The 55237-nt window shown below is 64.9% G+C and carries 52 protein-coding genes (1 of these 52 cut by a window edge); 22 read left to right on the top strand and 30 right to left on the bottom strand.

The features are described from left to right. The 7 genes from ACKUUH_RS08275 to ACKUUH_RS08245 form a co-directional block, all read right to left on the bottom strand. Positions 1 to 397 carry the 5' portion of a F0F1 ATP synthase subunit B gene (locus ACKUUH_RS08275; protein WP_407949421.1) on the bottom strand. It extends 167 nt beyond the left edge of the window, so only the first 397 of its 564 coding nucleotides appear in the window; it begins with the start codon at positions 395 to 397; its stop codon lies off the left edge, out of view. Positions 398 to 476: 79 nt separating this feature from the next. After that, a complete protein-coding gene (locus ACKUUH_RS08270; RefSeq protein ID WP_293336657.1) occupies positions 477 to 701 on the bottom strand; it encodes a F0F1 ATP synthase subunit C in 225 nt (74 codons plus the stop codon). 91 nt (positions 702 to 792) lie between these two features. Beyond that, a complete protein-coding gene (locus tag ACKUUH_RS08265) occupies positions 793 to 1575 on the bottom strand; it encodes a F0F1 ATP synthase subunit A (RefSeq protein ID WP_407949420.1) in 783 nt (260 codons plus the stop codon). A gap of 15 nt (positions 1576 to 1590) precedes the next feature. Continuing rightward, positions 1591 to 2013, bottom strand: coding sequence for an AtpZ/AtpI family protein (locus ACKUUH_RS08260; RefSeq protein ID WP_407949419.1), 423 nt, complete (start codon positions 2011 to 2013; stop codon positions 1591 to 1593). A gap of 257 nt (positions 2014 to 2270) precedes the next feature. Further along, on the bottom strand, positions 2271 to 5732 hold the full coding sequence (locus tag ACKUUH_RS08255; protein ID WP_407949418.1) for a chromosome segregation SMC family protein: 3462 nt from the start codon (positions 5730 to 5732) through the stop codon (positions 2271 to 2273). Positions 5733 to 5788: 56 nt separating this feature from the next. Further along, a complete protein-coding gene (locus ACKUUH_RS08250) occupies positions 5789 to 6520 on the bottom strand; it encodes a DsbA family protein (protein ID WP_407949417.1) in 732 nt (243 codons plus the stop codon). A gap of 103 nt (positions 6521 to 6623) precedes the next feature. Next, positions 6624 to 7154, bottom strand: coding sequence for a DUF721 domain-containing protein (locus tag ACKUUH_RS08245; RefSeq protein WP_407949416.1), 531 nt, complete (start codon positions 7152 to 7154; stop codon positions 6624 to 6626). Between the two features lie 73 nt (positions 7155 to 7227). Between ACKUUH_RS08245 and mutY the strand changes: the two genes are divergently transcribed. Next, complete coding sequence (gene mutY / locus ACKUUH_RS08240) at positions 7228 to 8412, top strand: A/G-specific adenine glycosylase (RefSeq protein WP_407949415.1); 1185 nt, start codon at positions 7228 to 7230, stop codon at positions 8410 to 8412. Between the two features lie 309 nt (positions 8413 to 8721). Here mutY and ACKUUH_RS08235 read toward each other — a convergent pair whose 3' ends face one another. From ACKUUH_RS08235 to ACKUUH_RS08220, 4 genes are all read right to left on the bottom strand, one after another. Further along, positions 8722 to 9831: a site-specific DNA-methyltransferase gene (locus ACKUUH_RS08235; RefSeq protein WP_407949414.1), complete on the bottom strand. Its 1110-nt coding sequence runs from the start codon at positions 9829 to 9831 to the stop codon at positions 8722 to 8724. 57 nt (positions 9832 to 9888) lie between these two features. Continuing rightward, a complete protein-coding gene (locus ACKUUH_RS08230) occupies positions 9889 to 10593 on the bottom strand; it encodes a ribonuclease HII (RefSeq protein WP_407949413.1) in 705 nt (234 codons plus the stop codon). A gap of 111 nt (positions 10594 to 10704) precedes the next feature. After that, positions 10705 to 11055 (bottom strand): GIY-YIG nuclease family protein, encoded by a 351-nt coding sequence (locus ACKUUH_RS08225; protein WP_407949412.1) that lies wholly within the window; start codon positions 11053 to 11055, stop codon positions 10705 to 10707. 91 nt (positions 11056 to 11146) lie between these two features. Next, a complete protein-coding gene (locus tag ACKUUH_RS08220; RefSeq protein ID WP_407949411.1) occupies positions 11147 to 12382 on the bottom strand; it encodes a PA0069 family radical SAM protein in 1236 nt (411 codons plus the stop codon). Between the two features lie 82 nt (positions 12383 to 12464). On the opposite strand from ACKUUH_RS08220, the gene ACKUUH_RS08215 reads away from it, so the two are divergent. Together ACKUUH_RS08215 and ACKUUH_RS08210 are read left to right on the top strand one after the other, a co-directional pair. Next, the gene (locus tag ACKUUH_RS08215; RefSeq protein ID WP_407949410.1) at positions 12465 to 13169 is read left to right on the top strand and encodes a TIGR04283 family arsenosugar biosynthesis glycosyltransferase; all 705 of its coding nucleotides are present in this window, start codon (positions 12465 to 12467) and stop codon (positions 13167 to 13169) included. Beyond that, on the top strand, positions 13170 to 13769 hold the full coding sequence (locus tag ACKUUH_RS08210; protein ID WP_407949409.1) for a TIGR04282 family arsenosugar biosynthesis glycosyltransferase: 600 nt from the start codon (positions 13170 to 13172) through the stop codon (positions 13767 to 13769). A 10-nt stretch (positions 13770 to 13779) separates the two neighbouring features. On the opposite strand, the gene mscL is transcribed toward ACKUUH_RS08210, so the two are convergent. The 6 genes from mscL to ACKUUH_RS08180 form a co-directional block, all read right to left on the bottom strand. Beyond that, complete coding sequence (gene mscL / locus ACKUUH_RS08205; protein ID WP_407949408.1) at positions 13780 to 14205, bottom strand: large conductance mechanosensitive channel protein MscL; 426 nt, start codon at positions 14203 to 14205, stop codon at positions 13780 to 13782. A gap of 82 nt (positions 14206 to 14287) precedes the next feature. Continuing rightward, on the bottom strand, positions 14288 to 14830 hold the full coding sequence (moaB, locus tag ACKUUH_RS08200) for a molybdenum cofactor biosynthesis protein B (protein ID WP_407949407.1): 543 nt from the start codon (positions 14828 to 14830) through the stop codon (positions 14288 to 14290). 78 nt (positions 14831 to 14908) lie between these two features. Next, on the bottom strand, positions 14909 to 16711 hold the full coding sequence (locus ACKUUH_RS08195; protein WP_407949406.1) for a lytic transglycosylase domain-containing protein: 1803 nt from the start codon (positions 16709 to 16711) through the stop codon (positions 14909 to 14911). A gap of 92 nt (positions 16712 to 16803) precedes the next feature. Further along, positions 16804 to 17691, bottom strand: coding sequence for a uracil-DNA glycosylase family protein (locus ACKUUH_RS08190; protein ID WP_407949405.1), 888 nt, complete (start codon positions 17689 to 17691; stop codon positions 16804 to 16806). Then, entirely contained in the window at positions 17691 to 18053 is a 363-nt protein-coding gene (locus ACKUUH_RS08185; protein ID WP_407949404.1) for a DUF86 domain-containing protein, read from the bottom strand. The genes ACKUUH_RS08190 and ACKUUH_RS08185 overlap by 1 nt, the downstream gene beginning before the upstream one ends. Next, the gene (locus ACKUUH_RS08180; RefSeq protein WP_407949403.1) at positions 18050 to 18340 is read right to left on the bottom strand and encodes a nucleotidyltransferase family protein; all 291 of its coding nucleotides are present in this window, start codon (positions 18338 to 18340) and stop codon (positions 18050 to 18052) included. The genes ACKUUH_RS08185 and ACKUUH_RS08180 overlap by 4 nt, the downstream gene beginning before the upstream one ends. A gap of 229 nt (positions 18341 to 18569) precedes the next feature. Between ACKUUH_RS08180 and ACKUUH_RS08175 the strand changes: the two genes are divergently transcribed. The 3 genes from ACKUUH_RS08175 (at position 18570) to ACKUUH_RS08165 (ending at position 23028) form a co-directional block, all read left to right on the top strand. Beyond that, complete coding sequence (locus tag ACKUUH_RS08175; protein ID WP_407949402.1) at positions 18570 to 20240, top strand: 4Fe-4S dicluster domain-containing protein; 1671 nt, start codon at positions 18570 to 18572, stop codon at positions 20238 to 20240. A gap of 192 nt (positions 20241 to 20432) precedes the next feature. Further along, a complete protein-coding gene (locus tag ACKUUH_RS08170; RefSeq protein WP_407949401.1) occupies positions 20433 to 22157 on the top strand; it encodes a tetratricopeptide repeat protein in 1725 nt (574 codons plus the stop codon). A 4-nt stretch (positions 22158 to 22161) separates the two neighbouring features. Next, a complete protein-coding gene (locus ACKUUH_RS08165; protein ID WP_407949400.1) occupies positions 22162 to 23028 on the top strand; it encodes a 4-(cytidine 5'-diphospho)-2-C-methyl-D-erythritol kinase in 867 nt (288 codons plus the stop codon). Between the two features lie 18 nt (positions 23029 to 23046). On the opposite strand, the gene ACKUUH_RS08160 is transcribed toward ACKUUH_RS08165, so the two are convergent. Next, positions 23047 to 24066 (bottom strand): polyprenyl synthetase family protein, encoded by a 1020-nt coding sequence (locus tag ACKUUH_RS08160; protein WP_407949399.1) that lies wholly within the window; start codon positions 24064 to 24066, stop codon positions 23047 to 23049. 152 nt (positions 24067 to 24218) lie between these two features. Here ACKUUH_RS08160 and ACKUUH_RS08155 point away from each other — a divergent pair, with 152 nt between their 5' ends. From ACKUUH_RS08155 to ACKUUH_RS08115, 9 genes are all read left to right on the top strand, one after another. Continuing rightward, positions 24219 to 24455: a DUF2007 domain-containing protein gene (locus ACKUUH_RS08155; RefSeq protein WP_407949398.1), complete on the top strand. Its 237-nt coding sequence runs from the start codon at positions 24219 to 24221 to the stop codon at positions 24453 to 24455. Further along, positions 24452 to 25234, top strand: coding sequence for a tRNA1(Val) (adenine(37)-N6)-methyltransferase (locus tag ACKUUH_RS08150; protein ID WP_407949397.1), 783 nt, complete (start codon positions 24452 to 24454; stop codon positions 25232 to 25234). Before ACKUUH_RS08155 ends, ACKUUH_RS08150 begins: the two co-directional genes overlap by 4 nt. A 121-nt stretch (positions 25235 to 25355) precedes the next feature. Continuing rightward, complete coding sequence (gene ilvD, locus ACKUUH_RS08145; RefSeq protein ID WP_407949396.1) at positions 25356 to 27218, top strand: dihydroxy-acid dehydratase; 1863 nt, start codon at positions 25356 to 25358, stop codon at positions 27216 to 27218. A 78-nt stretch (positions 27219 to 27296) separates the two neighbouring features. Beyond that, positions 27297 to 28199, top strand: coding sequence for a S49 family peptidase (locus ACKUUH_RS08140; protein ID WP_407949395.1), 903 nt, complete (start codon positions 27297 to 27299; stop codon positions 28197 to 28199). Between the two features lie 57 nt (positions 28200 to 28256). Next, on the top strand, positions 28257 to 28457 hold the full coding sequence (locus ACKUUH_RS08135; protein ID WP_322313761.1) for a hypothetical protein: 201 nt from the start codon (positions 28257 to 28259) through the stop codon (positions 28455 to 28457). 181 nt (positions 28458 to 28638) lie between these two features. Next, positions 28639 to 29532: a glycine--tRNA ligase subunit alpha gene (locus ACKUUH_RS08130; protein ID WP_407949394.1), complete on the top strand. Its 894-nt coding sequence runs from the start codon at positions 28639 to 28641 to the stop codon at positions 29530 to 29532. Then, positions 29529 to 31745 (top strand): glycine--tRNA ligase subunit beta, encoded by a 2217-nt coding sequence (gene glyS, locus ACKUUH_RS08125; protein WP_407949393.1) that lies wholly within the window; start codon positions 29529 to 29531, stop codon positions 31743 to 31745. Before ACKUUH_RS08130 ends, glyS begins: the two co-directional genes overlap by 4 nt. Before the next feature lie 162 nt (positions 31746 to 31907). Then, positions 31908 to 34595 (top strand): pyruvate, phosphate dikinase, encoded by a 2688-nt coding sequence (ppdK, locus tag ACKUUH_RS08120; protein ID WP_407949392.1) that lies wholly within the window; start codon positions 31908 to 31910, stop codon positions 34593 to 34595. 452 nt (positions 34596 to 35047) lie between these two features. Then, entirely contained in the window at positions 35048 to 35785 is a 738-nt protein-coding gene (locus tag ACKUUH_RS08115; protein ID WP_407949391.1) for a cell wall hydrolase, read from the top strand. A 35-nt stretch (positions 35786 to 35820) separates the two neighbouring features. On the opposite strand, the gene ACKUUH_RS08110 is transcribed toward ACKUUH_RS08115, so the two are convergent. The 8 genes from ACKUUH_RS08110 to ACKUUH_RS08075 form a co-directional block, all read right to left on the bottom strand. Then, entirely contained in the window at positions 35821 to 36645 is an 825-nt protein-coding gene (locus tag ACKUUH_RS08110) for an SDR family oxidoreductase (RefSeq protein WP_407949390.1), read from the bottom strand. A gap of 71 nt (positions 36646 to 36716) precedes the next feature. Further along, positions 36717 to 37580, bottom strand: coding sequence for a carboxylating nicotinate-nucleotide diphosphorylase (gene nadC / locus ACKUUH_RS08105; protein ID WP_407949389.1), 864 nt, complete (start codon positions 37578 to 37580; stop codon positions 36717 to 36719). Then, the gene (locus tag ACKUUH_RS08100) at positions 37577 to 39190 is read right to left on the bottom strand and encodes an L-aspartate oxidase (RefSeq protein WP_407949388.1); all 1614 of its coding nucleotides are present in this window, start codon (positions 39188 to 39190) and stop codon (positions 37577 to 37579) included. Before ACKUUH_RS08100 ends, nadC begins: the two co-directional genes overlap by 4 nt. 28 nt (positions 39191 to 39218) lie before the next feature. Further along, positions 39219 to 40292, bottom strand: a complete 1074-nt coding sequence (gene nadA / locus ACKUUH_RS08095; protein ID WP_407949387.1) for a quinolinate synthase NadA — start codon at positions 40290 to 40292, stop codon at positions 39219 to 39221. A 215-nt stretch (positions 40293 to 40507) separates the two neighbouring features. Continuing rightward, positions 40508 to 41512 (bottom strand): NUDIX hydrolase, encoded by a 1005-nt coding sequence (locus ACKUUH_RS08090; RefSeq protein WP_407949446.1) that lies wholly within the window; start codon positions 41510 to 41512, stop codon positions 40508 to 40510. A gap of 57 nt (positions 41513 to 41569) precedes the next feature. Further along, positions 41570 to 42103: a tyrosine phosphatase family protein gene (locus tag ACKUUH_RS08085; protein WP_407949386.1), complete on the bottom strand. Its 534-nt coding sequence runs from the start codon at positions 42101 to 42103 to the stop codon at positions 41570 to 41572. Between the two features lie 340 nt (positions 42104 to 42443). Then, positions 42444 to 42788 (bottom strand): hypothetical protein, encoded by a 345-nt coding sequence (locus tag ACKUUH_RS08080; protein ID WP_407949385.1) that lies wholly within the window; start codon positions 42786 to 42788, stop codon positions 42444 to 42446. Between the two features lie 110 nt (positions 42789 to 42898). Further along, positions 42899 to 43519: a hydrolase gene (locus ACKUUH_RS08075; RefSeq protein ID WP_407949384.1), complete on the bottom strand. Its 621-nt coding sequence runs from the start codon at positions 43517 to 43519 to the stop codon at positions 42899 to 42901. 178 nt (positions 43520 to 43697) lie between these two features. On the opposite strand from ACKUUH_RS08075, the gene ACKUUH_RS08070 reads away from it, so the two are divergent. From ACKUUH_RS08070 to ACKUUH_RS08055, 4 genes are read left to right on the top strand one after another with little or no spacing between them, the layout of a single operon-like run. Continuing rightward, entirely contained in the window at positions 43698 to 46232 is a 2535-nt protein-coding gene (locus ACKUUH_RS08070) for a Lon protease family protein (RefSeq protein ID WP_407949383.1), read from the top strand. Then, positions 46232 to 47107: a hypothetical protein gene (locus ACKUUH_RS08065; protein WP_407949382.1), complete on the top strand. Its 876-nt coding sequence runs from the start codon at positions 46232 to 46234 to the stop codon at positions 47105 to 47107. Before ACKUUH_RS08070 ends, ACKUUH_RS08065 begins: the two co-directional genes overlap by 1 nt. Positions 47108 to 47109: 2 nt before the next feature. Continuing rightward, complete coding sequence (locus ACKUUH_RS08060; protein WP_407949381.1) at positions 47110 to 47970, top strand: universal stress protein; 861 nt, start codon at positions 47110 to 47112, stop codon at positions 47968 to 47970. Positions 47971 to 48002: 32 nt separating this feature from the next. Continuing rightward, positions 48003 to 48374, top strand: coding sequence for a hypothetical protein (locus ACKUUH_RS08055; RefSeq protein ID WP_407949380.1), 372 nt, complete (start codon positions 48003 to 48005; stop codon positions 48372 to 48374). A 21-nt stretch (positions 48375 to 48395) separates the two neighbouring features. Here ACKUUH_RS08055 and ACKUUH_RS08050 read toward each other — a convergent pair whose 3' ends face one another. Continuing rightward, entirely contained in the window at positions 48396 to 49520 is a 1125-nt protein-coding gene (locus ACKUUH_RS08050; protein WP_407949379.1) for a beta-ketoacyl-ACP synthase III, read from the bottom strand. Between the two features lie 161 nt (positions 49521 to 49681). Here ACKUUH_RS08050 and ACKUUH_RS08045 point away from each other — a divergent pair, with 161 nt between their 5' ends. Next, positions 49682 to 50347: a pyridoxamine 5'-phosphate oxidase family protein gene (locus ACKUUH_RS08045; RefSeq protein ID WP_407949378.1), complete on the top strand. Its 666-nt coding sequence runs from the start codon at positions 49682 to 49684 to the stop codon at positions 50345 to 50347. A 10-nt stretch (positions 50348 to 50357) separates the two neighbouring features. Here the strand turns inward: ACKUUH_RS08045 and ACKUUH_RS08040 are convergent, their stop codons facing one another. The 3 genes from ACKUUH_RS08040 to ACKUUH_RS08030 form a co-directional block, all read right to left on the bottom strand. After that, the gene (locus ACKUUH_RS08040) at positions 50358 to 51014 is read right to left on the bottom strand and encodes a polymer-forming cytoskeletal protein (RefSeq protein WP_407949377.1); all 657 of its coding nucleotides are present in this window, start codon (positions 51012 to 51014) and stop codon (positions 50358 to 50360) included. A gap of 122 nt (positions 51015 to 51136) precedes the next feature. Then, a complete protein-coding gene (locus tag ACKUUH_RS08035) occupies positions 51137 to 51745 on the bottom strand; it encodes a DNA-3-methyladenine glycosylase I (RefSeq protein ID WP_407949376.1) in 609 nt (202 codons plus the stop codon). Continuing rightward, on the bottom strand, positions 51742 to 52632 hold the full coding sequence (locus ACKUUH_RS08030; protein WP_407949375.1) for a YgfZ/GcvT domain-containing protein: 891 nt from the start codon (positions 52630 to 52632) through the stop codon (positions 51742 to 51744). Before ACKUUH_RS08030 ends, ACKUUH_RS08035 begins: the two co-directional genes overlap by 4 nt. A gap of 164 nt (positions 52633 to 52796) precedes the next feature. Between ACKUUH_RS08030 and ACKUUH_RS08025 the strand changes: the two genes are divergently transcribed. Together ACKUUH_RS08025 and ACKUUH_RS08020 are read left to right on the top strand one after the other, a co-directional pair. Further along, positions 52797 to 53801: a glycosyltransferase family 9 protein gene (locus ACKUUH_RS08025; protein ID WP_407949374.1), complete on the top strand. Its 1005-nt coding sequence runs from the start codon at positions 52797 to 52799 to the stop codon at positions 53799 to 53801. Further along, entirely contained in the window at positions 53798 to 55135 is a 1338-nt protein-coding gene (locus ACKUUH_RS08020; RefSeq protein WP_407949373.1) for a dihydroorotase, read from the top strand. Before ACKUUH_RS08025 ends, ACKUUH_RS08020 begins: the two co-directional genes overlap by 4 nt. Positions 55136 to 55237: the final 102 nt, after the last annotated feature.

The following is a 55237-nucleotide window of genomic DNA, read 5'->3' as shown; positions in this document are numbered from 1 at the left end:
CGAGCCGGGCCTCGATGGCCAGACGCTGCCGCTCGGTTTCCTCGTGCAGGCGGTCGCGCGTTTCCTGCGCGATTTCGTGGGCCTTGGCGCGAGCTTCCGTCAGCGCCTTTTCATAGGCCTCGATCGCCTCGTCGGTCTGCCGCTTGAACTGGGCGGCCTGATCGAGATCGTCCGCGATGCGGTCGCGGCGCTCTTCAAGCACCGTGGCGATGCGCGGCAGGGCCACGCGGGACATCAGGAAGTACAGAGCGAGGAAGCTCAGTACCAGCCAGACGATCTGGGACTCGAACGTGGAGGAGTCGAAAGGCGGAAAGCCTCCCGCATGCTCTTCACCGGGGACATGCGTCTCGGCGATGAGTTCGTCACCATGTTCCTGAGCCAGGGCTTCGGCGATCATGTAGGTCTCCGGTCAGACGGGTTGGCCTGCCGCCGGCCGCCTCTTGTCGAGGCAGCCGGCTGGCCGATCCGCAAAGGGATCAGACGAAGAGCAGGATGAGCGCGACGAGCAGCGAGAAGATGCCCAGCGCTTCCGTCACGGCGAAGCCGAAAATCAGACGGGCGAACTGGCCGTCAGCCGCCGACGGGTTGCGCAGCGCGCCCGCCAGGTAGTTCGCGAAAATCTGGCCCACGCCGATGGCGGCGCCGCCCATGCCGAGGCACGCAATACCGGCGCCGATGAACTTCGCTGCTTCTGCTTCCATAGTTAGATGCTCCTTTTGGGGTCGTTTTGGAGAGTGGGAACGGCCACGGAGCCGCAACCATAGCTTTGGGGACTTGGCGTCCTCACCCGGATCAGTGGCCCGGATGCAGGGCGTCGTGAAGATACATGCAGGTCAGGATAGTGAAGACATAGGCCTGCAGCGCGGCGACGAGAAACTCGAGCGCCGTGAGGCAGACGATCATGAAGAGCGGCAGGATCATGCCCGCCCAGCCGATCGCGCCCATCGTCATGAAGGTGAGCACGAAGCCCGCGAAGACCTTCAGCATGATGTGGCCGGCCAGCATGTTGGCGAAAAGACGAACGGAGTGGCTGATGGGGCGCGAGAAATACGAAATGATCTCGATCGCGACCACGAGAGGAAGCAGAGCCACAGGCACGCCGCTCGGAACGAAAACCTTCAGGAACTTCGCACCGTGGAGGATGAAGCCCGTCAGCGTGACGCCGAAGAAAACGACACCGGCGAGAACGAAGGTGACGACGATGTGGCTCGTCACGGTGAAGGCATAGGGGAACATCCCGATCATGTTCGCAAAGAAGATGAAGGCGAACAGCGAGAAGATGAACGGGAAAAAGCGCATGGCATCATGGCCGGCATTGTCGCGGACCATGTTGGCGATGAAGGTGTAGAAGCTCTCGACCACGGACTGCATCCGCCCCGGCACCATGGCGCCCGAACGCATACCGAGCGTCGTGAAGACGGTGATGACCGCAACCGTCACCACCATCCAGAGGCTGGCATTGGTGAAGGAGGCGTCGAGGCCGCCGATATTGAGGGGGATGAGGGGCTGCACAACGAACTGGTGCAGGGGATCGACGGGAAAACCGCCTCCGGATTGTTCGGCGCCTGTTGCCACTGGTTTGCCTCAGCCTTAGCTTTTGCCGGATGGAGGTCCGGCCGTTACGTCGCCGGGCGAATGCCCGGATTGATCCTTTTTCGGCTCCGCCGCGGTCGCATTCATTGCCTGCGTCGCGCGAAGCACATTCTTTACGCCCGCCACCGTTCCAAGCCCGGTGAAGACCACCAGGAAGATCGGCAGCGTGCCGAACAGCCAGTCGAAGAACCAGCCGATGCCGGCTCCCAGAAGAACACCGGCCACGAGCTCCGAGGAGAGCCTCATGGCGACCCCCATATCGGAGGGTTTGCCCGTCGGCGCCGGCCTCGTTCCCTTCACTTCCGCGCCGCGATGAGCGCCGCGCGCGGCCGCGATACGCCGGTCCAGGAGATCGAGTTCTCTCTTCTGGGCGGCCTTGTCGCCATCCGTGGGAGTGCCGGCTTCCTCGTCTCGTTTCAAAGCGAAGCTCCGCCGTCAGAAATGCTCTTTCAGAGCCCCGCCCCGGATCGAAGCCGCGCGCACCCTACTGTCAGGGTCATAACCTGTCAAGGACCGCTGGGGAGGGCGTAAGTCATTGATGTATAGAGGTTTTTTGGCCGGTTTCGCGCCTGCGGCATTCGGCCTCGCCAGGAGCGCGCAGCGAGTCTCCAGCGGCCACGAAAAAGGCCCCCTCGAGAGGGGGCCTTTCCGTTGCGTCACGGCACTGGCGGACCCCGTCAGGAGGCCTCGCGGAGCCCCTCGGCGACGTCGAGGTCGACCGAGACAAGAGTGGACACGCCGCGCTCCTGCATGGTGACGCCGAAGAGGCGGTTCATGCGGGCCATGGTGAGCGCGTGATGGGTGATGATGAGGAAGCGGGTATCCGTCGTCCGCGTCATCTCTTCCATCAGGTCGCAGAAACGTTCCACATTGGCGTCGTCGAGCGGCGCGTCCACTTCGTCCAGCACGCAGATGGGCGAGGGGTTGGTGAGGAACACGGCGAAGATCAGCGACATGGCGGTGAGCGCCTGTTCGCCACCCGAAAGCAGCGACATGACCTGCAGGCGCTTGCCGGGCGGCCGGGCCATGATTTCGAGCCCGGCTTCCAGCGGGTCGTCCGATTCGGTGAGCTTCAGATGTGCCTCGCCGCCGCCGAAGAGATGGGTGAAGAGGCGCGAGAAGTTCGCGTTCACCTTCTCGAAGGCTTCGAGCATGCGCTCGCGTCCTTCGCGGTTGAGGCTGCCGATACCCTGGCGCAGCTTCGCGATGGCGCTCACGAGGTCTTCGCGCTCGCTCGTCATCGTCTCGAGCTGCTCGGTGAGTTCGCGCGATTCTTCCTCCGCGCGCAGGTTCACGCCGCCAAGGCTTTCGCGCTCGCGCTTGAAGCGCTCGAGCTTCGCATCGATCTGCTCGACGTCGGGAAGTTCGGCACCCTCTTCGAGGTTCGCCTGCTTCAGCGCCGCTTCCGGCTCGCATTCGAGCACCTCGCGGATGCGTTCTTCCGATTCGGCGCGGCGCTCGCGCGCACCATCCACGAGACCGTCGATGCGGGCGCGCTCTTCGCGCGTTTCGCCGAGCTGGTGCTGGACTTCCTTCGAATGCTTCACGGCTTCGCTGAGTATCTTTTCGGCCTGCGCCAATTCGTCGGCGGCCTGCGAACGCGCGGTTTCTGCCTCGGAGATGTAGGTGAGGAGCGCCCGGCGCTTTTCCTCGATAGCCGCGGGCACGCCTTCGAGCGTCTGCAATTCGGCTTCCGCCTCGCCCTTGCGTTCCTCAAGCGTGCCGATCTGCCGCTCGGCATTGGTCGCGCGAAGCTGCCAGGCTTCGCGCTCCTGCCCGATGGCGGAAAGGCGGCGCGAACGCTGCTCGGCTTCGCGCCGCAAGCCTTCATATTCGGCGCGGGCTTCCGAGAGTTCGAGGCGGAGTGCGGCTACACGGTCGCGGAGTTCGGCGGCGCGGGCGCGCGGCTCCTCATCGGGCTTCAGGTTCTGGAGCGCGAGCTCTGCTTCCTCAAGCGCGCGCACGGCTTCGCTCTTGTCGCCGGAAAGCCGCTCTTCGGCTTCGGCGAGGGCGGCAAGGCGCGAAAGCTGCGCGGAGGCAGCGCGTTCCGCGGTCTGCAGGGCATCGCGGATACGGTTGTGCTCGCCCTGCGCCTCGCGAAGCGCGGCGCGGCGCGCCTGTTCTTCCAGCATCGCCTGTTCGGCGGCGACATGCGCCGCATCGAACGTCGCGCGCGCTTCGGCGGCGCCGGCCCGCGCGATGGCGAGTTCGCCCTCGAGATCGGCAAGGCGATTGCGCTGTTCGAGGCGGCGGGCGGATGCGGTCGGTGCATCCGCCGCTGCCGTGTAGCCGTCCCAGCGCCAGAGGGCGCCTTCTTTGGTGACGAGACGCTGACCGGGCGCGAGAAGGGCCTGAAGCCGCTTGCCGTCTTCGCCGGAGACCACAATGCCGATCTGCGAAAGGCGGCGGGCGAGCGATGCCGGCGCCTTCACGAAATAGGAAAGCGGCGTTGATCCCTCGGGGAGTATGGGCGGCACGTCGAAGGGTGGCAGAGCGTCCCAATGAATCGGCGCCGCCGCATCTTCCGGGACACCGAGGTCGTCGCCAAGCGCCGCACCGAGCGCGGTCTCATAGCCATGCTCGACGGCGATGGCGTCGATCACCGGCGGCCAGAGATCGCTTTCGCCGACGGAAAGCATGTCGGCCAGTGTCTTCGCCTCGGCTGCAAGGTCGCCCGCCGCGCGCTCGGCTGCCTGCATCGGTTCGCGCGCTGTCTTCTCGCGCTCCTGCGCGTTGCGCCTGGCTTCTTCGGCTTCGAGCGCGGCACGTTCTGCCTCGCCGACGCGTGACGCGGCTTCATCGAGCTCGGCGGACTGAAGCGCGATCTGCGCTTTCTTTTCTTCCGCATCCGACAGCGTGTCGCGCTCACGCGCGATTTCGGCGAGCTGACGTTCCAGACGTTCGATCCGCTGGCGCCCTGCCTCGATGGTGCGCACGAGGCTCGTCCGCTCCGCGCTGAGCGCCGCGATTTCCTGATTGAGATGGTCGAGTTCCTGCTCGGCCGTATCGAGCGACGTGCGGGTTTCCTCGACACGCGATTGCGCGCGGGACTGTGCTTCCGCCTGGCCTTCCTCGGCTCCCTTGAGCTCTTCAGATTCCTCATCGAGCCGCGCGATAGCGCCGCGCGTATCCTCGATCAGATGACGCTCGCGCCCGAGATCCTGCCCGATCTGTTCGAGGCGGGCGGTGAGACGCGAGGCCTGCTCCTTCGCCCGCGCTTCCTCGGCATCGAGATTTTCGCGCTCGACGGTGAGGCGATGAAGCCGTGCGGCGGCTTCCGCTTCCTTCTCGCGAAGCGGCGGCAGCCGGTCCGCGGCTTCCGCTTCGAGTGTCGTGGCGGCGGCGGCCTCGCGTGTGAGTTCCGTCACGCGGATGTCGGTGGCGGCGAGCCGCTCTTCGGACTGCCTGAGAGACTCGACCGCATGCGTCCAGCGCAGGTGAAGAAGGATCGCTTCCGTCTCGCGGATCTGGCCCGAGAGATTGCGGTAACGCACGGCCTGGCGCGCCTGGCGCTTGAGGCTGGCGAGCTGGGATTCGACCTGGGCCACGACGTCGTCGAGACGCGTGAGGTTCGTTTCGGCTGCCTTGAGCCGGAGTTCGGCCTCGTGACGGCGTGTGTAGAGGCCGGTGATACCAGCCGCCTCTTCGAGAATGCGGCGGCGATTGATCGGCTTGGAGGAAATGAGCTGCGCAATCTGGCCTTGCCGCACGAGGGCAGGCGAGTGCGCGCCGGTCGAGGCGTCCGCGAAGAGAAGCTGCACATCGCGCGCGCGCACCTCGCGGCCGTTGATGCGATAGGTGGAGCCCTGTTCGCGCTCGATCCTGCGCGAGACTTCGATCGTGTCGCAGTCGTTATAGGCGGCAGGCGCCGAGCGGTCGCCATTGTCGATGTAGAGAACGACTTCCGCGTGATTGCGCGCAGGCCGGCCGGCGGTGCCTGCGAAGATCACGTCTTCCATGCCCGAGCCGCGCATGTTCTTGAACGAGTTCTCGCCCATCACCCAGCGCATCGCTTCGAGCAGGTTCGACTTGCCGCAGCCGTTGGGCCCGACGACGCCCGTCAGCCCCGGCTCGATGATGAGATCGGTCGGGTCGACGAAGGATTTGAAACCGGAAAGCCGGAGGCGATTGAACTGCACTGTCTGTCTCGATCTCTTGCTGTGGCGCTTGGTCTCTTGGTTAAAGAGGCTTGCGGTTATTGCGGTTCGGCGGGCGTCGCTTCGCCGGATGCGGCTTCGGGCGTGATCGCCTTGCCTTCAAGGGCCTTCTGGATCAGCGGTTCGAATTCCGCCCAGGGCAGCGCGCCTTCGACCTTCTCGCCATTGATGAAGAAGGTCGGCGTGGAGCGCACCCCGAAGGACTTCGCGCCGCGCGTCGCCACGTCCCTGACGTGGTTGAAGATGCGCTCGTCCTTCATGCACTGGTCGAAGCGCTCTTCCGAGAAGCCGCCCTGCCGCGCGATGGCCTTGAGGTCTTCCATCGGCGTCTGCGTGAAGGCCCACTGGGCCTGCTGACGGAAAAGCACGTCCACGAAACCGAAATACCGCTCCGGTCCCGCGCAATGCGACAGCATGTAGGCGGCCGTCGCGATCGGGTCGAACGGGAAGTCCCTGAGGATGTAGTAGACCTTGCCCGTCTCTATGTAGCTTTCTTCGAGCTTCGGCAATGTGTTGGCCGCGAAATCCGCGCAGTGACTGCAGGTGAGCGACGCATATTCGATGACCGTCACCGGCGCCATCGGATCGCCCTTGGTCATGTCGCCGAGCGGGCCGGGAACGAGGAGTTCCTTTTCGAAGGCCGTATCCGGCGTGCCCGCGACCTGCTCCACGCCACCGCCATTGGGCCCCAGGAACAGGTAGCCCAGATAGCCGAGCACGAGGATAACGACGGCGGCCGCAGCAGCGACAATGGCTTTATTTTGATTCACGTGAGCACATTCCTACCAGATGTTGGGGTATTATGGCGGTGGGGCCCGATGCCCTCAACCAAACCTTTCTGTTGCCTTGAACCGAGAATCGGGACTCGCGGCCCTAGCGGCGGCGATCGGCCCCGATGACCCGTTCGCCGAGCCTTTCAAGCGCCTCCCTCAGCGCCGGTTCTTCAATCTTTTCAAGATATTGGACCAGTACTTCCCTTTCCTCGGGCCGCAGCGGCCGGATTCGCCGGAAGCGCGGCCGGGGCTTTGCCGGCAGCGGACCCTGGATGAGCTTGAGCCGCGCGACCGCGCCATAGCCGTAGTAGGAGTTGATGCGCTCGATAATCTGGGGTTCGAGATGCCGGATTTCGACCGCGACGGGCCCGTCGACACGGATGGTGAGCGTCGCGCCGCTGCGGCGGCCTTTGCCCCCGTCATCCCCGGAACCCCTTGGAAAGACTAGCTTTTCGGGCGCGGAAAATTCGGCGAGGCCTTGGCCCACGATCTCCGGCCAGTGCGCGAGCACATGCGCTTCCTGGAAACCGCGCTTCACGAAGGCCGACCGCGCGACCGCAAGCACCCGCGCGCCGATGGGCGGCAGGCTGAAGCGGCGCGAGGCCACGCGGTTGCCAGTGATCCCGTTCATGGCGCGCATTCTGACTCGAAATCGGCTCCCATGCGAATTGACGTGAGACGTGCTTCCGGGCGAAGACTAGTCGATGTCCGTCCGTGCCCAAAAACCCAAGGAAATCAGCGCCAAAGCGGCCGCCCGCCCGCTGCTCGCCTGGTATGACAAGCATGCCCGCGTGCTGCCCTGGCGCGCGCGGAAGGGCGAGACGGCGGACCCTTATGCCGTCTGGCTTTCCGAAATCATGCTGCAGCAGACGACGGTGGCGACCGTCGGTCCTTATTTCATGCGGTTTCTGAAGCGCTGGCCGACGGTCGAGGTGCTCGCCGCCGCCGCCCAGGAAGAGGTGATGAAGGAATGGGCGGGGCTTGGCTATTACAGCCGGGCACGCAACCTGCACGCCTGCGCGAGGGCGATTTCATCCGAACACGGAGGAAAATTTCCCGATACGGTGGAAGGACTTGGGAAGCTGCCGGGGATAGGTCCCTACACGGCGGCGGCGATCTCCGCGATCGCTTTCGGGCGGAGCGCGACGGTGGTCGACGGCAACGTGGAACGCGTGGTGGCGCGGCTCTTCGACTTGCGCACGCCGCTGCCCGCCGTGAAGCCCGAAATCCGCGAGAAGGCGGCGACACTGACGCCCGCGAAGCGCGCGGGCGACTTCGCTCAAGCGATGATGGACCTCGGCGCGACGGTCTGCACGCCGAGAAGTCCTTCCTGTAATCGCTGTCCGATCAATGACTTATGCGATGCGAGGGAAGCGGGCACGCAAAGCCTGCTGCCCGCCCGCGCACCGAAGAAGCCGAGGCCGGTGAGACGCGGCGCCTGCTTCTGGCTGACGAGGGGAGAGGAAGTCTGGCTCCGCCGGCGGCCGGAGAAGGGGCTTCTCGGCGGCATGATGGAAGTGCCGGGCACCCCCTGGGACAAGCGCGACTTGTCCCCGGGCGCGGGGATAAAGGCGGGTGACTGTCATCGAAATGCCATCGAACCGTCACACGTGGAGAAGGGCGGGGATAAGACGGGTACGGACGATCTTCTTTCCCACGCGCCGCTCGAGACGGAATGGAGACTTGTCCCCGGTCTGGTGGAACACACCTTCACGCATTTTCACCTGGAACTCGAAGTCTTCACCGCGACGACGCGAAAAAAACTTGTCCCCGGGGAGGGCCTATGGGTGCCGCTCGACGAGATTGCGGGCGAGGCGCTGCCGGCCGTGATGCGCAAGGTGGCCGCTCATGCAATGCCGGATGCCGGACCGCTGTTCGCGAAGCGGTGAGGCTTATTCAAACCGGTGTCATCCCGGCGGAAGCCGGGGTGACAGTTTAGTTTGTATACGGATAAAAATAAATCGTCATGCCCGGGCTTGACCCGGGCATCCAGGGTAGCGCGAAGAAGTTTTGGTGAAGGAGACGCCGCCTGCGGCGGCTTCTGGATTGCCGGGTCAAGCCCGGCAATGACAAGTAAAGAGAAGAGCGCCCGCAATGACGGCGGAGAGTGAAGCCTGCCCCGCCCTTCGCATGGCTCAGGGCGTTCGAGGCTCGAAAAGGTCCACCGGACCTTTTCGTCCGCTCACGCGAACCGCCTCTCACCCCATCTCCGCCCGTACCTTCTGGCGCAGGATGTCGATGGGCTTGAGTTTGCCGTCGGTCTTGAAGTGCCAGAAGGTCCAGCCGTTGCAGGCATCGAGCCCTTGCACATGCGCGCCGATCTTGTGGATCGAGCCCGTCGCGTCGCGGCAGACGATGGAGCCGTCGGCGCGGACGCGCGCGGCGTGGCGGCGCGCGGGATCGGTGAGGACCGCGCCGGGTTCGAGGAGGCCACGCTCCACGATGGTGCCGAAGGGCACGCGCACTTCGGCCTTTTTGGAGGTCGTGACCTTCAGGTCTTCCGCCGCGCCCGCCTTGATCTGGCGGATGCGCTCACGCGCGACTTTTATGTAGCGCTGCTCGCGCTCGATGCCGATGAACTTGCGCCCGAGCTTCTTCGCGACGGCACCCGTCGTGCCCGTGCCGAAGAAGGGATCGAGCACGGTGTCGCCCGGATTGGTAGTCGCCAGCAGCACGCGGTGGAGAAGCGCTTCGGGCTTCTGCGTCGGATGCGCCTTGCCGCCATCGCCGTCCTTCAGCCGTTCGCCGCCGGTGCAGATCGGCAGCGTCCAGTCGGAGCGCATCTGCAATTCTTCGTTGAGCGCCTTCATGGCGTCGTAGTTGAAGGTGTATTTCTTCTGGTCCGCATCGCGCGTCGCCCAGATGAGCGTCTCATGCGCATTGGTGAAGCGCGTGCCGCGGAAATTCGGCATCGGGTTCGACTTGCGCCAGACCACGTCGTTCATGATCCAGTAGCCGAGATCCTGCAACGTCGCGCCGACGCGGAAGATGTTGTGATAGGAGCCGATGACCCAGATCGCGCCCGTGTCCTTCAACACGCGCCGCGCGGCTGTCATCCAGTTGCGCGTGAACTCGTCGTAGACGGCGAAGCTCGCGAACTTGTCCCAGTCGTCGTTGACGGCATCGACCTTGGACTGGTCGGGCCTTGTCAGGTCGCCGCCAAGCTGGAGGTTGTAGGGAGGATCCGCAAAGATGAGATCGACCGACTTTTCGGGCAATGCGTTCATCGCCTCGATGCAATCGCCTTGAATGATGATCTCGGCCGGATTCTCTTTTTTCGTGCCCGGCTTTTCGCTGACGCGCCCCACTCGACTTACCCCTCGCTGATGACAAGGCGGGGATCATGAGTCAGCGCGGTTGGGTGGTCAATAATTCTTTTGAATCAAGAGGTTAACGGATTCGTCGGGCACAAGATCGAGTCCCTCGGCAAGCTCCGGACTCAACATCTTGCGTACGGGGGCGAAGCTCCGGCGGTGGATGGGCGCCGGCCCCAGACGCGAAAGCGCATCGAAATGCTCCGGCGTCGAATATCCCATGTGCCGTTCGAAGCCGTAGCCGGGATGTGCGAGGGCGAGATCGGCCATCATCCGGTCGCGCGTGACCTTGGCGGCGATGGAGGCCGCCGCGATCGAAAGCACGAGGCCGTCGCCGCCGATGATGGCGCGCGATGCACAGGCAAGACCTTTTGGGCAGCGGTTGCCGTCGATGAGCGCGATGTGCGGCGCGCGGGGAAGAGCGGCGACGGCGCGCGTCATGGCGAGCATGGTCGCCTGGAGGATGTTGATGTCGTCGATCTCCTCGACGCTCGCGATGCCGACGCCGATCTCGGCACAGGCTGCGAGCTCGGCGAAAAGCGCCTCGCGGCGGGCGGCGTCGAGTTTCTTGGAGTCGTTGAGGCCGTCAGGGCAGTTCGAGATGTCGATGATGACAGCGGCGGCGACGACCGGCCCCGCCAGCGGCCCGCGCCCCGCCTCGTCGACGCCGCAGACAAGCCGCGAAGGCGCGCCTTCCTCGGTTTCGAAGGCATAATCCGGCAGCGCGGCAGGCGCTTTTGTCTTGCGGGGCGGCATGGGCGCGAGTGTGCCGCGAGTCCGGAAAGATGGCTAGGGCTTGTGCTGCATTGGGCAAGCGCGATGATGGAAAGAATGTAATCTTGGCGAAGCCGCTTCCCCATATTCACGTCACCCCCGGGCTTGACCCGGGGGTCCAGAAGCCGCCAATAAGCGGCGTCTCTCTTCGCATAACTCAAAAAGTTCTGAATAGAGGTCGCGCCATGAGTGGTTCGTCTCTTCGACAAGGGCAACCTTCCACGCGCGCGGCCAGTGTTTGAGATTTTTCTCCCGTTGTATCGCCGCGCGCGCTTCGCTGTGCACTTCGTACCAGACGAGATGCTTCACGCCGTATCGGCTGGTGAACCCTTTGCCGGTTTCTTCGCGATGCTCGGAGATGCGGCGCTGAATGTCGTTGGTTACACCGATGTAGAGCGTTCCATTTCGGCCACTCGCGAGGATGTAGACATAGTAGTCTTTCATGCGCCCCACCCGGAGCCCCTGGACCCCCGGGTCAAGCCCGGGGGTGACATATTATTTTAATTCGAAGTCTCCGTGCCTCCGTGTGCCAAAACTAAAGCAGCGCGAGTTGCTTGCCTCTGCCGGGGACGAGGAATTGGGAGCGGTCTAGGGCGGTGGTGTCGCGCGAGCGGTAGGCGATGCCGAGTTTGCGGCAGGCTATTTCGAAGCGGCGCGCGATCTGCCAGGCGTAAGGCCCGGTGCCGGACTGGCGTTCGGCCCATTTCGCGTCGTAGTCCTTGCCGCCGCGCATCTGGCGGATGAGCGACATGACATGGGTGGCCTTGTCCGGCACGTTTTCATGCAGCCATTCGACGAAGATGTCGCGGATTTCGAGCGGCAGGCGAAGGATGACGAAGTTCGCCTCGCGCGCGCCTGCATAAGAGACGCCGGTGAGGAGCTTCTCGATCTCCATGTCGTTCAGGGCCGGAATGATGGGCGCGATCATCGCGCCCGTTGGAATGCCGGCCTCCGACAGGAGCCCGATCGCCTCGATGCGGCGCGTGGGCGTGGAGGCGCGCGGCTCGAGCGCGCGGGCGAGCTTCGCATCGAGCGTTGTGACCGAGAGCGCGACGCGCACGAGATTGCGTTCCGCAAGCGAGGAGAGAATGTCGATGTCGCGCACGATGCGCGCCGACTTCGTGAGGATCGTGACGGGATGATTATAGGCCGAGAGCACTTCGAGAATGCTCCGCGTGATGCGGTAGCGCTGCTCGATCGGCTGATAGGGGTCGGTGTTCGTGCCCATTGCGATGGGCGCGACCTCGTAGCCCTCGCGCGAGAGTTCCTTTTCCAGCAACTGCGCGGCATTGGGCTTGGCGAAAAGCTTGCTCTCGAAATCGAGACCCGGCGAAAGGCCCATATAGGCATGGCTCGGCCGCGCGAAGCAGTAGACGCAGCCATGCTCGCAGCCGCGATAGGCATTGATCGAGCGGTCGAAGGGAATGTCCGGCGAGGAATTGCGCGTGATGATGTGGCGGGCGTTCTCCGCCGTCACCTGCGTCTTCAGGGCAGGCACGTCTTCGAGATTGTCCCAGCCATCGTCGGCGAGTTCACGGGACTGCGGCTCGTAGCGGCCGCTCCTGTTGGTCAGCGCGCCCCGGCCACGGCGGCCGCTCTCGGGCAGATAAGGCTCGCGGACGCTCGGGGGTACGAGGGAGGCCCCGCGGGGGACGGGGCGGTGGTCCGGGAGCCCGTGGGGCCGCTTGGCCGCGCGGTTGCCAACCGGGGAATTGGCTTGTTGCGCGGGGTGGCCGGGGGGCGCTGTTTCGCGACTCGTCGTCATGGTCATGAGTATAACCGAACACTAGAACAGAACAAGAACATTATCTCTGCCCTTGAAGAAATTTGGCTAAAACGCGCGGATCGTTATGATGCGCGCCATGCTGAGCGTCATCATTCCGACCCTGAATGCCGAGGAGACCCTGACCCGGACGCTGGCGCCGCTGGTACCCGCCGCCGTGCGCGGGCTCGTGCAGGAAGTGATCGTGGCGGATGGCGGCTCAAGCGACGAGACGCTGGAGATCGTCGAGGCGGCGGGCGCGAAGCTCGTGCGCGCGCCGAAGGGGCGGGGACCGCAACTCGCCGCCGGCGCGAAGGCGGCGAAGGGCAACTGGCTTCTCTTTCTTCACGCCGACACGGTGCTCGAACCCGGCTGGGTTGCCGAGGTCGGGAAATTTTTCGAACAGATCGAGAGCGGGCGCTTCCGCGACGGCGAGATGGCAGCATCGTTCCGCTTCGCGCTCGACGATTTCTCCGGCTGGGCGCGGCTGATCGAACGCATGGTGGCGCTGCGCTGCGCGCTGATGAAGCTGCCTTATGGCGACCAGGGGCTGCTGATCAACCGGCGGCTCTACGAGAAGCTCGGTGGCTTTCGCGATCTGCCGCTGATGGAGGATGTGGACCTCGTGCGGCGTATTCCGCGCAAGCGGCTCGTGATGTTCCGCACGCCAGCCGTGACAAGCCCGGCGCGTTACCTCAGGGACGGTTTCCTCGCGCGCACTTCCCGCAATCTCTTCTGTCTCGCGCTTTATTATCTGCGCGTGCCGCCGCGACTGATCGCGAAGGTCTATCAGTAGGTGTCCCTCGACCCGCAACTCGTGATCATGGCGAAGCAGCCGCTGATCGGCCGTGTGAAGACGCGGCTCGCGCGGGACGTTGGCGGGCCGGAGGCGCTGCGCTTCTTCCGCTCGGCAAGCGAAAGCCTCGTCCGCCGTGTCGGGCACGATCCGCGCTGGCGGACCGCGATCGCGGTCTCGCCCGACCGCGCGGTGCATGAGCGGGGCATCTGGCCCGACGGCATTCCCTGCATCCCGCAAGGTGAGGGCGACCTCGGCGCGCGCATGGGGGCGCTCTTCCGCGACCTGCCGCCCGGACCCGTCGTCATTATCGGCGCGGATATTCCCGGCATCGGACGCCACCACATCGCCGCTGCCTTTGCCGCGCTCGGGAACCATGACGCGGTCATCGGCCCGGCCGACGATGGCGGCTACTGGCTCGTGGGACTGCGCCGCCGCCCGCGCGTGCGCGAGATATTCGACGGCGTGCGCTGGTCGAGTGCGCAGACGATGAACGATACGCTGAAGAATATCCGTAGGCAGAGCATGAGCGTGGCAATGGTCGCGACGCTCGCCGATGTCGACGAGGGCAAGGACCTCGTGAAATGGCGGCGCGGGTAGCGTCCCCGCCTCAGCCCTTCGCCCGGAGCGCGTCGCGGATTTCCTCCAGCAGCACTTCCTGGCGCGGCGGGGCGGCGGGCGGCGCCGCTTCGCCCTTGGCGATGCGCGCCTTCAACCGGTTCATCTGGCGGATGACGAGGAAGAGCGCGAAGGCGACGATCGTGAATTGCAGGATCGCGTTGATGAACTTGCCATAGGCGAGCGCGGGAATGCCGGCCGCCTGTGCCTCTGCCAGCGTCGCCGGGGCATCGCCCGCGGTGAGCGCGATGAAATAGTCGCTGAAATCGACCCCGCCGAGCATCACGCCGATGGGCGGCATGATGATGTCGTCGACGAGCGACTTCACGATGGTGGTGAAGGCGGCGCCGATGATGATGCCGACCGCCATGTCGAGCACATTGCCCTTGAGGGCGAATTCCCTGAATTCCTTGAGCACTTTCCGGCCTCCCGCATCTGTGATTCCCGCTCCGGGGTGAATCGTGCAGCGACGGGGGAAAAGGCACAACGGAAAAACGCGGTCACTTCCGCTGCTTGTGTTCCTCGAGGCGCGGCATGATCTCGACGAAGTTGCAGGGCCGGTAGCGATAATCGAGCTGGTGGACGAGGATTTCGTCCCAGCCGTCCTTGCAGGCGCCGGGCGAACCCGGCAGCGCGAAGAGATAGGTGCCCTGCGCCACGCCCGCCGTCGCGCGCGACTGGATGGTGGAGGTGCCGATCTTCTCGTAGGAGATCCGGTGGAAGAGCGCCGCGAAGCCCTCGATTTCCTTGTCGTAGACGGACTGGAAGGCTTCCGGCGTGACGTCGCGCCCCGTGAGGCCGGTGCCGCCGGTCGAGATCACGACGTCGATGCGGTGATCGGCGATCCAGGATTTGAGGGCCGCGCGGATGAGACCCTTGTCGTCCTGCACGATGCGCCGCCCGGCGACGATGTGGCCCGCCTTTTCGATCCTCTCGGCGAGGATGTCGCCGGACTTGTCGTCGTCATGCGTGCGCGTGTCCGACACGGTCAGGACGGCGATGTTGAGCGGAATGAAGTCGCGCGTCTCGTCGATGCCGGGCATGGCGGAACCTTTCAAGCGGGAGGAAAGGTTCATATAACCGAAAAAACCGAAGGAGTCGCGACGTTAGGGGAGAGCCGTTCAGCGCGCCGGCTTGTAGATCGGCCAGGCGCCGGCAGCCGAGGCGTCGAGCGTGCCGACGGGCTGGCCGAGGCGTTCGCTGTAGATCCAGTAGTTCGTGACGACGCGCTCGATATAGCCGCGCGTTTCGGCGGCGGGAATGCTCTCGATGAAGAGGAAGGGGTCGCCCTTGAAATCCATGCTCGCGAGCCAGCGGTTGAGATTGCCGGGCCCGCCATTATAGGCCGTCGTCAGCATGAAGAGATTGCCGTGAGGTTCGCCCGATCCCATGAGTTCGGTGAGATAGTCCTGTCCGAGCGTGATGTTGAAGGTCGGATCGAGAAGCTTGTCCTTGTTGGCGCGGGCGAGCGAGCGGTCCTGCGCGATATGGCTCGCGGTCGCCGGCATGATCTGCATGAGGCCGCGCGCCCCCGCCCATGAGGTGGCATCGGGGCGGAACTTGCTCTCCTGCCGCATGAAGGCGAGGAGGAGTGCCCGATCGACCTTGTAGCCCGTGCTGGGCTTGTAGTCGGGAACGGGAAAGAGGCCCGCATTGAGCGCGATGCGGCCGCGCGGCGCGCGCGACGGCGGCACATAGGCGGCATTCGCCACCTGAAGCTCGACGGCGGGAAGATCGTAGAAGGCGGCGAGCGCGATCATCGCCTGGTCGAGCGAGGGATCGATGAGCGCATGGGCGCGGATCAGTTCCTCGCGGGCGAGGTCGCGCTTGCCGATCTGCATGAGCGCGACGGCGCGGGCGACCTGATCCGTTTCCGTCAGTGCACGGAAGGATGCTTCGTCGAGACGTGGCTCCACCCAGTCGATATGGAGTTCGCGGCCAAGCTGGCGCGTCGCCAGAATGCCATAGAAGGTGGCGCCGGTATCGGCTGCGAGTTCGAGGAGCGGCGCGACCTTCTCGGGCTTGCCCGCCGCGAGCCATGATCGCGCGGCCCAGAAACCGCCTGCCGCCTTCGTCCATTCGGAGATGCGTGGCGCGCCCGAGAGCCGCTCGAAATGGCCGGCCGCGGCGGCGTAGTTTTCCATCCGCCACGCGGCAAGGCCCGCATACCAGTTCGCGAGCGGCACGGCACTTCCGTGCCTCTGCAGGATGTCGGAGGCGAGCGCATAGGCTTTTTCGTTTTCGCCCTCGAGGAAATAGGAGGCGACGACGCGTTCGCGCACCTTGTCGAATTCGAGGCCCGTCAGCGCACTGCGAACATTGCTCCGGCGGAGATAGGCCTGCGCCTTGTCCGCCGTCCCGCTCGAGACCATGCGGCGGACCTCGCGGTCGATTTCGCGGAAGCGGGCGGACGGGTTCTCGATGGCGCCGTCATCGACAGCGTAAGCCGCGTGCATCGGCTGGCGCCAGCGGCGCGGTTCGGGCTTCGCCGGATAGGCGGCACCGCCCCTTTTTCTCATCGCGAGCTTGTGGATGTCCGCGGCGCCGGGATGGTCGTTGTAATGGGCGAGCCAGTCCTTCAGTTCCGCGTAGCGCGTCGTGTAGTGGGGCCCCATGTATTTCACATAGAGAACATGGCCCATGAGACGCTTGTCCCTGAGCTTCGCGGCGAGCTTGTCGGCTTCCTTGAAGCGTCCGCGCTCCGTTGCCGCGAAGATGTCGCGATAGAGCTCGCGGTCGGAGCCGTTCAGGATTTCAGGGCTCCAGATGCGGGTCGGCATCTGGCCGCTTGCCTCGGCGAGAAGGATGTTGCCGGCAATCGCGGGAGGGGATGCGCAAAGGAAAAGCGCGGCGCCGAAAGCTGCCGCACAAATCGCTCGGCCCGCCGCGCGCGCGGCGGAAAGATGATGAGCCCCCCGGAACATGGGGCGTATCTTAACGGCGGAAGCGCCGCTCACAAGCTCGGATCGGCCCGTTTGTCCCGGAAATGGACAAAAAGGTTAACGCGGCGGGCGGTCTAGCCTGCCGGGGCCAGCCGGGCCTTGAGCGCCAGAAGATCCCGCCAGGCGAGCCGCTTCTGGGCCGGCTGGCGGAGCAGATAGGCCGGATGAAGCGTCGGCAGGGCGGGAATGTCGCGCTGGCCCACCCGGACCGTCGCCCATTTGCCGCGCAGCCGCATGATGCCGGTGTCGGTGTTGAGCAACTGCTTGGCCGAGACGCCGCCGAGCAGCACCAGCACTTCCGGCGCCACGAGTTCGATATGGCGCTCGACGAAGGGCATGCAGACGGCGTGTTCGGCCGGTGTCGGCGTGCGGTTGCCCGGCGGGCGCCAGGGGAGCGTGTTGACGATGTAGACGGCGGTGCGGTCGAGCCCGATCGAGACGAGCATCTTGTCGAGCAATTGCCCCGCGCGGCCGACAAAGGGCAGGCCCTGCAGGTCCTCGTCGCGGCCCGGCGCTTCGCCCACCATCATCACGCGCGCTTTCGGATTGCCGTCGGCGAAGACGAGATTCTTTGCCGTGTAGCGGAGCGGACAGCCCTCGAAATTCGCGAGCGCCTCCCGCAGCTCCTCGAGCGTTGCGCAGCGTGCGGCAACGATGCGCGCGCTCTCGGCGGCCTGCGCGTCCTCGAGCGGAATGGCCGACGGCGCCGCGGTGCGCGGTGCGTCTTGCGGGGGTGCCACCTCTCCGCGCGGATCCGGGCGGGTGCCGCGCGGCAGATCGCGGGTCAGATCGCGCGTCTGGCGCGCTTGCGCCGCGCGCGCGGGCTCCGGCGCCGCGGAGTCCTGCAACGCATAGCGGTTCACCGGCTCGTCGCCGAAAAATTCCTCGACGCCCGCCTCCACATAAAAGGCGAGAAGGGCGGCGGCTTCCTGCGGCGTCAGGTTTTGTCCGCTGTTTTCCATCACTCTTTCGCCTGCAACCGGAGGGACTTCAGCGCGGCATCCAGTTCAGGAATGTCCTTCTTCAATGTATTCCAGACGAGATCTAGATCCACGCTAAAGTAGCCGTGAGTAACACGGTTGCGCATGCCGTAGATCGCCGCCCAAGGGATGTAGCGATGGCGCTCCACGAAATCGGGAGCATGTTTCTCGATATTGCGGGCAGCCTCTCCGAGTATCTCCAGGTTGCGGATCACCGCGTCCTGCACGAGTTCGTCTCTCAGAAAAGCCTGTCTATCCTTGCCTTCCACATACCGCGTGATTCGGTCCGTCGCCTGCAGCATGTGGTCAATATAGTCCAGAATCCGGGAGATACCGTCGCTCATACGGGTTTGGCCTCGGAGAGTATTTTGTCGCGCAGGCCCGGGGGGAGAGCGCCTGGCGTTTGAACGTCGACCCTCACACCGGTCAACTGTTCGAGCGCAACCTGCAAGGCACCGACATTCAGGAGCGTTGTTTCGTGAGATGGATCGACGAGGATATCGAGATCGCTGTCTTCCCGGTCCGTCCGGTGAAGGACCGAGCCAAAGACGCGCGGATTGGTCAACCGATGGCTCTCCACCATACGCCTTATTTCTTCACGGTGCCGTTCGAGCGCTGCCGAGGGACGCATCGCCGATCCTTTCCTGCCATTTGACGGTCACAAGAGCGAACCTACACTCGTTCTATATCGCGCGGGAACGTGCGTCTTGTTGAGAATGACATGCAACTGGTGCAGGGCGGTTCCACGAGGCCCGACATATTGACCCGCAAGGGCATCCGCACCATAACGGGGCCCTGTTTCCGAGCGGCGGTCCGGCGGCACAATCCCAAGGTTTGTGCCGGATAAGGAGAAAAGAATTATGAGCGACGCGGCAGTCGAACGCGAGTACATGGAATATGACGTCGTCATCGTCGGCGGCGGCCCGGCGGGCCTTTCAGCGGCCATCCGGCTGCGCCAGCTCGCGGCGGAAGAGGATTTCGACATTTCCGTCTGCCTGATCGAAAAAGGCTCGGAAGTCGGCGCGCATATTCTTTCGGGCGCCGTGATCGACCCGATCGGCCTCGATGCGCTGATCCCCGACTGGCGCGAAAAAGGCGCCCCGATCGACACCGAAGTCACCGCCGACCACTTCATCTACCTGGGGCCGTCCGGCGGCATTCGCGTGCCGAACTTCCTGTTCCCGCCGCTGATGAACAATCACGGCAATTACATCGTCAGCCTCGGCAATGTCTGCCGCTGGCTCGCCGAGCAGGCCGAAGCGCTCGGTGTCGAAATCTATCCGGGTTTCGCGGGCGCGGAAGTCCTCTACGGCGAGGACGGCTCGGTGCGCGGCGTCGTCACCGGCGACATGGGCGTCGCCAGGGACGGCAGCCACAAGGACAGCTACACGCCCGGCATGGAACTGCGCGGCAAGTACACGCTCTTCGCCGAAGGCGTGCGCGGTTCGCTGTCGAAGGAACTGATCCGCAAGTTCAAGCTCGACGAGGGCCGCGAGCCGCAGAAGTTCGGCATCGGCCTGAAGGAACTCTGGGAAATCGACCCCGCGAAGCACAAGAAGGGCCTCGTGCAGCACACGATGGGCTGGCCGCTCGACAATTCGACCGGCGGCGGCTCCTTCCTCTATCACTTCGGCGAGAATCTCGTTTCGGTCGGCTTCGTGGTTCACCTGAACTACAAGAACCCCTACCTCTCGCCCTTCGACGAGTTCCAGCGCTTCAAGCACCATCCGTCCGTCGTCGAGACGTTCGAGGGCGGCAAGCGCATCGCCTATGGCGCGCGCGCGATCACCGAGGGTGGCTTCCAGTCCGTGCCGAAGCTCACCTTCCCGGGCGGCGCGCTGATCGGCTGCTCGGCGGGCTTCGTCAACGTGCCGCGTATCAAGGGCAGCCACAACGCCATGCTGACCGGCAAGATGGGCGCGGAAGCGGCCTTCGAGGCGGTGAAGGACGGACGTCAGGGCGACGAACTCGTGGCTTACACGCAAGCCTATGAGAAGAGCCCGGTCTACAAGGACCTGAAGCGCGTGCGCAACGTGAAGCCGCTCTGGTCGAAGCTCGGTACGTTCATGGGCATCGGCCTTGGCGCCGTCGACATGTGGATGAACAATCTCGGGATCGGCCTGCCCTTCACGCTGCGGCACAAGAAGGCAGACTACGAGTCGATCAAGAAGGCGAGCGAGTGCAAGCCGATCGACTACCCGAAGCCCGACGGGAAGATCTCCTTCGACAAGCTGTCCTCCGTCTTCATCTCGGCGACGAACCACGAGGAAGACCAGCCGGTGCACCTCAAGCTCAAGGACCCGGCCATTCCGATCGCCTACAACCTGCCGAACTTCGCGGAGCCCGCGCAGCGCTACTGCCCGGCAGGCGTCTACGAGGTCGTGCGCGACGAGGACGGCTCCAACCCGCGTTTCCAGATCAACGCGCAGAACTGCGTCCACTGCAAGACCTGCGACATCAAGGACCCGGCCCAGAACATCAACTGGACGGTGCCGGAAGGCGGCGGCGGCCCGAATTACCCGAATATGTGACGGGACGCGCGGCATCGCCGGATGGCGGCATGGCGGGGCATGCTGCTTTTATATAGTGTGATGACGGTTCGCCCTTTCGGCGGGCCGGAGACCTGAAGGCACGGAGGCCGGCCCCGGATGGAATGTGTCGATACGGCGTTGGCGCGCGCAACGCCGGTCCTGCGTAAAGGGCGCGCGGCGCGAGCGGCCGTCATGTTCGCCCTCCTTGCCCCGCTGCTCGGTGGCTGCGCCGGGATGAACGGCCTTTCCGGAGGCCTCTTTTCGCGAGGCGATGCGGATACGCCTTACGGCGCTTATCTGGCCGGACGCCATGCCGCTTCCGTGAACGACAATCTCAAGGCGGGCGATTTCTACGACAAGGCGCTGGCGGACCAGCCGAACGATCCGGTGATCCTCGACCGCGCCTTCATGTCGGCGCTGGTCGGCGGCGACATGGACCGCGCCATTCCGCTGGCGCGCAGGCTCGTGGCGCTCAATTCCGGCGAACGCATGCCCCGGCTCACCCTCGCGCTCGCCGAGTTGAAAAGCGGCGATTACAGGCAGGCGCGAGAGCAGATCGCCGCGGCGGCGCCCGGCCCCTTCACGGCGCTTGTCGGCACGCTGACCGCCGCATGGGCGGCCGTCGGCGAGGGCGACAAAGACCTGGCGCTCGAACAGATCGGCACCTTCAGTGGCCGTGCGGCTTTCACCCTTTTCAGCTCCTTCCACGAAGGCCTGATGCTCGAAGTGCTCGGCGACGAGAACGGCGCGGGCGAGGCCTATGCCGAAGCGATGGAAACGAGCGGCGGCGGGTCCATCCGCATTGTGGAAGCCTATGCGAGCTATCTGCAGCGGCAGGGACGCGCCGACGAGGCGCGCGCCGTGCTTGAAGGTTTCCTCGAACTCTCGCCCGACCATCCGCTCGCCAGGGATGCGCTGACGCGGCTCGCGGGCGGCGAGACCTTGCCGCCTCTCGTGAACGACGCGGCGGAGGGAACGGCGGAAGCGCTCTACGGTCTCGGCAGCGCGCTCGCGAGCGACACGTCGAGCAATCTCGCCGAACTCTATTTGCGCCTCGCGCTCTATATGCGGCCCGATTTCGACATCGCGCAGTCGCTTCTCGCGGGCACCTATGAGCAGCAGAAGCGCTGGGCCGATGCGGTCGCGGCCTATGGGAAGGTCGGCACGGACTCGCCCCTCGCCATGAATGCACGCATCCAGACCGCGCTCGCCCTGAATGAGATGGAACGGCAGGCGGAGGCGATCGGCGTCCTCGAAGGCGCGGCGAAGAGAAACCCGCAAGCGGTCGAGCCGGTCGTCGCGATGGGCGATATCTATCGCGCCGCGGAGAACTATGCTGCTGCGGCGGCGCAATACGATCGCGCGATTGCGCTTTCCGGCGAACCCGATTCCTCGGACTGGACGCTCTACTATGCGCGCGGCATCTGCTTCGAGCGCCTGGGGGAATGGGACAAGGCGGAGGCCGACCTCCTGCTCGCCCTCTCCATGTCGGACGAGCACCCGCTTGTTCTGAACTATCTCGGTTATTCCTGGGTCGAACAGCATCGCAATCTCGACGAGGCACTCGCCATGATCGAGAAGGCGGTGGAGCGCCGCCCGAATGACGGCTTCATCGTGGACAGCCTCGGCTGGGCGCGCTACCGGCTCGGCGAATACGACCTCGCCGTCAAATATCTCGAACGCGCGGCGGAGTTGCAGCCCGGCGATCCGACAATCAACGAGCATCTCGGCGACGCGTTCTGGAAGGTCGGACGCAAGATCGAGGCGCGCTTCCAGTGGAGCCACGCGCTTTCCATGAAGCCGGAGGCGAAGCGCGAAAGCATCCTCCGCACAAAGCTCGATCTCGGCCTTGAGGCGGGCGAGCGCGCCGAAAACGACCTCAAGGGCAGCATGCCCGCGGGCGCGGCGGGATCGTGAACCCATGCCGGGGCCGGTGACGGAAGATGCCTTTGCCAAGATCAACCTGACGCTTCGCATCCTGGGACGCAGGGAGGACGGCTATCACGAGCTGCGCAGCCTCGTCGCCTTCGCACGCATCGGCGACCGCGTGACGGCGGATCATGCCGAGGGGATGTCTCTCGATGTGACGGGGCCCTTCGCGCCCGCGCTCGACGCCGAAGCCGACAACCTCGTGCTGCGCGCAGGCCGCGCGCTTCGCGAACTTGGCAGCGTGGCGGCGGGCGCGCATCTCGCGCTTGAGAAGAACCTGCCGGTTGCCTCCGGTATCGGCGGCGGCTCGGCGGATGCGGCTGCGGCGCTGAGAGCGCTGATGCGACTCTGGAAGATCGAGCCGGACAAGACTTCGCTCGTGACGCTCGCCGCATCGCTCGGCGCCGATGTGCCGGTATGCCTTGCCTCGTCCTCCGCCTTGATGTGGGGCGTCGGGGAAAAGATCGCCCGCCTGCCGTTGCCCGCCTTCTGGATGGTGCTCGCCAATCCCGGCATCGCGCTTTCGACGCCCGCCGTCTTCAGGGAATTGGCGGCGCCGCCGCTCGACGCGCTGCCGTCCGATCCGGCACTGCCGGCCTTCGCGACGCTCGACCTTCTCGTGCGCTGGGCGGCGGAAGAGGGAAACGACCTCGAAGCGCCCGCCATCGCGCTCGCCCCGGCCGTGGGCGAGGTGCGGGATGCCATCGCCGCGACGGCCGATTGCCTGCTCGCGCGCATGTCGGGCTCGGGCGCGACATGTTTCGGCCTCTATCCCTCGCAGGCCGCGGCCGGCGAAGCGGCACGCGCGCTCGCCACCGCGCATCCCGGCTGGTGGATCGCAGCGGGCGAGGCCGTCTGAAACCGGATCAGTGCCAGATCAATGATTGCGGTTGATGCAGAACTCGACGAGCAGCGTCAGCGCATCCCGGTACTCGCTCTCGGGGAAGATCGCCAGCGCATCGATGGCGATGGCGCCGTAATGCCGCGCGCGAGAGGTGGTGTCCTCGAGCGCCGAATGACGCTGCATGAACTCGACCGCCTTTTCGAGGTCGCCCTCCTGCCGGTCGCCGTCCTGCAGCGTCCGCTGCCAGAAGGCGCGTTCCTCCGCCGTGCCGCGCCGGAAGGCGAGAACGACGGGCAGCGTGATCTTGCCCTCGCGGAAATCGTCGCCGACATTCTTGCCGAGCGAGGCCGCGCGGCCACCATAGTCGAGCGCGTCGTCGACAAGCTGGAAGGCGATGCCGAGATTGCGGCCATAGGATTCCAGCGCCGCTGCCTCGCTGCCGTTGCGCCCGGAGATGACGGCTCCGATTTCGGTCGCCGCGGCGAAAAGGGCAGCGGTCTTCGCCGAGATGACGCGCAGATAGGCGTCTTCCGTCGTGCCGGTGTCCTTGGCGGCGGCAAGCTGCATCACCTCGCCTTCGGCGATGATGGAGGCGGCGTCCGCGATGATTTCGAGCGCGCGCAGCGACTTCGTTTCGACCATGAGCTTGAAGGCGCGACCCAGCAGGAAATCGCCGACGAGAACGCTCGCCTGGTTGCCCCAGATCGTGCGCGCGGTCCGCTTGCCGCGCCGCAGGTCGCTCTCATCCACCACATCGTCGTGGAGGAGCGTCGCCGTGTGCAGGAATTCGACAGTGGCCGCGAGCTTGATGTGGTCCTTGCCCGTGTAACCGCACATCTGCGAAGAGGCGATGGTGAGCATGGGCCTGAGCCGCTTGCCGCCAGAATTAATGAGGTGGCTCGCGAGGTCCGGGATCATCGGCACGTCGGACGCCATCCGCTCCCGGATGAACTCGTTGACGGCTTCCATTTCGCTCGCCACCAGCGCCTGAAGCTGCGCTACGGCGTTCTGGCCGCGACCGCGATCTTCCTCCAGGGGAACAACAACACCCACTCGCCACTCCTGAATTGAAGCCGGTTTTCCGGCTGGAGACCCGATTTTCCATCCACGGCCTGTGTTATCCTGCCGTCACAAGGGAGCATAGGTTGGGGCTCCGGGGGCGGCAAGGCCCGCAGGCTATATGCCGCAACCCGTCCGGCGGGGCAATGTCTGGAGGCATGCAGCGCGTGAAAGAGCTGATTCGCACCAACGACACGGTTTTCATCTCCTTCCTCACACACAGGCTGAGGGAGGAGGGCATAGAACCTTTCGAGATGGACAGCCATATGAGCCTTGTCGAGGGCTCGCTCGGCATCCTGCCGAAGCGTATCATGGTGACGGACGACGATTATGAGAGCGCACGGAAGATTCTCGACGAGGCCAGAGGGAGCGAGATCCGATGAGCGGTACGGCGGCCAGTGAAGAGACCACCGATGACGGCTTTCTGGATGGAAGGCTGAACATCCTCCAGCCCGCCAAGGGCTATCGCGCGGGACTGGACGCTGTGCTGCTCGCCGCCGCCGTGCCCGCGCGGGCGGGCGAGCGGGTGCTCGAAGCCGGTGCGGGCGTCGGCGTCGCGAGCCTCTGCCTCGCCTCGCGTGTGAACGGGCTTGAGGTGGCGGGAATCGAGTTGCAGCCCGGTCTTGCGCGGCTGGCGGGCGAAAACATCACCCGCAACGCGCTGGGCGACCGGGTTTCGATCGTCGAGGGCGATATTGGCCAGCCGGTGCGCGATCTCGTGGCGATGGGCTTCGAGCCCAATGCCTGGCACCATGTTTTCGCCAATCCGCCCTTCCACGATCCGGCCTCGAACCCGGCCTCGCCCAATGAGAGCAAGGCGCAGGCGCATCTGACGCTCGGCTCCGACCTCGACGACTGGGTGCGCTTTGCCTGCGTGATGGCGCGCCCGAAAGGCACGGTCACCTTCATTCACCGCGCGGATGCGCTGGCCGGCTTGCTCGGCGCGATGACGGGGCATCTCGGCGGCATCGAGGTCTTTCCGCTCTGGCCCGCCACGGGCAAGCCCGCCTCGCGCGTCATCCTGCGCGGGCAGCGCGACTCGAAGGCACCGCTCGTGCTGCGTCCCGGCCTCGTGCTGCATGGCCGCGACGGGCGTTTCACCGAGCGGGCGGAGGCACTGCTCCGCCGGGGCGAGGCGCTGCTGCTCGACCAGCCGGGCTGACCATAATCAGATGAGGGTTTTTGCGGGTTTGTCTGTTCGCCTCCGCGCGGATAGAAATACCCGCGCCGCTCTCCATATGTGGAGCGGCGAGCCGTTGCTTCCCCGTTGAAAGGAAATTCCCGTGCCTCCTTATCGTTCCCGCACCACGACCCATGGCCGCAATATGGCGGGTGCCCGCGGTCTCTGGCGCGCTACAGGCATGAAAGACGACGATTTCGGCAAGCCGATCATCGCCATTGCCAATTCCTTCACCCAGTTCGTGCCGGGCCATGTGCACCTGAAGGATATGGGGCAGCTTGTCGCCCGCGAGATCGAAAAGGCGGGCGGGGTCGCCAAGGAGTTCAACACCATTGCGGTCGACGACGGCATCGCCATGGGCCATGACGGCATGCTCTACAGCCTGCCCTCGCGCGACCTCATCGCGGACAGCGTCGAATATATGGTCAACGCGCATTGCGCCGACGCACTGGTCTGCATTTCCAATTGCGACAAGATCACGCCCGGCATGCTGATGGCTGCCATGCGCCTCAATATTCCGGTGGTCTTCGTCTCGGGCGGACCGATGGAAGCGGGCAAGGTGAAATGGGACGACGAGGACCGCGCTGTCGACCTCATCGATGCCATGATCGCCGCCGCCGACGACACGGTTTCCGACAACCAGGTTGCCGTTATCGAGCGTTCGGCCTGTCCGACCTGCGGGTCGTGCTCGGGCATGTTCACCGCCAATTCGATGAACTGCCTGACGGAAGCGCTCGGCCTGTCCCTGCCGGGCAACGGCTCGACGCTGGCCACGCATTCGGACCGCAAGGAACTGTTTCTCGAGGCCGGCCGGCTGATCGTCGAAATCACCCGCCGCTATTACGAGACGGACGATGCCGGCGTCCTGCCGCGCAGCATCGCCACGTTTGAGGCCTTTGAAAACGCCATGTCGCTCGACATTGCCATGGGCGGTTCGACGAATACGGTCCTGCATCTTCTGGCCGCCGCCTTCGAGGGCGAAGTGCCGTTCACGATGAAGGATATCGACCGCCTGTCGCGTCATGTGCCGAACCTCTCGAAGGTCGCGCCGGCGCGCAACGACGTCCACATGGAAGACGTGCACCGCGCAGGCGGCATCTTCGCCATTCTCGGTGAACTCGATCGCGGCGGGCTCATTCACCGCGATGTCCCGACCGTTCACAGCCCGTCGCTCGGCGAGGCGATCGATCATTGGGACATTCGCAAGTCGAAGAGCAATCACGCGCATGAATTCTTCCGCGCCGCGCCGGGCGGCGTGCGCACCACCGAAGCCTTCTCGCAGTCGCGCCGCTACCCCGATCTCGATCTCGACCGCGCGAACGGCGTCATCCGCGACATCGAACATGCCTATTCGAAGGATGGCGGCCTGGCCGTGCTGTACGGCAATCTGGCGGAGGATGGCTGCATCGTGAAGACGGCCGGCGTCGATCCGTCGAACCTCGTTTTCTCGGGGCCTGCGCGCGTCTACGAAAGTCAGGACACGGCCGTCCTCGGCATTCTGAACAACGAGGTCAAGGCCGGTGAAGTCGTTCTCATCCGCTACGAAGGTCCGCGCGGCGGGCCCGGCATGCAGGAAATGCTCTACCCGACGAGCTACATCAAGTCGAAGGGTCTGGGGAAACTTTGCGCGCTGGTGACGGATGGCCGCTTCTCCGGCGGCACGTCGGGCCTGTCCATCGGCCATGTCTCGCCGGAAGCGGCGGAGGGCGGCGCCATCGGTCTCGTCGAGACGGGCGATCTCATCGAGATCGACATTCCGGCCCGCAAGATCCACCTCGCCGTTGCGGAGGATGTTCTGGCCGGACGGCGCGAAAAGGCCGAGCAGGATGGCTGGATGCCGAAGGAGGTGCGCAAGCGCCGCGTCTCTCCGGCGCTTCAGGCTTATGCCGCCATGTCCACCAGCGCGGCACGTGGCGCCGTCCGCGACGTGTCGCAATTGAGCGGGCTGCGCAAGCGCGGGAAGTAGGACAAGCGGAAGCGGCGCGGAGGCAGTGGGATCCGATCCCGCTTGCCGCAACCGCGCCGCATCCCTATTTGTGATGGTATGAAAAACCGCATCGCGCCTTTCCTCCCCCCGATCGTCCGCAACCGCATTCTCCCTGGCTGGGAGCCGAAGCCCGTCGTCGCCGTGGTGCGGCTCGCGGGCGTCATCGGCCCGTCGCAGCCCTTGCGCGGCGGGCTCAATCTCGCCGCCGTCGCGGGCCCGCTCGAAGCGGCTTTCTCGCTCAGGGGCGTGAAGGCTGTGGCGCTCATCGTCAATTCGCCGGGCGGCTCGCCGGTGCAGTCCTCGCTCATCTACAAGCGCATTCGTTCGCTGGCGGAGGAAAAGGAACTGCCGGTCTATGCCTTCGCCGAAGACGTGGCGGCGTCCGGCGGCTACATGATCGCCTGCGCGGCGGACGAGATCTACGCGGACGAAAGTTCCGTGATCGGCTCCATCGGCGTCGTCTCGGCGGGCTTCGGCTTTACCGGCCTGATCGAGAAGCTCGGCGTCGAGCGCCGCGTCCATACGGCGGGCGAAAGCAAGGCCATGCTCGATCCCTTCCAGCCCGAGAAGGAAGAGGATGTGAAGCGCCTCGAGACGCTGCAAAGGGACGTCCATGAGAACTTCAAGAAGCTCGTGCGGGATGCGCGCGGCGACCGCCTGAAGGCGGACGACCCGGCGATCTTCTCCGGCGAGTTCTGGGCGGGCGAGGGCGCCTTGGCGCGCGGCCTCATCGACGGCATTGCCGATATCCGGGGCAAGATGCGCGATCTCTTCGGCAAGGAAGTGAAACTGAAGCTCGTGACCCAGCGCACGCCCTGGTGGCGGCCGGGCGGCGGCGTCGGGTTTGCCCGGTTCCCGGGCGGATTCGAGCGGCTCGGGGCCGGATTTGCGGGCGAAATCGGGGATGGACTCATCGCCGCGGCGGAGAGGCGTTCCCTTTGGAGCCGTTTTGGCCTTTAATAGGGGCTTCGGGCCGGTGCGCATGGTCCTGGTCCGGCAGTTCGAGAGGGCGATGACATGACGAAGATCGTCTTTGCAGCCGTTTTCATCGCGGTCTGCTATGCGGCGTACAACGCGATCCAGCGCCAGGCGGCGCGCCAGCGCGAGGCCTTTGCCCGCGCGCATAACCGCAGCCGCGTGGAACCGCGCGACCTCGGCACGCTGCGCGATGACGGCGACGGCATCTACGTGCCCGAGCACAGCCGCCGCGACATCTGAACGGCGCCGGACGAACTGCAAATATTCCCGTGTTTCCGGCCGCTTGACCGGGTGTCAAACGGCTGTGCGCTTGCTTGACCCTTGGGGGTCCGGCGGCTACCTTGCGCGCGCCTTCAAGCGGCGTTCCGGCCGCCCGGCCTGAGCGCGGGCCTTCGAGAGGCGCGACACGCGACAGGCCAACATGACGGCGAAGCCCGACAATTCGTTCCAGTCCCTGATCCTGAAATTACAGGCTTATTGGGCGCGGCAGGGCTGCGTCATCCTGCAGCCCTATGACATGGCGATGGGGGCGGGCACGTTCCATCCGGCGACGACACTGCGCGCGCTGGGGCCGAAGCCCTGGAAGGCGGCCTATGTGCAGCCGTCCCGCCGTCCGACCGACGGGCGCTATGGCGAGAACCCGAACCGCTTCCAGCACTATTACCAGTTTCAGGTGATCCTGAAGCCGAACCCGGACAATCTTCAGGAGCTTTATCTCGAAAGCCTGAAGGAACTCGGCATCGACGCCGCGAACCACGACATCCGCTTCGTCGAGGACGACTGGGAGAGCCCGACGCTGGGCGCCTGGGGCCTTGGCTGGGAAGTCTGGTGCGACGGCATGGAAGTCTCGCAGTTCACCTACTTCCAGCAGGTCGGCGGTTTCGACTGCTCGCCCGTCTCCGGCGAACTCACCTACGGGCTTGAGCGCCTGGCCATGTATATCCAGGGCGTCGACAACGGTTACGAACTCGACTTCAACGGGGCCGAGGGCGCCGACCGCGTGACCTATGGCGACGTCTTCCATCAGGCGGAAGTCGAATATTCCGCGCACAACTTCGAGGCGGCGAACACGGAAATGCTGTTCCGCCATTTCGAGGACGCGGAGAAGGAATGCGCCGCGCTGCTCGACCGCGACAAGCCGCTGCCGCTGCCGGCCTACGACCAGGTCATCAAGGCGAGCCACAATTTCAACCTGCTCGATGCGCGCGGCGTGATTTCCGTGACCGAGCGGCAGGCCTATATCGGCCGCGTGCGCACGCTGGCGAAACGCTGCGCCGAGGAATGGCTGAAGACGCCGGCGGGGGGCGCGGCATGAGCGAACTCCTTCTCGAACTCTTCTCGGAAGAAATTCCGGCGCGGATGCAGAAGCGTGGCGGTGAAGACCTCGTGCGTCTCGTCACCGATGCGCTGAAAGCGGCGGGCGTCGAGGGAAAGAATGCGCGCGCCTATACGACGCCGCGCCGCCTGACGCTGGTCATCGACGGGTTGCCGGACAAGACGCCGGATGTGAAGGAAGAGCGCAAGGGCCCGAAAGTGGGCGCGCCGCAACAGGCGGTCGACGGCTTTCTCCGCGCGGCGGGGCTTGCGAGCATCGACGAAGCGACAGTGCAGGAAGACAAGAAGGGCGCCTTCTACGTCGCGGTGACGGAGAAGAAGGGCCGCGCGACGGCGGATGCCGTTGCCGACATCGTGCCCGCCGTGATCCGCGCCTTCCCCTGGCCGAAATCGATGCGCTGGGGCAGGGGAAGCTTGCGCTGGGTGCGCCCGCTGCATTCGATCCTCTGCCTTCTTGGCGGCAAGGTGGTGCCCTTCGAGGTGGACGGCATAAAGTCTGGCGACACGACGCGCGGCCACCGCTTCATGAGCGGCGGCGCCTTCGCGGTGAAGGATTTCACCGACTACGACATGAAACTCTTTGAGGCCAGGGTCGTTCTCGATCCGGCGAAGCGCGCGAACTTCATCCATGAAGGCGCGAAGGCGCTGGCATCGGCGGAAGGCTTGACGCTCGTGGAAGACGAAGCGCTGCTGCACGAAGTGGCGGGGCTTGTCGAATGGCCGGTGCCGCTCATCGGCCGCATCGACGATGAATTCATGTCCGTGCCGCAGGAAGTGCTGACCTCGACCATGCGCGCGAACCAGAAATATTTCGCCTGTGTCGACGCGCGCGGCAAGCTCGCGCCGCGCTTCATCGTGGTGGCGAACCTCAAGGCGGAAGATGGCGGCAAGGCCATCGTCAACGGCAACGAGCGCGTGCTCCGCGCCCGCTTCGCCGATGCGCGCTTCCTCTGGGATCAGGACCGCAAGCACACGCTGACAAGCCGCTTGCCGAAACTGCAAGAGGTCGTCTTCCACGCGAAGCTCGGCACGGTGCACGACAAGGCGATCCGGATCGGGAAGCTCGCGCGGGAGTTGGCTCCCTACATTCATGCTTCCACCCAAAATGTCATTGCCGGGCTTGACCCGGCAATCCAGGGCGGCAAGGCAGGGAGTGCGCGGCCCCTGGATGCCCGGGTCAAGCCCGGGCATGACGAGTTGGGAGATGTGGAGAGTTTCGCCGGGAAGGCCCGGATTGCCGGTGAACTTTGCAAGGCCGATCTCACGAGCCAGATGGTCTACGAGTTCCCGGAACTTCAGGGCCTGATGGGCGCTTACTATGCGCGGAACGATGACCTCGGCGACGACATCGCGGATGCGATTGCCGAACATTACTCGCCGCTTGGCCCGACTGACGACGTGCCCTCGACGCCGCTCGGCAAGGTGGTCGCGCTTGCCGACAAGATCGACACGCTGGCGGGTTTTTGGTCCATCGACGAGAAGCCCACGGGCTCGAAGGATCCTTATGCGTTGCGCAGAGCTGCGCTCGGCATCATCCGTATCGTGCTGGAAGGCAATCTCCGAATTGATTTGACCAAGGTTCTCATCGAGCATGGAGATTTGTTCAAACAAAGAGATTGGGCAATAACTGCGTTTGATCTGCTCGATTTTTTTGGCGATCGTTTGAAAGTTCGCCTTCGTGACATGGGTAATAGATTCGACCTTGTGGATGCCGTTTTCCTGATGGGATCAACGGCGGATACGCAAATTCCCGGTATGCGGAACAGCCGGGACCTACAGCAGATCGTGAAGCGCGTCGAGGCGCTCTCCGACTTCCTGTCGACGGAAGACGGTGCGAACCTGCTGGCCGGCTACAAGCGCGCGACGAATATTCTGCGCATCGAAGAGAAGAAGGATGGCGAGGGTGCGTTCAATGAAGCGCCGGACGCTTCACTCTTCACGCAGGACGAAGAGAAGGCGCTCGCCGCCGCCATCGCCACGGCGTCGAAGGCCGCGAAAGCCGCCGTCGCAAAGGAAGACTTCGCCGCCGCCATGTCGGCGCTCGCTTCGCTCCGCGCGCCTGTCGATGCCTTTTTCGACAAGGTGACGGTGAATGCCGACGACGCGAAGGTTCGCGCGAACCGCCTGAAGCTGCTCGCGCAGATCCGCGCGGCCTTGCACGAGGTCGCCGATTTTTCGAAGGTCGAGGGGTAGGGGCGGCGCACCTGCTTTCCTACCTTCAACAATATTGTCATGCCCGGGCTTGACCCGGGCATCCAGGACGGCAAATGCGGTGCCAAAAACACTGGATTGCCGGGTCAAGCCCGGCAATGACACAGTTGGAAAGTGTTCCTGCCCAAACCAAAGGCAAGTGCGATGGCTGAAAAGAAGTGGGTCTATTCTTTCGGTGACGGCAAGGCGGAGGGCGCGGCATCGTTGCGCGATCTGCTGGGCGGCAAGGGCGCGAACCTCGCCGAGATGTCGAATATCGGACTGCCTGTACCTCCCGGCTTCACGGTGACCACCGAAGTCTGCACCGCCTTCTACGCGAACGACCGGCAATATCCCGAAGGCCTGAAGGAACAGGTGGAAGAAGCGCTCGCCCGCATCGGCAAGGCCGTGGGCATGGCGTTCGGCGACGCGCAGAACCCGCTTCTCGTTTCCGTGCGCTCGGGCGCGCGCGCCTCCATGCCCGGCATGATGGACACGGTGCTGAACCTCGGGCTGAACGACGAGACGGCGGCGGGGCTCGCGGCCCGCGCGGGCGACGAACGCTTCGCCTATGACAGCTATCGCCGCTTCATCCAGATGTATTCCGACGTGGTGCTCGGCGTCGACCATCACAATTTCGAGGAGATCCTCGAATATTTCAAGGAAGAGCAGGAATATAGTCTCGACACGGAGCTTTCAGCCGATGACTGGAAGCTGGTCATTGCGCGCTACAAGGAGCGCGTCGAGGAAGAGCTCGGGCGTCCCTTTCCGCAGGATGTGAACGAACAGATATGGGGCGCGATGGGCGCCGTCTTCGGCTCCTGGGGGAACCGCCGCGCGGAGACCTATCGCCGTCTGCACAACATCCCCGAAAGCTGGGGCACGGCCGTCAACGTGCAGGCCATGGTCTTCGGCAATATGGGCGAGACGTCGGCGACGGGCGTCGCCTTCACGCGCAATCCCTCGACCGGCGAGAAGGCCTATTACGGCGAGTTCCTGGTGAACGCGCAGGGCGAGGACGTGGTGGCCGGCATCCGCACCCCGCAAAGCCTGACGAAGAAGGCGCGCATCGAAGGCAACGACAAGAAGCCTTCGATGGAAGAGGTGATGCCGGCGGCCTTTGCCGAACTCGCCGCCGTCTTCGAGCGGCTGGAGCAACACTACACCGACATGCAGGATGTCGAATTCACCGTGCAGGACGGCAAGCTCTGGATGCTCCAGACGCGCGCCGGCAAGCGCACGGCGAAGGCGGCCTTGAAGATTGCGGTGGAGATGGTGGCCGAAGGCCTCATCTCCGAAGAGACGGCGATCTCCCGCGTCGATCCGGCATCGCTCGACCAGTTGCTGCACCCGACGCTCGACCCGGAGGCGCCGCGCGAGGTGATCGCGACGGGCCTTCCCGCATCGCCGGGCGCGGCATCGGGCGAGATCGTCTTCAGTTCCGACGAGGCCGCCGCCATGCGCCAGGCGGGCAAGGACGTCGTGCTCGTGCGCGTCGAGACGAGCCCCGAAGACATCAACGGCATGCATTCCGCCGTCGCCATTCTCACGACGCGCGGCGGCATGACGAGCCATGCGGCCGTGGTCGCGCGCGGCATGGGCCGGCCTTGTGTGTCCGGCGCGGGCTCGATCCGCATCGACTACAAAGCGGAAACCATGACGGTGGCGGGCGTCTCCCTGAAGAAGGGCGACATCATCACGGTGGACGGTTCGACCGGCCAGGTCATCAAGGGCCGCATACCGACGCTGCAGCCGGAACTCTCCGGCGATTTCGCAACGCTGATGGTGTGGGCGGACAAGCATCGCCGCATGGAAGTGCGCACCAATGCGGAGACGCCGCACGATGCCGAGACCGCGCGCAAGTTCGGCGCGGAAGGCATCGGCCTTTGCCGCACGGAGCACATGTTCTTCGAGGAAGACCGCATCGTTGCCGTGCGCCAGATGATCCTCGCTGGTGACGAGAAGGGCCGCCGCGCCGCGCTCGACAAGATTTTGCCGATGCAGCGCGACGATTTCCGCCAGCTCTTCGAGATCATGCACGGGCTTCCCGTCACGATCCGCCTGCTCGATCCGCCGCTGCATGAATTCCTGCCGAAGGGCGAAACGGAGATCGCCGAGTTCGCTGCCGATGCAAGCATGGACGCGGACATGCTCCGCCGCCGCCTTGCGGAACTGGAAGAGACGAACCCGATGCTCGGCCATCGCGGCTGCCGCCTCGGCATTTCATATCCCGAAATCTACGAGATGCAGGCGCGCGCGATCTTCGAAGGCGCACTGCTCGCCGCGAAGGAGACGGGCGCCGCCGTCATTCCGGAAATCATGATCCCGCTTGTCGGCATGAAGAACGAGCTCGACTTCCTGAAAGCGCGCATTGTCGCCGTGGCGGCGGAGATCGAGAAGGAGAAGGGCACGAAGCTCGAATACAGCATCGGCACCATGATCGAGCTTCCGCGTGCGGCGCTTCTTGCCCGCGAAATTGCCGAGAGCGCCGAGTTCTTTTCCTTCGGCACCAACGATCTCACCCAGACGACCTATGGCATCAGCCGCGACGACGCCGCCCATTTCATGAACGACTACATGGGCAAGAAGATCCTGACGCAGGACCCGTTCGTTTCGCTCGACACCGAAGGCGTGGGCGAGCTCGTGCGCATCGGTGCGGAGCGGGGAAGAGAGACGCGTCCCGATATCAAGCTCGGCATCTGCGGCGAACATGGTGGCGACCCGGCCTCCATCGCCTTCTGCGAGGAAGTGGGCCTCACCTATGTCTCCTGCTCGCCTTATCGCGTGCCGATCGCCCGCCTCGCAGCCGCACAATCCACCCTCGCAGGTGCGAAAGGCTCTGGAACGGCTTGATCGTTCCGCATGATCATCCGTGGACAGATTGTTCCATTTCGGGATTGATGTGTGTACGGAAGGTTAACGATTGAGGCAAAATTGAGTCTTTCGCATTAACGTCTTGAGTCGATGCGGAATGACGCAAGTGTTGCATTTCAACACGCTCACACAGTGTTAATTTGTGCTGCGGTGCGATTTGTCGCACCCGAATAACTGTTGTTTTTCAAACAGATAACGTCATCGGTAAACAATACGACAATTATGACGTTGTTGCCCCGGGGACCCGATGTTATCTCCGATCAACTGATTAACGAGTAGAGATTGCCCGGGTGTCGATGCGGCATCGGGCTCTGGCACGTGCGGTGCTGTACGACAGTTCACGAAAGGGCCTCAAAAGGGCCGGACAAAAACCTTCGACAGAAGGGAATGTCCCGGGAACTGCACAACAAAGCAGACGGGTTTAGAGAACGATGCGTAGATTGTTTCAATGGCTCGACCTAGGCCATCTTGTCGCCGGTGCTGCGCAAACCACAGCAGCTCTCCTGTGCCTGGGCGTTGTCTCCGGCACCGTGATCGACGCCATGGTGACGCCCGCGCCGGCAGCAGTCGCCGTCCGCCCCTATGTTCCCATGACAGCCTATGCGCCCGCCCATGGCCGCGATCTCGCCGGCGCCTTTGCCGATGGCGGCTCCGCCATCGAGGCGGCGGTTCAGAACGCCAGCATTCTTCTCCCCGCGCCGGGTGTGCCGATGGATGTCGACACGCCGCTCGTGCGCGTGAAGGCCAGCGTGATGGAGCAGGAACGCCGCTGCCTTGCCGCCGGCATCTATTTCGAGGCGCGCGGCGAGGCCACCGAAGGCCAGCTCGCGGTCGCTCGCGTCATTCTCAATCGCGTGAGTTCGAAGCACTATCCCGACAGCATCTGCGGCGTCGTCTATCAGGGCGCGAGCCGCAAATCCGGCTGCCAGTTCTCCTTCACCTGCGACAATCGGCTGAGCAAGAAGCCGAGCGAACGCCGCGCCTGGGCAAAGGCGCTGCGCACGGCGGAATATGTGACCATGGGCCGTCTCGACGACACGACGGTCGCCCCGGCCATGTTCTACCACGCCGACTATGTGCAGCCTTACTGGGCGTCGAGCATGGTGGAAGTGGCGAAGATCGGTCGCCACATCTTCTACAAGCCGGCGCGCAGCGAGGGCCGCTCGTAAGCAGCCTTCGCTCCGGCACCGGCCTGTGAAGCGCCTCAGGCCTTCTTCGCCTGTTCTTCCATCATCTTGAGCATGGGCGCGATGGGGCCCGTGGCCGCGATCTGGTCGCGCACCATTTCCGGTGCATTGCCCGCGGCCTTGTCGAGCTCCACGAGCTCCGGCGGCACATACCAGTGCAGCTTGTCTGAGCCATAAGCCTCCCACACAACCTTCGCGACCTCGACCGGCGGAATGGCGCGGAACATGCCTTCTTTCGGTGCGTTCGCGGCCGCGCCTTCCGGCAGGATGGGCGTGTCGATGAGGCCGGGCAGCACGTCGGCCGCGCGCACGCCGATGAGGCGGAACTCGATGGAGAGCGCTTCGGTGAGCCCCTTCACCGCATGCTTCGTTGCCGAATAGACGGCGATACCCGGCATGCCATAGGTGGCCGACGAGGACGACGTGGTGAAGCAGAGCGAATTCTCCGTCGCCTTCAGCAGCGGCAATGCGGCGTAAATGCCGTTCAGCACGCCGATGAAATTCACATTCACGACGGCCATGATGTCTTCGAACGGCATCTGCTCGAATAGGCCGCCCCGGCCGATGCCGGCATTGTTGTAGAGGATGTCGAGCTTGCCGCCCGTCGCCTCGCCGAAGCGCGTGACCGCCGCGTCATAGGCGTCCTTGTCGGTGACGTCGAGCTTCGCGACGATGCAGTTCTCGCCGCCGAGTTCCTTCTCGAGCGCGGCAAGCCCGGCGCCGTTGACGTCGTAGCCGCCGACGAACCAGCCCTTGGAATGGAAAAGCCGCGCCGTCTCGAGCCCCATGCCCGAGGCCGCGCCTGTGATGAAGATGGATTTCCGCCCGTTCGCCTGTCCCATGGCCGCCTCCCTGTGGCTTTGATTTTCTGGACCGTAGTCCAGTTCTTGGGAGCGGGGAAGCAGGAAGGCGTTCAGGACGCCGTCAGGCTATCGAAATCGAGGCCGATATCGAGGCAGGGCGCTGAATGTGTGATCCAGCCGCAGGAGATGAGGTCGACGCCGCTGGCCGCGATGGCGGGCGCCGTTTCGGCGGTGATGCGGCCTGACGCTTCGGCGATGGCGCGCCCGCCGATCCGGCGCACGGCCTCGGCGAGCATCTCCGGCGTCATGTTGTCGAGCAGCACGGCGTCGACACCGGCCTTCAGCGCCTCGTCGAGCTGATCGAGCGTGTCGACCTCCACCTCGATCTTCACCATATGGCCGCTCGCGGCTTTGGCGCGCGAAATCGCCGCCGCGATGCCGCCGGAGACGGCGATGTGGTTGTCCTTGATGAGCACGGCATCGTCGAGCCCGAAGCGGTGGTTCATGCCGCCGCCCGCGCGCACCGCATATTTCTCGAAAATGCGAAGCCCCGGCGTCGTCTTGCGCGTGCAGCAGACATGCGCCTTGGTGCCTTCGATCGCCCGCGCGATTTCGCGCGTCGCCGTCGCGATGCCGGACATATGCCCGAGAAAGTTGAGCGCCACGCGCTCGCCGGTCAGGATGCCTCGTGCGGGCCCCTCGATGGCGGCGATGGTGTCGCCGGGTTCCACGTCCGAACCGTCGCCTTTCACCACCGCCACTTTCAGCGACGGATCGACGAGCCGGAAGGCCATGCGCGCGCAATCGAGGCCCGCGACGCGGCCGGACTGGCGCGCATTGAGAAGCACACGCGCCTTCGCCTCGGCAGGCACCGTCGCTTGCGTGGTGATGTCGCCCGCGCGGCCGAGATCTTCGGCGAGCGCGGCGCGCACCGCAGGCTCGATCATCAGCGAGGGAAGGGGCGTCAGCGTCATGCGCTTACCTGTGCGTCGGCCGCTTGCGAAGCGGGGAGAGTTTCGATGGCCGCATCGGCGATGCGCGTCGCTTCCTTCAGCGTGATGAAGCTGCGGTGCCGCCAGGGCGCACGCGGCTCGGCGAAGTCGCTGCGGTAGTGACCGCCGCGGCTTTCCTCGCGCGCATAGGCGCATGCGGCAATGAGCTTTGCCGTCGTCGCGATATTGCCGAAAAGGCTCGCCGGGCCCGCCGCGCGTTCGAGCCGCGCGATTTCCGTCAGCGCGAAGGCGAGCCCCGCGCCGTCGCGCTCGACACCGGCATGGGCCGTCATGATCTGCCGGAGCTGGCTCGCAAAAGGCGTGTCGGGCGCCGATGCCGAGCCAATCACCGGCGGTGCGATGTCGCGTCCGGCGCGCGCGCCCGGCACGGAACCGTCGATATCGGCGGCGATGCGCGCGCCATAGACGATGGCTTCGAGGAGCGAGTTGCTGGCGAGCCTGTTCGCGCCATGCATGCCGGTGGAGGCGACCTCGCCGCAGGCCCACAGCCCCTCGACGGTGCTGCGGCCCCGGGCGTCCACAAGGATGCCGCCCATGTGGTAATGCGCGGCCGGTGCAACGGGGATCGGTTCTCGCGCCGGGTCGATGCCGAGCGAACGGCAATTCTCGTAGACGGTGGGGAAGGCGCTGGCGAAACGCTCGCCCAGCGCCGCGCGCGCATCGAGGAAGGCGCCGCGCCCCGCCGCGATCTCGCGGAAGATGGCGCGCGCCACGATATCGCGCGGCCCAAGTTCGGCATCCTCATGGATCGCGCACATGAAGCGCTGTCCCGCCTTGTTGACGAGGATCGCGCCTTCGCCGCGCAGCGCTTCGGTGACGAGCGGCGCGGGATCGCGCATCGAGGCAATCGCCGTCGGATGGAACTGCACGAATTCCGGATCGGCGATGATGGCGCCCGCGCGCGCCGCCATGGCAACGCCTTCGCCGCGCGCCTGCAGGGGGTTGGTGGTGACGGCAAAAAGCTGGCCGACGCCGCCCGACGCGAGCACGACGGCACGCGCCTTGATGAGCAGCGGCTGCGGCGCCGTCGCCGCATGGGCGGGCCGCGCGAAGACGCCCGCCGCGCGCCCGTTCTCAATGGCGAGTTCATAGGCCGACAAGCCCTCCATCACGCGGATGGAGGGGCAGGCGCGCACCGCGGCGACGAGCGCCTGCATGATCGCCTTGCCCGCCTGGTCGCCTTTCACATGAACGATGCGCCGGCGGCTGTGCGCGGCCTCGCGGCCGACGGCGAGCTTGCCCTCGATGTCGCGGTCGAAGGGCACGCCGAGCCGGAGAAGGTCCTCGATGCGAACGGCCGCTTCCTGGGCGATGGAAAGCGCGGCTTCCTCGTCGACTGTGCCCGCACCCGCCGCGATCGTATCGGCGGCGTGGGATTGGGGCGTGTCGCCGGGCTCGATGGCTGCCGCGATGCCGCCCTGCGCCCAGGCGCTCGACGCACCGTCTCCGATGGGCGCGCCTGCCAGCACGGTGACGGGACGGGGCGCGAGCTTCAGCGCGGTGAAGAGACCCGCAAGACCCGCACCGACGATCAGAACGTCGCCGGCATCGACGATGTTGCCCTGTGCCATCTAGGCACCTCCAGACAGAGCCCGAAGCTCAGTTGCCGAGATTGATCATCCGTTCCACGGCGGCGCGTGCGCGCACGGCCACAGCCGGATCGACCGTCACTTCCTCGCGCATATAGACGAGGCTCTCGAGAATGTTCTTCAGCGAGATCCGCTTCATATGCGGGCAGAGGTTGCAGGGCCGCACGAATTCGACGTTGGGGTTTTCCACCGCCACATTGTCGCTCATGGAGCATTCCGTCACCATGACGACGCGCTTGGGCTGGTGTTCCTTCACCCAGTTGATCATGCCGGAGGTCGAGCCGGAGAAGTCCGCTTCCTCGACGACTTCGGGCGGGCATTCTGGATGCGCGATGATGACGATGTTCGGATCGTCCCGGCGATACTGGCGAAGCTCCTCCGCCGTGAAGCGCTCATGCACTTCGCAATGGCCCTTCCAGGTGAGGATTTTCACGCTTGTCTGTTTCGCGATGTTCTTCGCGAGGAATTCGTCGGGAATGCAGAGCACGCGGTCCGTGCCGAAGCTCTCGACGACCTGGAGCGCGTTGGAAGACGTGCAGCAGATATCGCTCTCCGCCTTCACCTCGGCCGACGTGTTCACGTAAGTGACGACCGGCACACCGGGAAACTTCTCGCGCAGCAGGCGCACATCGGCGCCCGTGATCGAATCGGCAAGCGAGCAGCCCGCCTTCACGTCCGGAATGAGAACGGTCTTTTCCGGGTTCAGCAGCTTCGAGGTTTCCGCCATGAAGTGCACGCCGCACTGGACGATTACATCCGCATCCACCTTCGCCGCTTCCTTTGCGAGCTGAAGGCTGTCGCCCGCAATGTCGCTCACGCAGTGGAAGATTTCCGGCGTCTGGTAGTTATGCGCGAGCACGACCGCGCCGCGCTCCTTTTTCAGCCTGTTGATCGCGTGGATATAGGGCGCAAAGAAGGGCCACTCGATGGAAGGGATGACGTGCTTCACCTTCTCGTAGAGCGGCGCCATTTCCCTGGCGAGCCCGGGCGTATATTCGAGCTCGGGCATCTCCAGCGGCTTGAACGCGCGCGCCGCGGGCTTGGGCGCGCCCGTCTTCTGCTGCATTTCACCTGCGAGGGCCATGGCGGCCTCCCTGAGCTGCGCTCCTATATGCTCCAACTGAGTATAAAGGGGCTATCAAAAACGCCGACACCCATCTTCATGTCGCCAGAGGACCGGGAAGGGGGGCCGGGCTCAACTTCGAGGCTTATGCTACGACTGAGCATTAACCCCGTCAATGCCAATTATAAGGGGGGCGTAACGGCGGGATTCAAGCGGAAAAGCGCCGCGAAACGGGCTCAGCTGTTCGCGCGGCTGCGCGAGGGGGCGAGCTTGAGGCCTGGCGCCGGGCGCTCGTTCAGCACCTCGCGGCGGAAGCGGAACTGCTCGGCGGGCCGCCCGCCGGTGCGCGTCGACATGCGGCCCGTGCGTTCCACGAGGCCTGCATTCTCGACGAGGCGGCGAAAATTCTGCTTGTGCACGTGGAGCCCGAGCAGCGCCTCCACCGTCTTTTGCAATTCGTAGAGCGTGAAGGCCGTCGGCATCAGCTCGAAGGCGACCGGGCGGTATTTGATCTTGGCGCGCAGCCGGCTCATCGCGGTCGCAAGAATGCGGCGATGGTCGAACTGCATCGGCCGGCCGAGTTGCGGCGTCTTGCCCTTGAAGAGATGTTGCGCGTTCGGGCGCCCGTCGCGCGCCGCTTCCAGCAGCAGGCCCGCGCTGTAGAGAAGCTCATAGCGCTCCAGCGCTTTCTCGTCGTCCCATTGAACGCCGTCCACGCCGAAGCAGAGCCGCATCCGGTCGCGCCGCTTGCCGCGCGCGAGTTCCTGCGGCGAGGCTTCCGATTGCTTCGCCACCCATTCGCGGAGCAGTGGCACGATCACCTGATCGACGATCGGCGGCTTGCCGTCGCGCCAGTCTTCCCACGGGAAGTGCTGGTACCAGTCGCGCCAGGCCGCACCTTTCGTCGCTTCGTCGCGGCTGCGCGTCAGTGCGAGATAGCCGACCGAGACGACATGTTCGCCCGGCGTCTCGATTTCGAGCGCGTGCCGCCCGCGATCGCCGAACGTGTAGAGCTGTTCGACATAGCCGAGTTCGAGTTGCGTCTGTTCCTGCACCCAGGAGCGCAAGCCGATTTCGAGCGTGCGGTGCTCCATCGGATTGAATGGGCCGAAGGGCAGCGCATCCCAGCCGCCCGTGCCGTCCGCTTCGTCATGCGGCACGACGAGGATTTTCGGCTCGTAGTCCAGAACGGTGACGATGGCGGCATTGAGCCCGATGACGACGGCCTTGTCGGCGCGCATCGCCGCTTCGGCGGCGGACTGGACGGAGGGCTTGGACGCAACCTCGGCCATCGCGCTTCAATCCCGGCTGGTGCGAAGAGCGGCGGGACGAAGAGGGATGGAGAAGAGTTCGCCTTCCCAGCAGGCGCGTCCGGGCCCCAGCGCCTCGACCGCGGCCGACATGCGCCCCTCGCGCTTCAGCAGGCTGTCGGCATGGCGCACCATCAGCCGGTTGGGATGCGCATGCGAGCCGCAGGCGCGGACCAGCCGGGCAAGCTCGTCTTCCGGGTGCCCCTCATTGAGCGCGCAGAGCGCGATGAAGGCGGCCGCCGTCGAGCGGCTGATCCCCGCCCAGCAGTGAACGAGCAGCGGGCTCTTCCGGTCCCACGCCTGCACGAAAGCGATGAGTTCGGCCACATGCTCGACGCCAGGCGGCACGAGATCGTCGATTTCCTCGGCAATGTCGTTCACGCCGAGGCGCAGATGCTGCGTGGGCAGGATGCCCTGCGGCGTGTCGATCATCGTGTCGGGATCGAGCAGGCTCACGAGATGCGAGGGCTTCACTTCCCTGATCGCATCCGGAACCGCACTGAGGGGGCTTACATAAATCATCATTCGCTCTGACGGGATCTCGAATCGGACGGCACAAAAAGGACGCGGATATTCGGAATCGACTATACGATTCCAATAACACAGATTTGTGCAAAGTCGGGCGGAAATCCAGAGGAAACCGTAACTTACCGGCGCCGCGACCCTCGGTCAGTTCCTCGAAACGCGCCAGAAACCGCGCCTGCGCCGTCTTCGTCGGCAGGGGGCCTATGCGGATCGGACGCCCCCTCAAACGCTGCTAGCCCGGCCCCAAGTCCGCGACGGGCGGGGGAGTTGGGTATTGTGTCCCCGCAATTGGTAACTGAATGGCCTGTAATTGGTGTCGGGCTCGATTCTCCGCCGCTCACTTCGGGGTGTGCACAGCGAACCCATTTTGTATGTAGCCGTGCTCGTCACCGCTAAACATTTCGTCGTCGTCCGCATCGGCCATGTCGCCCAGGGTTGGGGAGTGTCCGTCGTAATAAGACCCGACGAAACACTCGCCGCTGCACGCGAATGTTTTCGTTTCGCCCGGCGCTAGCCAAAAATCGAACGCGGATCCCCAATATTCGTCGTCCGACGGACAATTTTCGTCGCAAACCAGGATTTGCACGCTGTTGCCGTCCAGATTTGTAAGGGTGACAGCGCCCGCCGCCGACGCAAACGCGAACATCGCCAATGTTGTAACAACCGGCAGTTTCTGTCGCATGATTGGTTTCTCCCCCAAGAGGCCAGAGAAAAGCTAACAGACTCCGGACCGAAAGGAAACGCGAGCAATCACGGGGCTAATCATGGGGACAGAGTACCTGATTGCACACGTCACGCGCCCGCCAGTTCCTCGAAACGCGCCAGAAACCGCGCCTGCGCCTTCTTCGTCGGCAGGGGTTCGATGCGGATCGGGGTGAGCCCTCTCGGCCGACCGAAAAGCCGCGCCGCCTCTTCATCCGAAAAACCGGCGATCTGCGTCGCCTCGAAAAAGGCCGATGCATGGTCCGCCCGCTTGATCTGCTCCTCGACCGATTGCGGCAGTTCGGAGGGCAGCCCGAAGCGCACATGGATCGCCGCTGCCAGCCGGTGTTCGAAGGCCTTGTAGTCGATGCCGAGGGCCGCCTTGAACGGGCTGATCATGTCGCCGATCACATATTCGGGCGCATCGTGCAGCAGCGCCGCAAGCCGCCATTTCGCGGGCCAGCCGGGCCGGAAGCGCGCGCAGATGTCGTCCACCAGCACGCAATGTTCGGCCACCGTGAAGGCATGGTCGCCCATCGTCTGCCCGTTCCAGCGGGCAACGCGCGCAAGCCCGTGCGCGATATCGTCGATTTCCACATCGAGCGGCGAGGGGTCGAGCAGGTCGAGCCGGCGTCCGCTCAGCATGCGTTGCCAGGCGCGCGGCGGCGCGGCGGCTTTTCGTCCTGGCTGCTTCTGCTTCGGCTGTGTCATGGGAGGCGAAACTTAAGGGCCTTCCGCCTGTCTGTCGATTGCGGCGGAGAAAATGCCTGTGCGGAACTGTCCGATTGCGGTCAAACCCCGGCTTTGTCCATGATCGCGATGAGGTTAAGCTCGCCCTTCGCCCGGTCCGGGCGGGAGATACACGACCAGATAAGGCTGAACAAACGATATGACGGTCGAACCGGTTCCCTCCGAACTCCTCTATCGTGCCTGCGATGTGAGCCAGTTCGAATTTGGCACCACGGCGGAACTGGACGACCATACCGGCCTTGTCGGGCAGGAGCGCGTTCTCGATGCGCTGCGCTTCGGCACCGGTATCCGCCGCCAGGGCTACAACATCTTCGTGCTCGGGCCGGACGGGGCGGGCAAGCACGAGGCGGTGCTGCGTTTTCTCGCCAGCGCCGCGATGAAGGAGCGCGCGCCCTCCGACTGGGTCTATGTCAATAATTTCACGACCCCGCACAAGCCCGTGGCGCTTGAGCTCGGCGCTGGCACGGGCCGCCTCCTCAAGGAGGGCATGGACCGTCTCATCGAGGATCTGAAGGTCACGATCCCCTCGATCCTCGAAAGCGAGGAATACCAGAACCGCCGCCAGTCCATCGACGAGGAATACCAGGAGCGCCAGGAGCAGGCCTTCGAGGAACTGCGGGGCAAAGCCGAGGCGCAGGACATCGCGCTCCTTCGCACGCCAGCGGGTTTCGCGCTTGCGCCCGTGCATGACGGCAATGTCGTGAAACCCGACGAGTTCAACAAGCTTCCCGAAGAGGATCGCAAGCGCATCGAGGCGACGATCCAGTCGCTGCAGAAGGAGCTCGCCGAAACCATCGAGCGCATTCCGGGCTGGGAGAAGGAACATTTCCAGCGTGTCCGCGACCTGAACCGCGAAGTAGCCGACCGCGCCGTTGCGCAATCCATCCGTGAACTGCGCGCGCATTTCGAGGGCCTCCCGGCGGTCAGGAAATGGTTCGACGACGTGACCGCCGACCTCATCGCCAATATCGGCATGTTCGCGAGCGGCGGCGGCGAAGGCGAGAACGAGCAGCAGCGTGCCATCGCCGCCATGCAGGCGATAATGCAGGGCCGTGGCGCCGGCTTCGCGCAGGGCGATCCCTTCCGCCGCTACGAGGTGAACGTCGTCGTCGACAACAGCGCCGAAGCGCGCAAGGGCGGCGCCGCCACGTCGCGGGCGCAGGATGTCGCCGATGCGGGCGGCTATATCGGCGGTGGCGCTCCGATCCTCTACGAGGATCACCCGACCATGGCGAACCTGCTCGGCCGCGTGGAGCACATGCCGCAGATGGGCGCGCTCGTCACCGACTTCATGCTCATCAAGCCGGGCTCTCTCCACCGCGCGAATGGCGGCTATCTCCTCATCGACGCGCTGAAGCTGTTGCGCGAGCCGTTTGCATGGGATGCGCTGAAGCGCGCCATCCGCCGCCGCAAGCTCGTCATCGAAAGTCCGGGCGAATATCTGAGCCTCGTGAGCACGGTCTCCCTCGAGCCCGATCCCATCCCGCTCAACGTGAAGGTGATCCTGCTCGGCGACCGCTATCTCTATTATGTGCTGAGCAACCTCGATCCGGACTTCGGCGAACTCTTCAAGGTCGCCGCCGACTTCGAGGACGAGATCGACCGCGAAGCGGAGAACGATCTCTTCTATGCGCGCCTGCTTGCCAGCACCTGCCGCGAGGAAGGCCTGCTGCCGCTCGACCGCTCGGGCGTCGGCCGCATCATCGAGCGTTCCTCGCGTCAGGCGGAGGACGCGGAAAAACTGTCGATGGTCATGCGTCCCATCGTCGATCTCATGTGCGAGGCCGATCACATCGCGCGCAGCGCGGGCGCCAGGACCATCACGGCCGATCATGTGGACGAGGCCGTCGAGGCGCAGATCGGCCGCGCCGACCGCCTGCGCGAACGCAGTCTCGAAATGATCACGCGCGACATCGTGATGATCGACACCGAGGGCGAGCGCATCGGTCAGGTGAACGGCCTCTCCGTTCTTTCGATGGGCAGCATCACCTTCGGGCGTCCGAGCCGCATCACCGCGCGCGTGCGCATGGGTCTCGGCAGCGCCCGCGTCATCGACATCGAGCGCGAGGTGGCGCTGGGCGGCCCGATCCACACCAAGGGCGTGCTCATCCTGTCGGGTTACATCTCCGGCCAGTTCCTGCCGGAGATACCGCTTTCCATGAGCGCGAGCGTCGTCTTCGAGCAGTCCTATGGCGGCGTCGATGGCGACAGTGCCTCCTCGGCGGAACTCTACGCGCTGATTTCCGCGCTCGCCGAAGCGCCGATTGCGCAAGGCCTCGCGGTCACGGGCTCCGTCAACCAGCTCGGCGAAGTGCAGGCGATCGGCGGCGTCAACGACAAGATCGAGGGCTTTTTCGACATCTGCATGCGGCGCGGCCTAACGGGCGACCAGGGCGTCCTCATTCCCGCCTCGAATGTGAAGCATCTGATGTTGCGTCAGGATGTTGTCGACGCGGTGGAACGCGGCGTGTTCGCGATCTATCCTGTCGAGCATGTGGAAGAAGGCGTCGAGCTCCTCATGGGCGCGCCTGCGGGCGTGCGCGGCGCGGACGGCCACTTCCCGGCGGGCTCGATCTTTGCCCGCGCGGAAGAGCGCCTTGCCGCCTTCGCGGACAATCAGCGCCGCTTCGCCCAGCGCTCGGACGACGGCAACAGCGTCAGGAAGGGCAGTTGATGGCAAGCCCGGACAGGAAACCGGAAGGCGGCGCCGCGGAGCAGCCGCGCGTCGTGATCGGCCTCGATACGTCTTTCGTCGCCCGCGAGGCGCTGTCGCTTGCCGCGCGTCTCGCGGCATCCGTTGACGCGCGCCTCAAGGGTGTCTTTGTCGAGGACGACAATCTCATCGCGCTGGCGAGCCTTCCCTTCGCGCGCGAGGTTTCTTTTTCGGGCGATGTCCGCGAGCTCGATCCCGAGCGCATGCTCCGTGCCATGAAGGCGCAGGCCGAGAGTGCCAGGCGCATGCTCGCCCGCATCGCGGCGGAGGCGCATGTGGACTGGAGTTTCGACGTGCGCCGGGGCCGCCCGCTCGCCTCGCTTGCGGCAAGCGCCTCGTCGGAGGACACGCTGGTCATCAGGGCGCCGGGAGAGACCGCGCGCGAGGTGGGCCGCGCCGTTCGCGCCGCAACGCGCGAGACGCGGGCCGACGTGCTCCTCGTCTCGCGTGGTGCGGGCCTGCGCTCTTCGCTTCCCGCCCACGGCCCGGCGCCAAGGCGGTCCACGCCCTCCCTTCAGCAGTTCCTGCCGGGGCGCTCCGTCGCCGTGGTGGACGAGGGGTCGAGCGCGGGCGAAAGTTGCAGCGCCTTCGCCGAGGCGCTGGCTGCGCGTTTCGGCGCCGCATTCATGCGTCTGCCGGCCAGAGGTCTCGGCCCGGCCGATATCGCCGCCGCCGCGCGGCAGTCGGGCGTCGGATTGCTTGTAGTCAATGCGGACTGGTTCGGCGACGACGACGATGCGGGACGATTGTCCGCGGCCGCGGGCTGCCCCGTTCTGCTGCTTGGCCGCGAGCGCGAGCCGAGGCTCGCGTCTGAAGAAAACAACCAAGGAGATTGATCATGTCCGTTCGTAAGATTCTCGTGCCTCTCGCCGGAAGGGCGGAGGATGACGAAGTGCTCGCGACGGCGCTCTCGGTTGCGCGCGGCTTCGGGGCGCAGCTTGTCGGCCTCTTCGCCCGGCCCGATCCCACGGAAGCGCTGCCCTATCTCGGCGATGGCGTGTCGGGCCAGGTGATCGAGGACCTGATGCAGGCAGCGCGCGAAGGCGCGGATCAGGCATCGGGCCGCGTGAAGGCGGCGCTCGAAAAGGTGGCGAAAGAGGCGGGCGTTGCCGTCGCGCAGAAGGGCGGCGAGCCCGTGCTTCCCTCGGTCCGCTTTCTCGACGTCACGGGCCGCCGCGACGAGGTCGTCGCCACGCAAAGCCGCCTCTCGGACCTCATCGTCTTCGGCGAGGGTACGACCGGCGTGGCCGGCGGCACCGCGCTCGAAGCGGCCATGATGAGCGCCGGGCGTCCCGTTCTCATTGCGCCGAAGAAAGCGTGGAATCCCGTCGGCGGCTCCGTCTGCATCGGCTGGGACGAGAGTGCGGAAGCGGCCCGCGCCGTCACGGCAGCGATCCCCTTCCTCGAAGCGGCGAAGAAGGTGACGATCCTCTGTATCGGCGGCAAGGAGCTCGATCCCGCGCCCGGCTCGACGCTGGCGGATTATCTCGAACTCCACGGCATCGTCGCCGACGTGCATCTTGTCGACGCGGCGGGACGCGCCTCGGGCGAGGTCTTGCTTGAACAGGCGGAAAAGGCGAAGACGGATATTCTCGTCATGGGCGGCTACAGCCACAGCCGCCTCGTCGAATTCATCATCGGCGGCGCGACGCAGCATGTCCGCTCGCATGCCACGATCCCCGTGCTCATGGCACATTGAAAACCCGGCACATTGAAGAAACGGAAGATTGAATGACCCTCTACCACGTTCACATGACCCTCGCGCGCAACGAGGAACACCCCAACGGCTCGCCCGCTCACGGCTACGATCTCGTGCTCCCGCTCGATGCGGAGATGAAACTCGATCCACAGGCCTGGAAGGCGCATTCGAAGGAATGCACCGTGCGCCGTTTCTGGGCGGGTGAGGGAGACCAGAAGGGTCTGCTGCGCCATATCGGCCGCGGCTGGGCGATCGACTACGACATGTCGACGCCTGAAGCCGACGAGCCCTTCTTCAAGCTCGACCAGCATGAGTTCAAGGCCGGCGAATATCTTTCGGTGCAGGAACAGGACGGCGAGATGCAGACCTTCCGCATCGTCACCGTCGAACCGCTGAAAAAGTAACGCGAAGGAGAAAGCGCGTCGTCAGGCGCGCTTTCTCACCAGCACATTGCCGACCGAGTAACCTGCGCCGAAGCTGCAGATGAGCCCGAGATCGCCTTCCTTCAGGTCTTCGTTGAACTGGCTGAAGGTGATGATGGAGCCCGCCGAACTCGTGTTCGCATATTCCTGCAGGATGTTCGGCTGTTCGTGCCGTTCCGGATCGCGGCCCAGCACCTTGCGGCCGATGAAATCGTTCATGCTCTTGTTGGCCTGATGCAGCCACATCCGCTTCAGGTCCTTCGGGTCGAGCCCTTCGTCCGCCATGTGCTCGAGAATGAGCTGCGAGACCATCGGCACGACTTCCTTGAAGACCTTGCGGCCTTCCTGCACGAAGAGCTTGTCCTTCGCGCCGATGCCTTCAGGCGTCGCGCGGTTGAGGAAGCCGAAATTGTTGCGGATGTTGTTGGAAAACTTCGTCTTCAGCCGTGTGCCGAGAACTTCCCACGCACCCTTCGCCGTGCAGGTCTCCTCACGCTCGAGAACGATCGCGGTGCACACGTCGCCGAAGATGAAATGACTGTCGCGGTCGCGGAAGTTGAGGTGGCCGGAGCAGATTTCCGGATCGACGATCAGCACGCAACGGACCGAGCCCGAGCGCAGCATGTCGTAGGCGGTCTGGATGCCGAAGGTCGCTGACGAGCAGGCGACGTTCATGTCGAAGCCGAAACCCTCGATGCCGAGCAGGTCCTGCACTTCGACCGCAATGGCGGGGTAGGGCCGTTCGAGGTTCGAACAGGCGACGAGCACGGCGTCGATGTCGGCAGGCGTCTTCTCCGCGCGCGCCATCGCCATCTTCGCCGCGTCCACCGCCATCTCCGCGAGGATCGACGGCTCGTCGTTGGAACGTTGCCGGAGCCTCGGCGCCATGATGTCGGGATCGACGATCCCCGACTTGTTCATCACATAGCGCGACTCGATACCCGACGCCTTGACGATGAACTCGACGTTCGATTCTGCCAGCGCCTCCATCTCGCCGCGCTCGATCGCGGCGGCGTTCTCCTCATTGTGCTTGCGCACATAAGCGTTGAAGGTATCGACGAGTTCCTCGTTACTGACGGAGTAGGGCGGCGTGAAAACGCCCGTCCCGCTGATGACGACTTTGGTCACTGTTCACCTGACTCTGAATTCTTGATGCCGGCGCGCATTCCGTAACATTGAGCTTGGTTCTGCGGGATGCGCGATGCGGCTCCCCCTAGCCACGCGACTAAAATAGAACAGCCGTCCCGGCGATGCTACTGCCGAAGGACGAAGGAAAAGGGAGGGGCTGGATGTCCGATATTCAACTGCCGGAGGCCGTTCCGCCGGTGCCGTCCGGGCCCAGCGAGGGAGAAGACCTGCGGGCTTTGACGCTTGGCGATATGGCCGGGCTGGCGCTCGCCTTGCCGAAGGAAGGCGTCGAAAATGCAAGGTCTCCCTTGCGTAAACCAGCATTCGCGACCCTCACGGAGGAGGGCGGTCCGGCGGTTCGAACCGTCTTCCTGCGGGGCATGGATGCCGGGGCCCGCCGCCTCACGGCGTTCACCGATGCCCGCTCGCGCAAGGTGGCCGAGCTGGAGCGCGATCCGCGCGCGGCCCTGCTTTTTTACGATCCCTTGTCTGACATTCAGGTGCGGCTCACCGGCCGGTCCGCGATTCACCGGACAGGCGAACCGGCCGGCAGGGCCTGGGAAAGCGCCGCCCCGTCGAGCCGCCGGGCCTATCTCGTCACGGCGCCGCCGGGCTCGCTCTCGGCAGGTCCTGTGTCGGGCCTGCCCGAAGACGTGGAAGGCATCATCCCGCCGCTTGAAAGACTGGAAGAAGGGCGCCTGAATTTCGCGCTCCTCGAATTCATCTTCGAGGAAGCGGATGTCGTCGTATTGAGCCGCACAGGCCACCGCCGCGCGCGCATCCGCTTTTCGGCGGCTGCGGCGCAGGGGGAGTGGCTCGTTCCTTAAGCGGTCGAAATCAGATCATCGACGCCGAGCGGCTTGAGCTGTTGCCCTGACCGCTTGTGCTGCTGTCGCCCGATTTGTTCTCGTCCTTGCCGCCCGATGAGGCGAGGCGCGGCTTCTCCGAAGCGTCTTCGGCGGACTGGGCGCGGATCTCGCCGCTCACCTGGCCGCCTTGTTCGACCTTCAGCTCGCCATAATGAACCGTGCCCGTCACGCGCCCCGAAGAATTGATCGTCAGGCATTTCTTGACGGTCAGCGTGCCGTCGAACTTGCCGTTGATCTCGGCCGCGTCGACAGTCGCTTCGCCGCGCACGTCGCCGGTTTCGGAAATCGTCAGCGTGCCGCTCTCGATGGTCGCCTGAACATCGCCTTCGATCACGAGCGAGTCGCACGACTGAATCTTGCCTTCGAGCTTGAGGCCGCGCCCGACATGGAGATTAGCGGCGGTCGGCGTCGAGGAACTGGCGGTCGATTGAAGAGTGCGCACGGTGGGCTTCCTTGCTTGGTAGGATGGAGTGACCGAGCGCGTGGCGCCGCTGTCGGCGTCGCGCTCTTCGGGGTTGATGTCGGGCGGCGTCTGCTTGGGAGCGACGCTCGCCGATTGCGTGCCGGAAGAACCCGGCGACGGCGATGAATCGGTGTCGGAAACACCCTTGGGGCGCTTGAACATTTCTGGAATCCCCTCCGCTGGCTGGAACGGAAGCAACGATAAAGGCGCAACGTGGCCCGCATGTGCCGACAATGTGGCGGAACATTGATGAGGCGCGACCAGCAGCGCATAACGCCGCTTAATTATTGGTTTTGATTTCGCACCAATGCGGAGCAAGTCTTGTGGCGCGGGCACGTCACGAGATGATCGTTGACGATGCCGACCGCCTGCGCGAAGGCATAGACGATCGTCGGTCCACAGAATTTGAAGCCGCGCTTCTTCAATTCCTTCGACATCGAAACGCTCATCGGCGTTTCGGCCGGCACCTGGGCGATGCTCTTCCACTTGTTCTGTTGAGGCACACCGTCGGTGAAGCTCCACAGGAAGTCCGAAAAGCCCTCGCCCTTTTCCATCATGTCGAGATAGGCACGCGCATTGCCGATCGTCGCCTCGATCTTTCCCCGATGGCGGATGATGCCGGGGTTTTTCAGCAGTTTTTCGACCCTGGCGGGCTTGTATCGCGCGATTGTCTCCGGCTCGAAACCGTCGAAAGCCTCGCGGAATGTCTCGCGCTTGCGGAGGATCGTGATCCAGGAGAGCCCGGCCTGGAATCCGTCGAGGATCAGCTTCTCGAACAGCGCCCGGTCGTCATATTCCGGCACGCCCCATTCCTCGTCGTGATAGGCGACATAAAGCGGATCCTCGCCCGGCCAGGGGCAGCGCCCCGCCACGCTCGCCTTGGAGCTCGTCATTGTTCTTCCCCCTCCGCCGCTTCGAGGCGAAGCCATTCGGGTATTTCGGGCTGGATTTCCGCTGCTCCCGCTTCCAGCACGGAGCCGCGAACAAGGTCGAGCCGGATCAGCGCGAGCGCCCGCGATGTTTCCGCATCGCCCGAGAAAATCGTCCCCACCTCGCGCGCACCGCCCTTGATGGGAGTATCCGGCGGCGGCAGGTCGCCCTCCACATGCACCGGCAGCAGCCTTTTTCTGACGCTGCCGCGCCGCTTCGTCCGCGAGGTCACTTCCTGGCCGACATAGCAGCCCTTGTGGAAGTCGATTCCGTTAAGTTCGTCGAAATTGACCTCGAGGGGAAAGGTCCGGTCCGGTTCAAAATCCCGCGCCGCGTCGCCCACGCCGAGCCCGATTCTGTGCCGGTGCCATGCCGTTTCGGGGACGGCCTCGGCGCCCGCCGCTTTTATGGCCGCCTCGATCTCCGCCTTCGGCAGGATCGCGCGGCGCCCCATGGCGGCAAGCCGGGGGTCCGCACAGCCCGGCCCCTCGGGCACCGGGGTGCGGTCCTCGTGCCAGATCGCGACGACGCCCAGGCTCTCGCTCAGATCGTCGATCGTCACCTTCGCACGCAGCTTGTACATGGTGAGTCGTTTCGCGAGATCGCCCGCCCGCGCGCCGTCGCAGTCGAGGAGTACGGCATTCGCGTCCGCCGGATCGGCACACATGAAAAAGTCGAAGAGGAACTTGCCCTGCGGCGTCAGCAGGGCGGCATAGACCGCATGGCCAGGGGCCACCCGCTCCACATTATTGGTGACGAGATTCTGCAGGAAGCTCCGCGCCTCCTCGCCTGCGATCCGAATAACCCCGCGCCCGCTCAAGGGGGAAGCCAGCGCCCCAGCCATCGCCATTTGCCTCGTTTCGTTAGGGCATTCAGATTTAGGGCCGCGCGCTCCCTTGCGCAAGGCCGCCGCGCGCCTCCGGCAAACTTGGCACGCGCTGCCGCCTCCTATAAACCGGGGGAACAGGGTGCACCGGCGGGCCCGATCTCTCACAAGCCCTTCGCGGATCGTAAATGCGAATTCTCTTTATTGCGTCGAACCGTATCGGCGACGCCGTCCTCTCCACGGGCGTGCTTGGCGGCCTGATGGAGCGCTACCCGCAAGCCGAATTCTGGGTCGCCTGCGGGCCGCTCGCCGTTCCGGTCTTCGCGCATGCGCCGCGCGTCACGCGCATCATCGAGATGCGCAAGGAAAAGCGCATCGGCCACTGGCGCAAGCTCCTCAAGGCGACCATGTTCCGCCGCTTCGACATCGTGGTCGATCTGCGCGGCTCGGCGACGGCCTGGCTGCTCTGGACCTTCGACCGCCGGATTTTGAAGCCCGAACACACGCTCCACCGCGTCGAGCACAATGCGCGCACCGTCGGCCTCGACCCGGCGCCGTCCCCGCGCCTCTGGCCGGGCGAGGAAATGATCGCCAGGGCGAAGAAGACGATCCCCGACGGCATGTCGGTTCTCGCGATGGGGCCCACCGCCGCCTGGCCCGGCAAGATGTGGCCGGTCGAGCGTTTCGCGGAGCTCGCGCGCCGCCTTCTCGCGCCCGGCGGCGCGATGGAAGGCGCGCATCTCCTCGTCACCGGCGGCCCCGGCGAGCAGGAAAAATGCCGTCCCCTTCTCGAAGCTGTTTCGCCCGAACGCCGCATCGATCTCGTCGGCGCCGGTATCGACGAGGTCGGCGCCTGCTTTGCCCGCGTCCGTCTTTATGTCGGCAACGATTCCGGCCTCATGCATCTTGCCGCCGCGGCGGGCGCGCCTACCATCGGTCTTTTCGGGCCGACGGCAGATGCCATCTATTCGCCCTGGGGTCCGGAAGCCGTCACGGTCCGCGTGCCTCGCACACATGAAGAAATCGAGGCGGAGGAGGGCGGCGAGGTCACCTGGCACCTGAGCCGCAACCACATGGAAGACCTCGACGTCGAGACGGTCGAAAAGGCCGCCGCCGCCTTGTTGGCGAAAACCGCCCGAAAAGACCAGAATGACGTCCTCGCCCCTGAGCCCGAAAAAGGACAAGTCTCGTGAGCATCACCTACGACCTGATCTTCCGCCGCGGCACGATCGTCAATCATGACGGCATCGGCGAAGCCGATATCGCCGTGAAGGACGGGCTCATCGTCGAAATCGGCGATCTCTCCCGCGCAGATGCGGCCGAGATCGTCGACGTGAAGGGGCTCCATGTCCTGCCCGGCGTGGTGGACAGCCAGGTCCATCTGCGCGAGCCCGGCAACGAGCACAAGGAAGACCTCGAATCGGGCGGCCGCGCCGCCGCGCTCGGCGGCGTCACCTCCGTCTTCGAAATGCCGAACACCAGGCCGCCCACGACGACGCCCGATGCGCTCGCCGACAAGGTTGCCCGCGCCCGCCACCGCATGTATTGCGACTTCGCTTTTTACGGCGGCGCGACGACGGAGAATGTCGAAATTCTCGCCGATATCGAGCGCGAGCCCGGTTGCTGCGGCATCAAGGTTTTCATGGGTTCCTCCACCGGCACGCTCCTCGTCGAGAAGGACGAAGATGTGCTGCGCGTGCTGCGCGCGATCCGCCGCCGCGCTGCCTTCCACTCGGAAGACGAGTTCCGCCTGCGCGAGCGCCGCGAACTCGCGCTGCTCGGCCATGTCGACACGCATCCCGTCTGGCGCGACGCGGAGGCCGCCGTTCTCTGCACCACGCGCCTCCTGCGTCTTGCGCGCGAGGCGGGCAAGCGCATCCATGTGCTGCATATCTCGACGGCGGACGAAATCCCGCTCCTCGCGCACCACAAGGACATCGCGACGGTGGAAGTCACCCCGCAGCATCTGACGCTCGCCGCGCCCGAATGCTACGAGGCGCTCGGCACCTACGCGCAGATGAACCCGCCCATTCGCGGCCACGAGCATCGCGCGGGTCTCTGGGAAGGCATCGCCGCCGGCATCGTCGACGTGCTCGGCTCCGACCACGCGCCCCACACCATCGAGGAAAAAGAGCAGACCTATCCGAAGTCGCCATCGGGCATGCCCGGCGTGCAGACGCTCGTGCCCGTCATGCTCAACCATGTGAACGAAGGCCGCCTCACGCTGCAACGTTTCGTGGACCTGACCTCGGCGGGCCCGCAGCGCATTTTCGGCATGGCGCGCAAGGGCCGCATCGCCGTCGGCTACGACGCCGATCTCACCATCGTCGACATGTCGGCCACGCGCACCATCGAAGACAAGTGGATCGCCTCGAAATGCGGCTGGACGCCCTACAACGGCATGCAGGTAAAGGGCTGGCCCATCGGCACCGTCGTGCGCGGCCACCGCGCCATGTGGGAAGACGAACTCGACGCACAGGCCACCGGCGAACCGATCACCTTCGTCGAGAACCTGCCGCATCATTGAGCGGAAGTAATCCGGTCTCTGCACAGAGCGGCCCATCCATCAGGATCACCCTCCCCAAGGATTTCTCTGCAAAAGAGGGTGGCGGCTGGTGTTGATTGATGA

The organism is Parvibaculum sp. (assembly GCF_045863935.1).
Classification (GTDB): Bacteria; Pseudomonadota; Alphaproteobacteria; order Parvibaculales; family Parvibaculaceae; genus Parvibaculum.
The sequence above is the reverse complement of the archived record's forward strand: the minus strand, read 5'-3'. Positions and strand labels throughout refer to the sequence as shown.

Excerpts from the sequence above, each read along its gene's own strand:
- ACKUUH_RS08100 (WP_407949388.1), bottom strand. The coding sequence starts at position 39,190 with ATGGCACAGGGCAACATCGTCGATGCCGGCGACGTTCTGATCGTCGGT.
- glyS (WP_407949393.1), top strand. The coding sequence starts at position 29,529 with ATGAGCGAACTCCTTCTCGAACTCTTCTCGGAAGAAATTCCGGCGCGG.
- ACKUUH_RS08270 (WP_293336657.1), bottom strand. The coding sequence starts at position 701 with ATGGAAGCAGAAGCAGCGAAGTTCATCGGCGCCGGTATTGCGTGCCTC.
- moaB (WP_407949407.1), bottom strand. The coding sequence starts at position 14,830 with ATGCCCGGCATCGACGAGACGCGCGACTTCATTCCGCTCAACATCGCC.
- ACKUUH_RS08155 (WP_407949398.1), top strand. The coding sequence starts at position 24,219 with ATGTCTGGAGGCATGCAGCGCGTGAAAGAGCTGATTCGCACCAACGAC.
- ACKUUH_RS08065 (WP_407949382.1), top strand. The coding sequence starts at position 46,232 with ATGGCAAGCCCGGACAGGAAACCGGAAGGCGGCGCCGCGGAGCAGCCG.
- ACKUUH_RS08115 (WP_407949391.1), top strand. The coding sequence starts at position 35,048 with ATGCGTAGATTGTTTCAATGGCTCGACCTAGGCCATCTTGTCGCCGGT.
- ACKUUH_RS08185 (WP_407949404.1), bottom strand. The coding sequence starts at position 18,053 with ATGAGCGACGGTATCTCCCGGATTCTGGACTATATTGACCACATGCTG.
- ACKUUH_RS08080 (WP_407949385.1), bottom strand. The coding sequence starts at position 42,788 with ATGCGACAGAAACTGCCGGTTGTTACAACATTGGCGATGTTCGCGTTT.
- ACKUUH_RS08135 (WP_322313761.1), top strand. The coding sequence starts at position 28,257 with ATGACGAAGATCGTCTTTGCAGCCGTTTTCATCGCGGTCTGCTATGCG.
- ACKUUH_RS08085 (WP_407949386.1), bottom strand. The coding sequence starts at position 42,103 with ATGATTTATGTAAGCCCCCTCAGTGCGGTTCCGGATGCGATCAGGGAA.
- ACKUUH_RS08165 (WP_407949400.1), top strand. The coding sequence starts at position 22,162 with ATGCCGGGGCCGGTGACGGAAGATGCCTTTGCCAAGATCAACCTGACG.
- ACKUUH_RS08245 (WP_407949416.1), bottom strand. The coding sequence starts at position 7,154 with ATGAACGGGATCACTGGCAACCGCGTGGCCTCGCGCCGCTTCAGCCTG.
- ACKUUH_RS08045 (WP_407949378.1), top strand. The coding sequence starts at position 49,682 with ATGTCCGATATTCAACTGCCGGAGGCCGTTCCGCCGGTGCCGTCCGGG.
- ACKUUH_RS08175 (WP_407949402.1), top strand. The coding sequence starts at position 18,570 with ATGAGCGACGCGGCAGTCGAACGCGAGTACATGGAATATGACGTCGTC.
- ACKUUH_RS08110 (WP_407949390.1), bottom strand. The coding sequence starts at position 36,645 with ATGGGACAGGCGAACGGGCGGAAATCCATCTTCATCACAGGCGCGGCC.
- ACKUUH_RS08180 (WP_407949403.1), bottom strand. The coding sequence starts at position 18,340 with ATGCGTCCCTCGGCAGCGCTCGAACGGCACCGTGAAGAAATAAGGCGT.
- ACKUUH_RS08220 (WP_407949411.1), bottom strand. The coding sequence starts at position 12,382 with ATGACCATGACGACGAGTCGCGAAACAGCGCCCCCCGGCCACCCCGCG.
- ACKUUH_RS08150 (WP_407949397.1), top strand. The coding sequence starts at position 24,452 with ATGAGCGGTACGGCGGCCAGTGAAGAGACCACCGATGACGGCTTTCTG.
- ACKUUH_RS08035 (WP_407949376.1), bottom strand. The coding sequence starts at position 51,745 with ATGACGAGCTCCAAGGCGAGCGTGGCGGGGCGCTGCCCCTGGCCGGGC.
- ACKUUH_RS08030 (WP_407949375.1), bottom strand. The coding sequence starts at position 52,632 with ATGGCGATGGCTGGGGCGCTGGCTTCCCCCTTGAGCGGGCGCGGGGTT.
- ACKUUH_RS08230 (WP_407949413.1), bottom strand. The coding sequence starts at position 10,593 with ATGCCGCCCCGCAAGACAAAAGCGCCTGCCGCGCTGCCGGATTATGCC.
- ppdK (WP_407949392.1), top strand. The coding sequence starts at position 31,908 with ATGGCTGAAAAGAAGTGGGTCTATTCTTTCGGTGACGGCAAGGCGGAG.
- ACKUUH_RS08040 (WP_407949377.1), bottom strand. The coding sequence starts at position 51,014 with ATGTTCAAGCGCCCCAAGGGTGTTTCCGACACCGATTCATCGCCGTCG.
- ACKUUH_RS08190 (WP_407949405.1), bottom strand. The coding sequence starts at position 17,691 with ATGGAAAACAGCGGACAAAACCTGACGCCGCAGGAAGCCGCCGCCCTT.
- ACKUUH_RS08075 (WP_407949384.1), bottom strand. The coding sequence starts at position 43,519 with ATGACACAGCCGAAGCAGAAGCAGCCAGGACGAAAAGCCGCCGCGCCG.
- mutY (WP_407949415.1), top strand. The coding sequence starts at position 7,228 with ATGTCCGTCCGTGCCCAAAAACCCAAGGAAATCAGCGCCAAAGCGGCC.
- nadA (WP_407949387.1), bottom strand. The coding sequence starts at position 40,292 with ATGGCCCTCGCAGGTGAAATGCAGCAGAAGACGGGCGCGCCCAAGCCC.
- ACKUUH_RS08090 (WP_407949446.1), bottom strand. The coding sequence starts at position 41,512 with ATGCGCGCCGACAAGGCCGTCGTCATCGGGCTCAATGCCGCCATCGTC.
- ACKUUH_RS08060 (WP_407949381.1), top strand. The coding sequence starts at position 47,110 with ATGTCCGTTCGTAAGATTCTCGTGCCTCTCGCCGGAAGGGCGGAGGAT.
- ACKUUH_RS08225 (WP_407949412.1), bottom strand. The coding sequence starts at position 11,055 with ATGAAAGACTACTATGTCTACATCCTCGCGAGTGGCCGAAATGGAACG.
- ACKUUH_RS08215 (WP_407949410.1), top strand. The coding sequence starts at position 12,465 with ATGCGCGCCATGCTGAGCGTCATCATTCCGACCCTGAATGCCGAGGAG.
- ACKUUH_RS08055 (WP_407949380.1), top strand. The coding sequence starts at position 48,003 with ATGACCCTCTACCACGTTCACATGACCCTCGCGCGCAACGAGGAACAC.
- ACKUUH_RS08170 (WP_407949401.1), top strand. The coding sequence starts at position 20,433 with ATGTTCGCCCTCCTTGCCCCGCTGCTCGGTGGCTGCGCCGGGATGAAC.
- ACKUUH_RS08140 (WP_407949395.1), top strand. The coding sequence starts at position 27,297 with ATGAAAAACCGCATCGCGCCTTTCCTCCCCCCGATCGTCCGCAACCGC.
- ACKUUH_RS08195 (WP_407949406.1), bottom strand. The coding sequence starts at position 16,711 with ATGTTCCGGGGGGCTCATCATCTTTCCGCCGCGCGCGCGGCGGGCCGA.
- nadC (WP_407949389.1), bottom strand. The coding sequence starts at position 37,580 with ATGACGCTGACGCCCCTTCCCTCGCTGATGATCGAGCCTGCGGTGCGC.
- ACKUUH_RS08070 (WP_407949383.1), top strand. The coding sequence starts at position 43,698 with ATGACGGTCGAACCGGTTCCCTCCGAACTCCTCTATCGTGCCTGCGAT.
- ACKUUH_RS08130 (WP_407949394.1), top strand. The coding sequence starts at position 28,639 with ATGACGGCGAAGCCCGACAATTCGTTCCAGTCCCTGATCCTGAAATTA.
- ACKUUH_RS08025 (WP_407949374.1), top strand. The coding sequence starts at position 52,797 with ATGCGAATTCTCTTTATTGCGTCGAACCGTATCGGCGACGCCGTCCTC.